Origin of the sequence: Staphylococcus sp. EG-SA-10, from assembly GCF_017151945.1 — a bacterium.
GTDB classification, from domain to species: Bacteria; Bacillota; Bacilli; order Staphylococcales; family Staphylococcaceae; genus Staphylococcus; species Staphylococcus aureus.
The window spans coordinates 1-57,671 of sequence record NZ_JACVZJ010000009.1 but is presented as its reverse complement, the minus strand read 5'-3'; the positions used below and the strand labels follow the sequence as shown (position 1 = coordinate 57,671).

The window sequence follows — 57,671 nt, the reverse complement described above, 5'->3', positions numbered from 1 at the left end:
AATTTAATATTGTTAATTCAACGGAACTACTACATTATTACTGATTGTTAACGAATAACGTTGGAAAATTATAGTTTCAAACAAAGCTCAATAAATTATGAAAGTGAATTGTAAGCTTCAATTATTTCATCGGCTAAGCCATCGTCAACTTTAGCATATTCGCTTAAGAACACTTTTAAACCGTGTTCTTTAATGTAATTATTTTTCTCAACAGTTTCTTGGTCTGCTGTATCATCATACTTCAATAACAATGCAGCTGTATTTAATAAACCAGTGCGTTCTAAATCTTTATTATAAAGATATGTTAATGGTTTTATAATTCTATCTTTAGGGCCAATTTTACGTAACGTACCTCGTCCGACACGTGTTACTTCATCAGATAAATAAGAATTGTTGAAACGGTCTATTATTTTTTCAACATAACCAGCTTGTTCCGCTTCAGTAAAATCAAATTCATTAGTAATATATTGACTTGTTTCAGCTAAAACACGGCGTAAGCCAGCTTCAATTGAACTATCTTTTACAGCGTCTAATACGGTAGCTTTATCTGCAAATTTACCAGCATACGCTAAATATGCATGTCCTGTATTCACAGTTAATAATTTACGCTCAATATATGGTGTTAAATCATCAACATATTTAATATGATTTAGTTCTGGACCATACCATGCATCTTTTTCAACAACCCATTCGTAAAATGGCTCAACCATAACGTCTAATATATTTTCATTCTTTTGTAATGGTACAATTCTATCAACTGCTGAGTTAGCAAAATGAATATTGTTACCAAGAGGGCCAGTAATATCAAGTACCGCTTTTTTCAATGTATCAGTTGCCATAATAGCATTCTCACAAGCAACAATATTAACATGGTTTGTTTTTTCTTTTAAGAAAGGCGCAAAAGATTTAGCAATAATAGGTAGTATATTAACACCAACAGCTGTTGTAATAATATCAGCTTCTAGAATTGCTTGTTTCAACGCTTCAGAAGGTTGCATTGAATTAATTGCATCAACATTATTCACGCGCGTCGTTGTTTTAGACTCATCAGCTAAAATAACATCGTATTGATGATCATGAGCTAAAGCATTAATGATTTCTTCATTGACATCTGCAAATGTTACTTTAACATTGTTGTCTGCAAGAATATAACCAATGAAACCACGACCTATGTTACCAGCACCAAAGTGAACTGCTTTCATTATGCATCTGCCTCCTCGAATACTTGTTTAATTTCTTCTGCAGATTTTGCTTGAACGATACGATCCACATTTTCTTCTTCGCTAAATGTAATTGCAATTTTAGATAACAAGTCTAAATGTTCCCCATCTTTACCAGCGATTCCCACGACAACTTTAACTACTTCGCCATCCCAGTCAACGCCTTCAGGGATTTGTAATAATGTTAAACCTGAGTGAATCACATTTGTTTTAGCTTCATCTGTGCCATGAGGAATTGCTAAGCCATTTCCCATAAATGTTGATACGACTTGCTCACGATCTTTCATTGCTTGAATATAAGCATCTGTTACAGCACCACTATCAACTAAGGCTTTACCTGCTTTTTCAATTGCTTCATTTTGGCTGTTAACATTTACATTTAAAAAGATATTGTCATTACTAAATAATTCGCTCATTTTGTACACTCCTAAATAAATTGTTTTTTAATTCGTTCTAAAAATTTGTTTCTTAATAATGTTTCAAGTTCCTGTGGATTTTCCATAAAAGTATCAATAGATTCTAATTTCAAACTTAAAAATTCGGACAAGTCACTTACCAGTGATGCCATAAAATCATTGTCAGGAATAAACATGGAAATCATATATTTAATTGTTTGATTGTCATTTTGAATACTAGGCAATGCTAACGGTTCTTCTAAAACTGTGATTAGAATCATAGGGTGTTTAATCATATTGTCTCTTAGGTGTGGTATTGCAACAGGATATGGACTTAATATCCATCCTGGATTGTCAATCAATCGTTGCTCTAGTAGTTCAGCGAATGACGTTGGATCGTTTATTACATCGCATTGATATAGATAATCTGCGATATATGTTTGCCACTGTTTAACTTCGGTACTAACTATTTTCACTGAATCAAGCAAAGTTAAACCCGAACGCATATGATGCATTAATTGTTCTGATTTTTCGTCACTTAAATGTTTTTCGAAAACTGAAGTTAAGTTTGAAGTTTGTTCATTTTCAAAAGATGTGTTGCCATCAATATCTTTCGTTTCAATATGAACATCATCTTTATCAATCATGTTTGATGATTTATCATGCGTCTCTTGGAACGTAGACTTTGTATTTAAAAACTGTGCGACATAACTGATATCACTATCTGGTAATAATGGGTTTACCGTTAAATAGGGGGAGTCGATGTCTAAATTCACAGTAGAAATAATGCCATCATATTGACTTAAATCTAGTGACTTCAAATCGCTGACTGATGCTTGTGTAATACGCTCAATCTCACTAAAAACTTGCTCTAGACGAGTTGATAATAGACGACTAGTTCCCATACCACTGCTGCAAACGACTAATATGTTTAAAAATCGATTACCTTGGTTTTTAATCGAGCCACCAAAGTGTAAAACTATAAAAGCAATTTCACTCTCTGGAAAAATCAAATCAGGCCAACAATCATTTAAAGCTAATCTTACATTTTCAAATAGTCTTGGATATTTGAACTTAATCATGTCTGTTAACGGATTATAGGTCTCGATATTAGCTTGCAAACGATTGATTGCAGGATTAAGGTGTAGCGTCAGTCCATCTACTAAAGTATCCAAATCTGCAAATGTCATACCTGAAATCATTTCTACTTTTTTAACAAACGCTTTAATTTTGTTCTCTTCACAACGATTATTTAATGATGTATCATTAAGATTTTTTCGTTTAGCTCCACGTAAATGGATAGTAATGAAAGCAATTTCTGCCTGATTAAACGTGACGTCATATATTTGACCAAGTTTATCAGCAAGTTCGCTTGCTACTTTGTGTTCAAATGTGTTTTGTACAGAATCATAAATATCATCGTTTAGTGCGACATACTCTCCATTTTTTATACGTGAAATTGATAGCACGATATGGACAGTTAAAGTTAAATAACTTGATTCGGTAAGTTGGTAGGGTAAGGCACTTAGGTAGTCCATTAATAGTCTTTCAACATTAAAAATACGCTCTAAGTCAACAAAGTCTTTGTGGATTTGATTTAATGAATGAAAGACAAAATGATTTTCAATTACTGAATAAACGCTAGTACTATTTAAGTTATTCACCATTAATTGACTTAAAAATTCACGTTTCTTTGATTCAGTACCTACCAAGTAAATACCTTCGCCACGCTTTCGAGATAAAGAGAGTTGGTACTTATTTAAATCGAGCTCTAAATCATCTAACATCTTTGCTAAAGTCTGGACAGAAACGCCAATTTCTTGCGCTAAACTATATTGTTTAACTGGCTCCTTGGCTTGTATCAAAGCGTATATAATAATTACTTTCTGCTCTTCAACAGATAAGTCAATGGTTTGATGTTGTGCGATCGATTGCTTCAAATCGTTTAAATCAGAATCTTCGCCAGCAATACGTAGCCCTTTTTTGTTTGCGCGTTCTAAAGTTAACGAAAATGAAGTTAAATATGCTTCAACACCTTTTAATTCACGGTGAATAGTACGAGAGGACACCGCAAGTTGCTGAGCAATGTCGTGTATAGTGATATATTGACCGTGGTACTTAATCAATAGGGCTATCATTTCTTTTTCACGTGTACTCAATAACATGGCGGTATCCTCCATTTTTTAATTTATTTAATTATTATGCTTGATCATCTTTTTTTAGATTATTTAAAAGTTCTTCATATCTTGGTGAATTAAGGAAATTATCCACTGAAATATGGATGGCATTTGGTGTTTGTTTAATAGCACGATCAGTTAGTTTTTTCTGAGTGATAACTAATTGAGCATCTTTTGGCAATTGATTAATCGCAGTATTTGTAACTGTAATATCATTAATGCCCGCTTTTTTAAATTTATTACGTAACATGCTTGCACCCATTGCACTAGAACCCATACCCGCATCGCAGGCAAAAATAACATGATTTATATTATTGTAATTATGTGCATCAACATCTTCAGTGTTGTAATTATCCAATAGCGCTTCAGGATCATCATCTGATGAAGATGTTTCACTAACATTACCACTAGCATTTTCTTCTGTATTAACATTTTTATCAGAAGATACTAACTTAGAAGCAACGCTTGATTTTTTCCCTTTAGTATTTTCCATTTGAGCTGTCGCAGCTTCTAAATCCTGCTTTGGTTCTCTAGTGAACTTCATAATTAAAGCAGCTACAACGAATGATACAAGTGCAGCAAGGAATACACCGAGCAACATGTGCAAGAATTCGCCTCTTGGTGCATTTAAACAATAAACGATAAATGAACCAGGTGAAGCAGGTGTTTTAAAACCAAATCCAGTAGCTTGATAAGTTGCAACACCAGTCATACCGCCTAAAATAACAGCGATAAATAGTAATGGACGCATTAATACATATGGGAAATAAATTTCATGGATACCACCTAAGAAATGGATAATTCCAGCGCCATATGACGTTGCTTTTGCAGTACCTTTTCCAAAAATCATATAAGCAAGTAAGATACCTAAACCTGGTCCAGGGTTAGATTCAATTGTGTATAAAATTGATTGTCCTACTTTAGCTGCTTGATCTGTACCTAGTGGTGTAAATACACCATGGTTGATTGCGTTATTTAAGAATAAAATTTTAGCAGGTTCTACTAAAATACTTACGACTGGAAGTAAATGCGCATGTACTAAACTTTCAACTGCTACAGATAAAATGTACATGATGAATTTCATGATTGGAGCTAACACTTTAAAGCCAACAATCGTCATGATAAATCCTAAAATACCAGCAGAAAAGTTATTAAATAACATTTCAAAACCTTGCGGCGTTCTAGGTTGAATCAATTGGTCGGTCTTCTTCATTAACCAACCAACAAGTGGACCCATAATCATTGCACCAAGTAACATTGGTGTATCAGGTAATGCAACGATGACCCCCATAGTTGCTGTTGCTGCGATGATACCGCCACGTAAATCATAAATTAAACGACCACCACTAAATGCAATCAATAATGGGATTAAATAAGTAATCATTGGTCCTGCTAAAGTAGCTAAATCTTTGTTAGGTAACCATCCATTATCTATAAAAATGGCCGCGATAAAACCCCAAGCGATGAAAGCGCCAATGTTTGGCATGATCATACTACTTAAGAATGATCCAAATGCTTGAACACGACGACCAATTCCTTTTTTCTCTTCAGTTTGTGACATATTTACACCTCTTTTTTAATATATGTGACTATATATAGTGTATAGAGACGTTACTTATTACTCAATATAAACAAAAATCAACTTTGTCAAAATAAATGTGACAAAATTAAATAAAGTGTCATCAATGTGACAGTATAGATATTTTGAAAAAGTAAAACAAAAAAATTGTTTTAGGATTTTTAAAATTTTATTGTGAAAATATTTGCAAAACAAAACAACACCGTTGTACAATAATGATTAATGGAAAGGGGGGAAAGTTCGGCAGTACAGTTAAAGCGCCTGTGCAAATAAATATTTGTATTTGAAGATTAAAGGTTAATATATGAGTGGCCTTTTTAGAGTGCAATATATGTATTTGTAGACGAGGAGGATAGTGATCGAATAGATCGGCGGATGCTATCCCGGATGTGGCTCATTCGTTAGCTTATTAAGTAAAACATTAGGGTGACTTAATGGACAAAGTTAATAAGATCGCCAGAAATTGAATATAAAAAATATTAATATGGAAAGTACAGTGTGAGCAATTTGTATAGTTGTAAAAATAACTATGCTTAATTTGTTATGGATGAATGCGATGATAGCATGTTCCTATTTATATTATGAAAGCAGATTGTCAATCTAAATTATCGGCAATAAATCATAATTTACGCGTACTATTCCAATATGGAGGAAAATGTCGTTATGTGTGGAATTGTTGGTTATATTGGCTATGATAATGCCAAAGAATTATTATTAAAAGGTTTAGAAAAATTAGAATACAGAGGTTATGACTCTGCAGGTATCGCAGTAGTAAATGATGATAATACAACTGTATTTAAAGAAAAAGGTCGTATTGCAGAATTACGTAAAGTTGCTGATAGTAGCGATTTTGATGGACCTGTTGGAATCGGTCACACACGTTGGGCAACACACGGTGTACCGAATCATGAAAACTCTCATCCACATCAATCATCAAATGGCCGTTTTACTCTAGTTCATAACGGTGTTATTGAAAACTATGAAGAGTTAAAAAGTGAATACTTACAAGGTGTATCATTCATTTCAGAAACAGATACAGAAGTTATCGTTCAATTAGTTGAATACTTTTCAAATCAAGGACTTTCAACTGAAGAAGCATTTACAAAAGTTGTGTCATTATTACATGGTTCATATGCATTAGGTTTATTAGATGCTGAAGACAAAGACACAATCTATGTTGCTAAAAATAAATCACCATTATTATTAGGTGTTGGTGAAGGTTTCAATGTTATCGCATCAGACGCACTTGCAATGTTACAAGTGACAAGCGAATATAAAGAAATCCATGACCATGAAATCGTTATTGTTAAAAAAGATGAAGTTATTATTAAAGATGCAGATGGAAACGTTGTAGAACGTGATTCATATATTGCTGAAATTGATGCATCAGATGCTGAAAAAGGTGTTTATGCACACTACATGTTAAAAGAAATTCATGAACAACCAGCAGTAATGCGTCGTATTATTCAAGAGTATCAAGATGCAGAAGGTAACTTGAAAATTGATCAAGACATCATCAATGATGTTAAAGAAGCAAACCGCATTTACGTTATTGCAGCAGGTACAAGCTACCATGCAGGTTTAGTAGGTAAAGAATTTTTAGAAAAATGGGCTGGCGTACCAACTGAAGTACACGTTGCATCAGAGTTTGTCTACAACATGCCATTATTATCTGAAAAACCATTATTTGTTTATATTTCTCAATCAGGTGAAACTGCAGATAGCCGCGCCGTATTAGTTGAAACTAATAAATTAGGTCATAAATCATTAACAATCACTAATGTTGCAGGTTCAACTTTATCACGTGAAGCAGACCACACATTGTTATTACACGCAGGTCCTGAAATCGCAGTTGCATCTACAAAAGCATATACTGCACAAATTGCAGTATTATCAATCTTGTCTCAAATCGTTGCAAAAGAGCATGGTCGTGAAGCAGATATTGATTTATTGAGAGAATTAGCAAAAGTAACAACAGCAATTGAAGCGATTGTTGACGATGCACCAATTATGGAACAAATTGCTACAGATTTCTTAGAAACAACACGCAATGCATTCTTTATCGGACGTACTATTGACTATAACGTAAGTTTAGAAGGTGCGTTAAAACTTAAAGAAATTTCTTACATTCAAGCAGAAGGTTTTGCTGGTGGAGAACTTAAACATGGTACAATTGCCTTAATCGAAGAAGGTACACCAGTTGTAGGTTTAGCAACACAAGAGAAAGTTAATTTATCAATTCGTGGTAATGTTAAAGAGGTAGTAGCACGTGGAGCACACCCATGTATTATTTCTATGGAGGGTCTTGAAAAAGAAGGCGACACTTATGTCATTCCTCATGTACATGAATTATTAACGCCATTAGTATCAGTTGTTGCATTACAATTAATTTCATACTATGCAGCATTACACAGAGATTTAGATGTTGATAAACCACGTAACCTTGCTAAATCAGTTACTGTGGAATAATTCACTTTTTTAGAATCAATCATGTATTAAAATTAAAGTATATGGCACCCTTTTAGATTAATCGACTAGAAGGGTGCTTTTTTAGGTTGACTTAGCTTTTACTTCATCTTAATTCGGCAGTAAAACGCAAAAATGAAGTAGTTTATTTATTTAAATAGTCTGACAATTAAGAGTGATATGTTAATATGATTTTATGAGAAGTATGGAGTAGCAATAAAGGGGTGACCTCGCATGTTAATTCAATTAGATCAAGTTGGGCGAATGAAGCAAGGAAAAACAATTTTAAAAAATATTTCTTGGCAAATTAATGGAGGTGACAAATGGATTCTATATGGTTTAAATGGTGCTGGTAAGACAACGCTATTAAATATATTAAATGTATATGAGCCTCCGACAACTGGCGATGTTAATCTATTTGGTAAAATGCCAGGCAAGGTAGGGTATTCTGCAGAAACTGTACGACAACATATAGGTTTTGTATCTCATAGTTTACTGGAAAAGTTTCAAGAGGGTGAAAGAGTAATCGATGTGGTGATAAGCGGTGCTTTTAAATCAATTGGTGTTTATCAAGATATTGATGATGAGATACGTAATGAAGCACATCAATTACTTAAATTAGTTGGAATGTCTGCTAAAGCGCAACAATATATTGGTTATTTATCTACCGGTGAAAAACAACGAGTGATGATTGCGCGAGCTTTAATGGGGCAACCCCAGGTTTTAATTTTAGATGAGCCAGCAGCTGGTTTAGACTTTATTGCACGAGAATCGTTGTTAAGTATACTTGACTCATTGTCAGATTCATATCCAACGCTTGCGATGATTTATGTGACGCACTTTATTGAAGAAATTACTGGTAACTTTACTAAAATTTTGTTATTAAAAGATGGGGAAAGTGTACAACAAGGATTAATAGATGATATTTTGACATCTGAAAACATGTCACGATTTTTCCAGAAAAATGTAGCAGTTCAAAGATGGAATAATCGATTTTCTATGGCGATGTTAGAGTAAATATTTTGCAAATACTAACTAATAATGACAAAATTTAATTAAGCTAAAATTGACAGTGGAGGGCAATATGGATAACGTAAAAGCAATATTTTTGGACATGGATGGTACAATTTTACATGAAAATAATCAAGCATCAACGTATACGAAAGATGTTATTAATCGATTGAGAGAGAAAGGATATAAAGTATTTTTGGCAACAGGACGTTCGCATTCTGAAATACATCAACTTGTACCTGAAGATTTTGCGGTTAATGGCATCATTAGTTCAAATGGAACAATTGGAGAAGTAGATGGAGAAATTATCTTCAAACATGGTTTGTCATTGGCTCAAGTGCAACAAATTATTAATTTAGCTAAGCGCCAACAAATTTATTATGAGGTATTTCCTTTTGAAGGTAATAGAGTTTCTTTAAAAGAAGATGAAACATGGATGCGAGATATGATTCGTAGTCAAGATCCTATTAATGGCGTAAGTCATAGTGAATGGTCTTCAAGACAAGATGCGCTTGCTGGTAAGATAGATTGGGTAACTAAGTTTCCTGAAGGTGAATATTCAAAAATTTATCTATTCAGTTCTAATTTAGAAAAAATAACAGCATTTAGAGATGAATTAAAGCAAAATCATGTGCAACTACAGATTAGTGTTTCAAATTCATCAAGATTTAATGCGGAAACAATGGCTTATCAAACTGATAAAGGTACAGGCATTAAAGAAATGATTGCACATTTTGGAATTCATCAAGAAGAAACGTTAGTTATTGGAGATAGCGACAATGATAGAGCAATGTTTGAATTTGGACATTACACAGTCGCAATGAAAAATGCACGTCCTGAAATACAAGCATTAACTTCAGATGTAACGGCATATACGAATGAAGAGGATGGCGCAGCAAAATATTTAGCAAAACATTTTTTAGCTGATTAATTGGTGCTTTAATAATTAATTCAAAATAGTTGATGAGCAATATACAAAAGAGCAGTAAGAAATTTTCTATTAGAAAATTTCTTACTGCTCTTTTGTATGATTATAAGTATTTGAATCGTCTACATTTAATTGTATAAACTCTATGAGAATAAATATTGTTAAAACTAATAAGGTAGGAAATTCATTGATCTTGAATAATATTTCTTGTTTTAAGGTCTAACTCTTGAATTGTAGGCTTCTTTTTTTAGTAGCAACAGAGCCATCTTTGAAAACATTCACACCTATTGACTGTTTTAGTTCTTGTTTTTTTCATGAAGTGTAACTCCACTATATAATCAACCAGTTCTTTTACCAATTTCGTCAATCCAATTTACACCAAAGTATACTTCAAATATATATACATTAAATTATCATATCCATACTATTTTCTGAATTCAAGAAAATAAACATAAACGACGCTATAAAAGAACAAAGTAAATAAATAGTGTTATTTTTAAATGTTTTAGTGTTTTTTGTAAATATAACATTCAAGACTAGTGTTTTAAATATGACTAAACAGAATAATGTGGGTAAGGAAACAGTATATAAAATAAATATCATTCTTGATATAGTGTTGTAGAGGGCATGTAATTTGTGATAAATAATAATAAGTATTTGGAACATTATTTCATTTTATCTATTTTTATTAATTGTAATCATTATACATTCTAATGATTTAACATTATTATGAAAAAGCGTTTTATATGTTATTAAAAAACACTTTGACATATAACCTCTTGCTGATAGATTAAGAAAATATATTCTTGAATTTTAAGAGGGATAATTACGATCTTAATTCTTTTAACTGGTACTATTATCAATGAATCATAAAATTTGAAACATACGAGTTTTTAGACTATGAGAGACACATTCATTTGCATTGAGAATTATTTTTAAGTGTATAATCTATGTAAATCGAATTAGAATATAGAGATTTTGTTTGAACGGATGTTTTTTTAATTCATACTTAATAATTTGAAAAGCAATAATGAGGAGATGAAAGCTAGTGAGCGTAAATGCACGTGATTTATTAGTATTACACAATAATGTAAATAGATTGGTTGGAGAAGAGATATTTGCTAATAAGTGCCTTGCTAATAATGATGTTCAAATTATGAATTCAATAAAAAAATTAATTGAAGCTGAGTTATTAACAACGACTAATGATTTTGAAGTTAGTATATATAAAAAGACAAGACCTGAATTACAAAGTATTTTAAAAAGTTTTGGTATAAAAACAACAGGTAATAAACCTGACTTAATTAAACGTATTGACGACAATTTTCATATTATTAATAACTTAGATTTACCATATGTATATATACCAACTAAGAAAGGAGAAGAAATTTTAAAGAAAACAGAGTACTTAACATCTTTTATATACAGTTATAAAATTTCTCTTGAGCGTGCTTATTATATGGTTGAAAATTATATAGATGAAAATTGCGATGATAAAGTTGCAGAAATATACAAATTCGAATTTCAAAGAAAATATGACAATGGCGAGTTTGATTTTAATCATGGATATAATTTCGAATTGAATATGTTGATAGATCACTATAAAAGAGATGTAAAAGACTACGATAATGCCAGAAAGTATTCAAATATTTATCTTTACTTTGGTTTGAGAGATTTCTTAAAAAAATTAATGAGTAATTATTCATATTACGATAGTAAAGGGAATATAGATTTGAACGAAATACAAAACGATCTGAATAGATTTATCAACTCTAGCGCTTCTGGTATGTACGAGCGATTAATATATAATGAAAATTTATCCAATAATATTATGTTTGAATTATTTAAAAAGGACACACAAGATTATAGTGATTTGGAAGAACAATTGATTGAAAAGTTCATTAACTATGTAGTGTCTTATGTTAAAAAAGAAAGTAGGAGTAATACGCTTATAGAGTTATCAAAAATGTTGGAGAAAGGATATACAATTGATAAAGAAAAATTTAAAAAAGAAGACGAATATCTTTCTAGGTATATAATTACTGACATAAATTATTTGAAAAATCTAGAATCAAAAATAGGTGTTGCCATTGATAGTCGAAATGGAGAAATTCATTTGGTATTAGATGATGATAGCCTTGATAAATTAATAAAAAATCAAAAAAATCGACAATGAGGTTTGATTTATAACTAAATATAAAATGTTGAAAAGAGATGTTATGTAAGTGGCTAAAATTGGTTATGAACGAGTATCAACGAAATATCAAAGGCCTGATGGATAAATTGATATACATTCAGAATTTGGGTGTGGGTGTGTATATAGTGAAAGAATAAGTGGTGTCAAACGTACAGAGCTTGTTAAGTGTTTAGATTATTTACGAGAGAGCGACACATTAGTTGTCTATCAACTTGATCGGTTAGGTAGAACGACAAAACTATTAATTGAATTATCACAATGATTCGATGATAACGGAATTGACTTACAAATTAGTAACATGAAAATTTCAACGAAAGACACAATGGGCAAAATGTTTTTTACGATGATGAGTGCATTTTTCAGGATTAGAAGTTAATTTACTATGTGAGTGTATAAAATAGACTTAGCAGCAACAAGAGCGAGAGGCCGAAAAAGCGGGCGCCCCTCTTTACCAGAGAATAAAAAATGAGAAATTAAATTTTTATATGATGAACAAACGATAACAGGGAAAGAAATAGCTAGTTAGACAAGGGTATGTCACTCAACTGTTTATCGAGTTGATTAAGAAATGAAAAAACTTATACTATGAATTACTGTTTAAAAGTGTGCATGTTATAATATTTATTGAGCAAGTTGGATAGATGGTGGCTAATCTCTTAATAAAGGGGTGATGCCTATGGTTATAGTTGTTACTCCTAGAAAGGACTAGCATGTCTGATTTTGAAATGCTGATGGTTGTATTAACAATCATTGGTTTAGTATTGATTAGTACTCAAGACCATAAAAAATAACCTTCTATTCGCTTTGACCGGCATTTTTGAAGGCTATTTTTAAATAAAATATAAGGTCACCGTCTTTTTAACGGGCTCATTAGGGTAACATGTTTCCGAGTGTTGCCCTTTTTGTGTTTCAAGAGTTAATGATTTTCATCTTTTACTTCTACTTACTACAAATATATTTTAACACATTTTTCTTATGAATTGTAGTTCTGAACATAATCAGAAATAATAAAGCCAACTATCAATACAACAAAAAACAATAAAAAGTATAGAATGTAATCACGGACTATATAAAAAGCACTGCAGACCTCTTCATATATTTTTTCGGCATGCCATGAAATTAGCATCATGTTATTTCGGTATCAGCTACTAAAGTTGTAAAATAGAGGAACACAGTTGGATGCTACGCATCAACTGCATAAGAGCCCCTAACAACTAAAGTTGAAAAATAGGAGCGCCTGCGCTAAGCGCATGCATAAGAGCCCCTAACAACTAAAGTTGTAAGGGGCTCTAAAATTTATTTTGGTTGATTGTCTTCTGGTTTATCTGAAGTCATTGTTTTTGTTGTATTATCATTTAATGAATCTTGTGCTTTTTCTGTTTTTGTTTCAACAGATGTTGTCACTTTATCAGTTTCTACTTTTGTATTTTTTGGTTCAGTGACAACTTTATTATCCTTGTCAGCTGTTTTTACTTTATCTTTAGTAATTTTTTGACCACGTTTTAAGTAATATTGAACGATACCCATTAAAATGATTGCATGAATAACAACGAATAAAATGATTGTCATTACTGTATAAACTCTTATGATATTTTCTGCAACACTTTGAGATAGTGATTGCGTATTAAATGAAATCAAGTAACCAACAGGTGTTTTAAATAAAATAATAATTAAGTTTAATAATAGTATTCCAATGAAAAATTTGAAAAATGTTTTTTGGCCATTTTTCATTGCTTTAAATCCATTAGCTAAGTGTGTTTTTACTTTATCGTTAGTTGATTCAACGAAACTAGTCATAAAGTTGAAAATAGGTATTAACAATAACCAAGTAATAATTGCTTTAATCAATAAAACAACAATGATTATGATGCTTTGAGTTGTAATAGCAATACCAATCAGGTGTGTACTATCTGCATAAGATGATTGTACTGAATTCATAATCATTTCTGATACTGGAGAAAATAATTTGTATAGTAATGATGTCAGAAGTGATAGAACGATAATCATTGCTATAGATACAAGACCGATCAGAACGCTCTTTAAATAAATACCTTTTTTAAATGCAATAAATAAATCGGTAAATTTTACTTTTTCATGACTCATTGCTCGTTTCATAACATTTGTAATTCCGATAAAAATTTGAACTAAAACGAACAGTGAAACTATAGCTGCTATAAGTAATACAGCGATAACTTTTAAATATACATCTCCTGGTGGTTTTTGCCCAAATTGTGAATAAATTGCAATATTTTGTACATACTTAGCAAGCTGGAAATTAGCAAGTAAATATACAACTGCAATTACAGCAAATGCTATAAGTGCATATATCAATGTTATTAATAATTGTGGTTTAGCATTTTTTAATGCTGATTTAAAGTAAGTAAACAAAGTGGTGCCTCCTTTTCTTCATATAAATACAATAACAAAAAACACGTTATTTTCATATTAATATCTAATAAAAATTAATTAAAGTGACTAAAGTTAGAGAATTATAATAGTAAATTGTCAAAAATATGACTAATGTAAGAAATAATAGTTGAAAATTTGTAAATAAACATTGTATCATCAAAGACTAAACAAGTCTCCGTAAAGACATAAAAAACCTACTGCCATTGAAAAGTTTTATCGATGCAATGGCAGTAGGTAAAAATTATTAATGTACATGCGCGTGATGATGAGCATGATGGTTATGTGAATGACTATGTGTTCCTGAACATATAATCGATTCATCATGTTTGTGATTAGGCGTTTCTAATTGAATAGTCATATGGTGGATATTTAAATGTAATAAATCATGCTCAATGTTTTCTAATAATAATTCACATTCTTTCATTGTCAATGTATGGTCTACAACAACATGACAACTTAATGCATTCATATCATTTGAAATTGTCCAAACATGGCAATCATGTACACTTTGTATTCGTGAATCCTTTTTAATAGTAGTTATAACTTCATCTATATCAACATCACTTGGTGTGCCTTCCATTAAAATGTTAATTGAAGATTTTGTGATACCCCAAGCACTTTTTAAAATAATAACGGAAACTAAAATACTTGCGATAGGATCGGCGATTGTCCATCCAAATGCCCAAATTAAAATAGCTGCAGTAATGGCGCCAACTGAACCTAATAAGTCTCCGATAACATGTAGAAAAGCACCGCGCATATTTAAATTGTGTGAAGTGTCGCCGCCTTTAAACATAAAGAATGCAACAACGATATTGACAATTAAACCAATAATGCTAATGATTAACATTTCTTTTGATTGAACTTCAGAAGGAACAAAGAATCGTTTAATTGCTTCAAAAACAATTAAAATACTTATTACAAAAAGCGTTACACCATTAAATAACGCTGCGAGTACTTCGAAACGTTTATAACCAAATGTTTTCGTAGCTGTGGCGTTCTTTTCAGCATATATAAATGCGATTAAAGCAACACCTAATGAGAATGTGTCGCTAAACATATGGATACCGTCAGATAATAATGCCAAACTGTTAGCAAGGAGACCGCCGATGATTTCGATAAACATATATAGACCGATTATTAAAAACGATATAAACAATACTTTCTTATTATTTGTAGTTACATGACTATGCATATGGTCATGATGATGATGTGAATGAGACATATTATAACCCACTTTCTTTAGGATGATTCGCGTGATGTATGGCTTGCTTTAACATAGTTGCTACGTGGATGTCATCTAATGAATAAATCATTGATTGGCCTTGTCGTTTTGCTTTCACAAGATGCACACTTTTAAGTAATTTTAATTGGTGCGAGACATTTGATTGAGATAAATTCAATTGATGTGAAATGTGACCAACACTTGCTTCACTGACTGATAACAATTCCATGATACGTATCCGATTGTAATCGCCTAATGCCTTGAAAATTTCAGTTACGCGTTCTAATGTATCTGTATTTATTTCTGAATATTGTTCTGACATTATATGACAATCCTTTCATATGAATATTTATTCATATATTAATTTAATACGTTCCCAGTAGTATGTCAATTGATTTTTATAGTTGTAACAAGTTTTACATATCTCATAAAGTGGTATGGCATAGGGAATAATAAATAGGAGAGTGTTGTAAATGAATATTTTGGTTATAGGTGCTAATGGCGGTGTAGGTTCGTTACTAGTGCAACAATTAGCAAAAGAAAATGTGCCATTTACTGCAGGTGTTAGGCAATCCGATCAACTTAATGCGTTAAAATCACAAGGTATGAAAGCAATTCTTGTTGATGTTGAAAATGATTCAATAGAGACTTTAACTGAGACGTTTAAACCATTCGATAAAGTTATCTTTTCAGTAGGTTCTGGAGGGAATACGGGTGCAGATAAAACAATTATTGTCGATTTAGATGGTGCTGTTAAATCAATTATTGCGAGTAAAGAGGCTAATATTAAACACTATGTTATGGTTTCAACATATGATTCGAGACGTCAGGCTTTTGATGATAGCGGTGATTTAAAGCCATATACAATTGCTAAACATTACGCTGATGACTATTTAAGACGTTCAGGTTTAAATTATACAATTTTACATCCAGGGGCACTTACAAATGCAGCAGGATCTGGAAAGATAGAAGCTGCACAATATTTTGAAGGTAAAGGTGAAATTCCTAGAGAAGATGTTGCGACAGTATTAAAAGAAATTGTCACATCCAATCATTTTAATCACCAAGAGTTTCAAGTTATTAGTGGTGAGCAGGACATTAAAGATGCTTTAACTCAATTTGAAAATGAAACGGATTAATAAGGATAGTAAATATGATTTGAAGCGGGTTACTTTTCGTAACTCGTTATTTTTTTGAAAATAATAAATTATAAGTATGAATAAGTACGTATTGTCTATGCGTTTTACAAAGAATTTGAACAATGTATGGCATAACTATTAAAGTTGTTTATTAATTGGTATAATGGGCGAGTATATTTAAAGGGAAATATGTACAAATGTAAGAGAGATATAATCTCTATGCTATAAAATTTTGAAAATGTTAAAGTACTGTAAATTTAAGTGAAGCGCTTTAATTGGCAGTACTGCAATGTTAGTAAATATGGTACAATCACTAATAGTTAATTTGAAATGTGGAAGTTTATAAAACGATGTAAATGAGAACAAAATCAAAATATAATGGAACAACAACATCAGAGTTCTATTGCTTACTTAATCACAATGGAGGTGCAACAATGCCATTATTTTTACAACCAATTTTAAAAACAAAATTATGGGGCGGTCAACGTCTAAGTGAGTTTGGATATCAATTAGACAATGATACAACTGGGGAATGTTGGTGTGTGTCAGCACATCCAAATGGTAAGAGCGAGATTATTAATGGACCATATCAAGGTCAAACATTAGACCGTATTTGGTCAGAACATCGTGAATTGTTTGGTGATTTCCCAAGCAAAGATTTTCCGCTTCTAACTAAAATAGTGGATGCAAGAGAATCACTTTCTATTCATGTGCACCCTGATAATTCTTATGCTTATGAGCATGAAAATGGGCAATATGGCAAATCTGAATGTTGGTATATTATAGATGCAGAAGAAGATGCAGAAATAGTTATAGGGACATTAGCAGAGTCTAGAGAAGAAGTTGCGAATCATGTTCAACGCGGAACGATAGAGTCCATACTTAGATATATTAAAGTAAAACCTGGAGAATTCTATTTTATTCCAGCAGGAACAGTACATACTATTTCTTCAGGAATATTAGCATACGAAACGATGCAATCGTCAGACATTACATATAGACTTTATGATTTCAATCGTCAAGATAATCAATATAATGATAGACCGTTAAATATTGAAAAAGCTTTAGACGTTATTCAGTACAATGCACCATTACCTAATATTTTGCCTGAAAGTGAAATTATTGAAAACCATAAGTGTACACACATTGTATCGAATGATTTCTTTACATTGGTTAAATGGGAAATTTCTGGCACGTTAAATTATATGAAGCCTAGAGAGTTCTGTTTAGTTACAGTGTTGGAAGGTGAAGGGCAAATGATTGTCGATGGTGAAATTTTCAAACTGACTACTGGTACAAACTTTATTTTGACTTCTGAAGATTTGGATAGTGTCTTTGAAGGTGATTTCACATTGATGATTAGCTATGTGTAATAGTGTAATAACAATTTAGGAGTGAATGATTTGAAGCAATTTCTATATATTGCGTTAGTATGTAGTGTGATAGCAGGTCTTGGTGCTTTCTTACATATACCGCAGTATCCGAGTATGACAATTCCACGTATAGTGGCTATTTTAGGAATTATCAGTGCTATGTTGACTTTTAAAGACAAGCAAATCAGCGCCTCATTAAAGTTTAGCGCATTGTTAATTAATGTGCTGCCATTATGCGGTACCTTTGTAGCTTGAAATTAATTGTCGATAGCGCGTTTGAATATAGTACAGTGCATTAACAGAAGAAATATGATTGTGTTAATGACATTGATGAAAATAAAGCACATCAACATAACCTCTCACTTGCATAGTAGTGAGGGGGTTTTTGTTGGTTTATATAAAATGAAGTAATTAATATTTAATGAAAATTAAGACATGATAAAATTCTAACGGCAGTATAGATAGTTGAAAATGTGTATCAATGGCGCTATAGAGATAAGCAAGCATAGTGGTATTATATATAAATTTGTAATTTTTATTGCATAGTGTATGCAAGCATGTTTTTTATGTGCAAAATAGGTAGCTAAATATGTTAAACTGTTTGTAACAATTTTTATCATTAAGACAGATATAATAAATAAAATATAGAAAACTGATTAAAAGGTATACAGTTGCTCGTATGTGTGTGTCCAACTGTATATAGAGTCGCACTTGTTGTAAAGCAAAATAGTTCGACTTACTTAGAAGTGAAAATGATAAGGGTCTGGGACGTAAATTAATGCCCTAGGCGCTACAATGTTATAGGAAATGCGATTAAAATCGCAGTGAACAAAGGGGATACAGTTGATCGCATACGTGCCCAACTGCATAAGAAACACTAAAAGAATGTAATTCATAGTGTTTCTAAAATTTATTCAGGTTAAGGAGTATTAAGATGACAGCAGAAACGAATTATTTTTGGTTGAATTGTGGATATAACCGTTGGAATCATAATGAACCGTTAGTAGGACAAACAGCTTTATTTGAATCAGGCGCACATTTTAACCCATCTCAAGGATTTAGAGCGTTTAAAAAGGCTAAAGTAGGAGATCAAGTCATCTTTTATCAAGTTCAGACGGATACTGGACTACTTGGATGTGGTGAAATTATTAGTGTTGAAACAGGTGCACAAAATAAAATACGTGTACAGTTTCGTTTTAATGAACAATTGAAACCATTAACAGCAGATTATCTAAAGCGTAGTGAAGCTTTGGAATTTCGTATGAGTAATATGAAAGAGACATTGTTCAACCAAATCAATGCAGAAGAGTTTGATTTAATAAGTGGTCTTGGTAAAGGCGAAATTAAGATACCACGTTATTTCTTTTTAGCTGAAACTGAAGAATTTGAACCTGGAAACCAATATACGATTTATACGCACACGTACAACGGTATTAAACGTAATGGTTATCATTTTTATACTCAGTTAGAAGAAGGCGACAATATTATTTTTTATAATCGAACGAAAAATCAATCTGTCGTTGGAATTGGAGAAGTATCAAAGCATATTCATGAAAAACCACCAATTCCTGGTAGAACAAATAGTACAGTGATTGAAGTGTCTTATGAGAAAGACATTACGCCGATTACATTAAGTACATTAAATAAGCATCCTAAATTGAAAAACTTATATTTCCTACAAGAAAATGCAAAACAGGCTATTGCAAGTATGTCACAAGCACAGTATGATGCAATTATTGAAATGAGCGATAATAATGGATTGAAATCTCCATTTGAAATGGTTCAAAAACCAGATATGCTTGAAAGTGAAAAAGAAGAAGCGTTAAAGCCATTTATTTTACTTGTTGTAGATCGAAAAGAAGAAGGCTTAAAAGCGGCTAATGACTTATTGCAAAAAGCGAATGCAAATCCTGTTATAACAACAGGTCATCCTGATTTTTCAGAAGATATGCTTTATGGCAAGTATTTACCAAATGAAACAGGGGCATTATACTATCGTGAAGGATTTATTACTCAATTAATGCCGAAAAAGGATAAAAGTTATTTAGTTATTGATAATTTTAATCGTATAGATACAGACATTTTCCAAACGTATATTAATGTGTTAGAAGGCTATGAGGTAACATTACCACGTTATAATAAAGACGGTAATATGATTAAATGGTCACGACAAAAAGATTCTTTCTATTATTTCAATCCTAATTGGCATATTGTAGGTATTACATATGACAGTTTAGAGGAAATTAAGGAGAAATATTCAGAGCAGTTTTTAAAATACACACGTATAGTCAAAGTCAAACATGACTAATGATATATGGTAGTTTTTGAAAAGAAGTAAGGATAGGATTAAAAATTGCATAATTGCATATTTGAATAACCGTATAAAGAAAAAATGACGGGTAATCAACCATAAGAGCTAATTAAGAGCTTATGATAGATTACTCGTTTTTATTTTAATAAATAATAAAGACAGTATATGAATATAAATGAATTTATGTTACTGAATTAAAACTTTATATGAGTTTTCCAGTGGTATGTTGAATAAGACGAATGACCAAACGCTAAGTTGATAATAAGAAATAATATTACACTGTAGATTGAGAAATTTAAAGTAAATAAAAAATACATTATACAATAAATATAAAACTGAAAAATAAACTTTATGGCAATTTCGTGTCGTGAGGACTTATCAAGTGACAACCTTGTTTAAATGTTTTTAAATTAGGAAAAATGACTATAAGTACTATTGAAGGAGCGAATAAATTATGCCAATCGTATATTATGATGGAAACTGTATATATTGTTATAACTATGTCATTTGGTTAATTCAACATGACCTACCAAGAAATTATCAATTTGCCACGTTAAAAGGTGAAGTTGGACAACAATTTTTTAAACAACATCCAGAAGCGGCAAATAAAAATAGTGTGATTTTACAGAAAGGTGATCGTATATATTTTGAATCGCAGGCGATTATTCAACTAATCACATCACTACCTAATCGAACTAAATTATTGGGCATAGGTTTATGGCTTGTACCTAAACCAGTCCGTAATTTCGGTTATCGAATGTTTGCTAATAATAGAAATAGAATGTGGAAAACAACATGGCACCAACCAAATGATTATGAAAAATCGTTCTTTTTAGATGATAATGCGAAAGTAAAACTTACTGATTGATAAAACATACTTGCTAATTGATAATAGATATACTAGATGATGGATTAAAATTTAGGCATTTGAAAAGCGAAACACTTTACAATTAGATTAGAATAATTATAAAAAAGAGAGTAAAAACGCTTTACAGATTAGAATCATTATAATATAATAATTAATATAAACAAGCAAGACGTAGACAATTTTAAGGAGTGTATTAAATATGAGTAATCAACAAGATGTTGTAAAAGAATTGAATCAACAAGTAGCAAACTGGACAGTAGCTTATACAAAGCTACATAATTTCCACTGGTATGTGAAAGGACCTAACTTCTTCTCATTACACGTTAAATTTGAAGAATTATATAATGAAGCAAGTCAATATGTAGACGAATTAGCTGAAAGAATTTTAGCGGTAGGAGGAAACCCTGTAGGTACATTAACTGAATGCTTAGAGCAATCAATTGTTAAAGAAGCTGCGAAAGGTTACTCTGCAGAACAAATGGTTGAAGAATTATCTCAAGATTTTACTAATATCTCAAAACAATTAGAAAAAGCGATTGAAATTGCTGGTAATGCTGGCGATGATGTATCAGAAGATATGTTTATAGGTATGCAAACATCAGTAGATAAACATAATTGGATGTTTAAATCTTACTTAAGCTAATCTACAGATAAGTAATAATATAAATAAAAGCCAACACATAAATGGGGATACGCCCAGAATGTGTTGGCTTTTTGAGTTTAATCGCATTGTTAAAGAGCAATTAAAGTCAAATTAAATAAGTTACTCTGCGATTTCTAAAGCGATTTCCATCATTTGTGTAAATGAATTTTGACGTTCCTCAGGTGTAGTAGCTTCGTCACGTAAAATATGATCACTTACTGTGAAAATACCAAGTGCTTTTTTACCAGCATGAATCGCATTTAAATATAAACCAGCTGATTCCATTTCGATACCTAAAATACCCATTTTTTTCCAAGCATCATTGAATGTTGGATCGGCATTGTAAAATGTATCAGAAGATAATACGTTACCTACGTGTGTAGTAGCACCGATTTGGTCAGCGACATTTTTAGCTTTAGTTACTAATTCGAAGTCAGCGATAGGCGCGAAATGACCTGGAATATTGTATTGATCTACATAATTTGAATTAGTTGATGCAGCTTGTGCAATAATAACATCGTATAAGTTAACATTTTCTTGTAATGCGCCACAAGAACCGATACGAATGATTGTATCTACATCAAAGAAGTTGTATAACTCATATGAGTAAATACCGATACTTGGAATACCCATACCAGAACCCATTACAGAAACTTCTTTACCTTTATATGTACCAGTGTAACCAAACATGTTACGTACATCGTTAAATTGTTCAACATTTTCTAAAAAATTATCAGCAATATATTTTGCGCGTAGCGGATCGCCAGGCATTAATACTGTTTTAGCAATTTTTACTCCATTTGGTTGAATATGTGGTGTACCTTTTGTCATTTGTTATCTTCTCCTTAATATTCATTAATAGTTTTAAGATAACATTTGTTTCCCTTTTTTGCGAATTTTTGTACTATAGAATTAAAGAATTATAAAAATATAATCCTGATTAGCTTGTTGGCAAGTCATCGTTCATAATGAAGATATCATGTTCAATTGTATTGTTTGTTTATGGGAAATGAATTAATGTAATAGTATATGTATGCGGTTACATAAAAGCGGACATCTAACCTGATATTTAAATGAACCTGACGCTCAATCAACTAATTTACAACCGTATTTTTATAATCAACCATAAAGGAGGAGATAGAAAATGAATAGTGCAAAATTGATTGATCACACTTTACTGAAGCCTGAGTCAACACGTACGCAAATCGATCAAATCATCGATGAAGCGAAAGCATACAATTTTAAATCTGTATGTGTGAATCCAACGCATGTTAAATATGCAGCAGAGCGACTAGCTGATTCAGAGGTGCTAGTTTGTACGGTAATAGGATTCCCATTAGGTGCGTCGACAACTGCAACGAAAGCATTTGAAACAGAAGATGCGATTCAAAATGGTGCAGATGAAATTGATATGGTCATCAACATCGGCGCATTAAAAGATGGACGTTTTGATGATGTACAACAAGACATTGAAGCAGTGGTGAAAGCTGCGAAAGGTCACACGGTAAAAGTGATTATTGAGACGGTATTGTTGAACCATGACGAAATCGTAAAAGCCAGTGAATTAACAAAAGCGGCTGGTGCGGACTTCGTTAAAACTTCAACAGGTTTTGCAGGTGGCGGTGCGACTGCAGAAGACGTTAAATTAATGAAAGATACAGTAGGTGCTGATGTAGAAGTAAAAGCATCAGGTGGCGTACGTAATTTAGAAGATTTCAATAAAATGGTTGAAGCAGGTGCGACACGTATTGGTGCGAGTGCAGGCGTTCAAATTATGCAAGGTTTAGAAGCAGATTCAGATTACTAATTTTATAAAAAATATGTAAGCATGGGACATCGTAACCATATATAAGTATGTCGATATCAACTTTAAGACATCATAAATGCCATGATGATTCTAAGATAATTTAGTAGGGACTTTGACGTTATAACCAATCTATTTAAGAATAATAACATCGCATTGAAATTGTGCTTTTAAAAATGAAATCGATAGCTTGCTATAATAATTTTCGCTTGTGCTTTTAAAAATGGACTAGAGAAAGCGCAGATGCTTTGTCCTAAGCTTTTTAAGAAAAGGATGATAAAAATGAGAATGATAGACATTATTGAGAAAAAGCGTGACGGTCATACACTAACAACGGAAGAAATTAATTTCTTTATTGACGGCTATGTTAAAGGGGATATTCCTGATTACCAAGCATCAAGTTTAGCAATGGCGATTTATTTCCAAGATATGAATGATGATGAGCGTGCAGCATTAACGATGGCTATGGTTAATTCTGGTGATATGATAGATTTGAGTGATATTAAAGGTGTCAAAGTAGATAAGCACTCAACAGGTGGTGTAGGAGATACAACTACATTGGTTTTAGCACCATTAGTAGCAGCTGTAGATGTTCCTGTTGCAAAAATGAGTGGGCGTGGATTAGGTCATACAGGTGGTACAATTGATAAATTAGAAGCAATTGATGGTTTTCATGTTGAAATAGATGAAGCAACATTTGTGAAATTGGTTAATGAAAATAAAGTGGCAGTTGTAGGACAATCAGGAAATTTAACTCCTGCAGATAAAAAATTATATGCCTTAAGGGATGTTACTGGTACTGTCAATTCAATACCATTAATTGCCTCTTCAATTATGAGTAAAAAGATTGCCGCTGGTGCAGATGCAATTGTATTAGATGTAAAAACTGGTAGCGGTGCATTTATGAAAACATTAGAAGATGCTGAAGCATTAGCGCACGCAATGGTACGTATTGGTAATAATGTGGGACGTAATACGATGGCGATTATTTCTGATATGAATCAGCCACTTGGACGTGCGATTGGCAATGCGCTTGAGTTACAAGAAGCAATTGATACGTTGAAAGGACAAGGTCCGAAAGATTTAACAGAACTTGTATTAACATTAGGTTCTCAAATGGTTGTACTTGCAAACAAAGCTGAAACGCTTGAAGAAGCGAGAGCGTTGCTAATTGAGGCAATTGATTCAGGTGCAGCATTAGAAAAATTCAAAACATTTATTAAAAACCAAGGTGGCGACGAAACAGTTATTGACCATCCAGAGCGTTTGCCACAAGCTCAATATCAAATCGAATATAAAGCTAAAAAATCAGGTTATGTGACTGAGTTAGTCTCTAACGATATAGGTGTCGCTTCGATGATGTTAGGAGCGGGACGTTTAACAAAAGAGGATGATATTGATTTAGCGGTTGGTATTGTTTTAAATAAAAAAATTGGTGATAAAGTAGAAGAAGGAGAATCATTATTAACGATTCACAGTAATCGCCAAGATGTAGACGATGTTGTTAAAAAATTAGATTCAAGCATAACAATTGCTGATCATGTTGTATCGCCTACATTAATTCATAAAATCATTACAGAGTAGGAGTTGAAGCTGATTGAACATACTAAGATATTTATTAGGTATAGGTTTTAGTGTAATAGGTGTATTGCATTTTACACGAGAACGACAATTTAGAAATATCATACCGAAATGTTTGCCGCTTCGAAAAACAGCGGTTCTTGTTACAGGAATCTTTGAGATATTATTTGGGCTTGCACTTTTAATTAAAAAACCATCTCAATGCTTGAAAAATACAATCAATCTATTCTTGCTAGCTGTATTCCCAGCTAATATCTATATGGCAGTTAAAAAGTTACCTTTAGGAGATAAACAATTGCCAACATGGCAACTATATTTAAGGTTACCTATGCAGTTCGTGTTAATGGGACTAATTAAGAAATTATAGTGGTTCTTAAATAAATCGGACAAATGTTAAAGATTTTACTTTTTCATTTGTTCGATTTTTTTGACTTTGAAGCATAATAAAAAGCAGTTGGACAATGGCGATTGTAACATCATTGTTCGACTGCTTTTCTGATTAACTTGATTGACTAAGATTTATTTTCCTGTACCGAAAACATCATGCCATTCGTTTCGTTTGTCTAGAAATGCTTGAGCGATAGTTTTAGCACCTTCTAATGAATGACTTGCTGCCCAGCCACATTGTACTTCATTACAAGCAGGCACTTCAGTAGCATTTAGCACATCATTTAAAGTTGCTTCAACAATATTTAATACATCATCATAATTATCATGATTAATAAATGATACATAGAAACCAGTTTGGCAACCCATAGGACTTAAATCAACGACTTTGTCACTATGATTTCTAATATTTTCAGCCATTAAATGTTCTAATGAATGCAATCCGGGCATATCCATATGTTCTTTGTTTGGTTGTTTGAAACGAATGTCATATTTGTGAATGACATCTCCGTTTAATCCTTCCATCGTTCCCGCTAATCTAATAAATGGGGCAACCACTTTAGTATGATCTAAATTGAAACTTTCAACATTCATTTTTGTCATTTTAAATTTCCTCCTATTAACTACTCAAAACTATAAAACGCTTATGATTTGGTACATTATTAAATTTAAATTTGTTGCAAGTTGCGTTTCTAACAATACTTAAATTGTAACAATAGGGCTTATGTTTTACAATTTGAAACTGTTTTATAAATTTATGAAAGGCTTTTAGTTATTAGAAAATTTTGTAAATAAAGAAAAATTAGATGACATCATGAGATAAAACCGATAGAATAAGTAATAATTCATTTTGAAAGAACAAAATATTGTGGATGATTAAAATGAGTGTAGGGTAAAAGGGAGATAGAAAAAATGAGTGAAAAACAACAAATTCTCGATTATATAGAAACAAATAAATATAGTTATATCGAAATCAGTCATAGAATTCATGAACGTCCTGAACTTGGTAATGAAGAAATATTTGCGTCTCGAACTTTAATAGATTGTTTGAAAGAACATGAATTTGAAATTGAAACCGAGATTGCTGGGCATGCAACTGGGTTTATAGCGACATATGATTCGGGTCTTGACGGGCCAGCTATAGGTTTTTTAGCAGAATACGATGCTTTGCCAGGATTGGGTCATGCTTGTGGTCATAATATCATTGGAACTGCAAGTGTGCTTGGTGCAATTGGTTTGAAGCAAGTGATTGACCAAATTGGTGGTAAAGTAGTCGTTCTCGGATGTCCAGCTGAAGAAGGTGGGGAAAATGGTAGCGCTAAAGCTTCTTATGTCAAGGCTGGTGTGATTGATCAAATAGACATTGCCTTAATGATTCATCCGGGAAATGAAACTTATAAAACGATTGATACTTTGGCAGTGGATGTTTTAGATGTTAAATTTTACGGAAAAAGTGCTCATGCCTCTGAAAATGCAGATGAAGCGTTAAATGCATTAGACGCTATGATTAGTTATTTTAATGGTGTAGCACAACTACGACAACATATTAAAAAAGATCAACGTGTGCATGGTGTGATTTTAGATGGCGGGAAAGCAGCTAATATTATTCCAGACTATACACATGCTCGTTTTTATACTAGAGCAATGACGCGTAAAGAATTGGATATATTAACAGAAAAAGTAAATCAAATCGCACGTGGAGCTGCGATACAGACTGGTTGTGATTATGAATTTGGTCCAATTCAAAACGGTGTGAATGAATTTATTAAAACGCCGAAATTAGATGATTTATTTGCTAAATATGCTGAAGAAGTTGGTGAAGCAGTTATTGATGATGATTTTGGTTATGGCTCTACGGATACAGGGAACGTAAGTCATGTTGTGCCAACAATACATCCTCATATTAAAATAGGATCACGTAATTTAGTAGGACATACGCATAGATTTAGAGAAGCAGCTGCGAGTGTACATGGTGATGAAGCATTAATTAAAGGTGCTAAAATAATGGCGTTGATGGGGTTAGAGTTAATTACAAATCAAGACGTTTATCAAGACATTATTGAAGAGCATGGGCATTTGAAAGGGAATGGGAAGTAATGACAAATAATGGTAATGAGCCGAACTTAACGTTAAGTGATTTATATGACAAAGATGTTGTCTATACGTCAAGACCTTCGTATATATCGAATCCATGGTTGAAACCGGACGAACATCAATCTAATTTTTTAACTGGTAGGGAGTTATTAATAGCAAATCAATTACCTGTTATTGTTCACGAAGCTAGTGCGACAGACAAATTGCATCAGCTATTTCAAGTTATTGGTAAGGATGTACCGAACTCAATTTATACATTTAACAATCAGCAGTCTTACGAAAACTTGATTAAACAATTGGCACATAAGGAAAATAAAAAGATTTATTTTCAATATATTCATGATGAAACAATCTTGAATCAGCAATATTATGCATTAGATAAAACGTTATTTGTTGCTTTAAATAATAAAGCAAGAATACCTGAATGGACAAATGGGAAGTTTTTACCAAAAAGAAAAGTTGTAAAAATTGAGCAATTCGAAAACGAGATTAAGAATTGGGAATTCCCGTTTGTAATTAAGCCGGGAGATGATCTTCCGACAGCAGGTGGCTATGGCGTTATGATTTGTTATCATGATGCAGATTTACAAAAAGCGATAACGCGTATTAAAGAGGCAACTGCTGAAACGAATTCGCTTATTATCGAACAGAAGATTGAAGAAAAAGCGAATTATTGCGTTCAGTTTGCATACTCGGAATCGCTAGGCATTCAATATCTTGGTGCGGCAACGCAATTAACGGATAAGTACGGATTTTATAACGGAAATGAAAATACTACTAATGTACCAGAGCACGTTATAAAAGCAGGTAGACAAATTATGGAAATCGGTGTGAATCAAGGATTCTTTGGTGTGGCTGGTTTTGACTTACTCGTCGATGAGGATGATAACGTTTATGCGATTGATTTAAACTTTAGACAAAATGGTTCAACTAGCATGTTATTACTTGCTAACGAGTTGAATTCAGGATATCAAAAGTTTTATAGTTATCATTCAAAAGGTGATAACACACATTTCTTCAATACGATTTTGAAATATGTCAAAGCAGGTAGTTTATACCCGTTATCTTATTATGATGGTGATTGGTACGGTGAAGATAAAGTTAAATCAAGGTTTGGCTGTATTTGGCATGGAGATTCAAAAGAAACAGTACTGGAGAATGAACGCGCATTTTTAGCTGAACTTGAACACTATTAGAGTTCGGAACATAAGGCGCTACAATGTTATGTTGCCAGTAGTTGACTGAATATGCGATTGTAACAAGCTTTTTTCGATTCTAGTCAACAGTAATTAAATTTATGATATGACAATACTTTGTAATACTAATATTAAATGGCGACTTTTATTTCACTATGTTATAAGAGTTGCCATTTTGTTGATAAAGGTATATTAAAGGTTATCGTTTTGAAATTTTTAGTAACTAGATATGTTTCGTGTTATAGACCGAATTTGTGTATACGTAAAATTTAATGCTATTGAATTTTTAAAATGAAAAACATGACATTAAATTGAATTCATAATATGTCTAATTGACTATCTTGTTGGAGTCATTTACTATTTTATGTATGACATATTTTAAAAAGTGAGGGTCAAGCATGTCTTATAAAGCATATCCATTCTTTAGAGATATATTAATAAATGAATGTATTTATTTCGCCTCTAAAAATAAAAAACTAGTACGCCTAAATTATAAAAGTGAAGCGTATGTAGGCGTTTGGACAGAAGAAAGTGTGGCCGTATCATTTTTAACAAGTCGTGATATTCCATTTGATAAAGTTGTAAAAATGGACGTTGATCGTTTTGCTACTTATGAATTAGATGAATTGTTTGATGAACAAGACCATATTATTATGAATCAAACAATGGAAGAAGAAGGGCATCTACTAAACGTTGTAGCTGTTACACAAGAAGTGATGACGGAATTAGATAAAATTAGAATCAAAGAATTTGTCCAAGATGTAGCGAAATATGATGAAGTATACGGCTTAACTAAAAAAGGAAGTAAGCAGTTTATTCTCATTAGTGAAAATGATAGCGACGAAAAAAAGCCGCATATTATGCCTGTATGGAGTATTAAAAACAGAGCGTTAAAAGTTCGAGATGAAGATTTTGAAGAGTGTGATTTAATTACGATTGAAGGTTCTGTTTTTGGAGAATGGCTAGATGAACTTAGAGATGATCATAAAGCCGTTGCGATAGATTTAAAAACTGGCGTGGTTGGTACAATTGTTTCAGCGCAAAAATTGTCTAATGAACTTACATTTTAATTCAATTGAGATGTAAGTAATTAAGTGATAATAAATGGAACAATACGTATTCAAAACACGTAGACCATAAAATAAAAGGCCATTTATATAGCGTTTATTTAAAACAACGCTCATATAAATGGTCTTTTTCTATTTTCCTAAATATAATGCACCAATAGCACCTGAAAATGCGCCGTTTTCAACATAGTACGGTTTGCAACCGCGTAACACAGTGTAATCTTCCACAACTTTACGTAATAAAGCGTTATTATGAAATGAAGAACCGATATAAACGATATTTTCAGTTTTAAATTCACGTGCAACAGTAATGGCCATTGTCGTAACAACTTCGCCAACGACACCAATAACGGCTGCTAATTTATTGCTAGGTGTAAAATCAGCATCTAAATGATGTAGTACATGACCAAAATTAGCTGCTGTTAAATCACCGGGAATGGGTGGTTCGGTATCTTTATAAATATGTCTAACCTTTAAATCGATAGTGTTACGATCACCGTGTTGTGCCATGTCAGTTAACTGTTTATAATCAGTGATTTGACTTAGTAAATAACCGAGTCCTTGAATCATGCCACCACCTGTACCGATACCGCCTACACGACGTTGTGATTGACCGTCGAAATAATGTAGTGACGTACCGGTACCAACATTTGCAAAAATATAATCTGCTAAGTCATGGCCTTGCTCTTTTAATAAAATACCTAGTCCTTGAGATGCAGCATCAAACTCTACAAAAATTTGTGCAGGAATGTTGATGTTTTCAGCAATGACACCTGCATTACCTCCAGTTAAGCATAATTTTTCAATTTGCTGTTGGTTTAACCATTCCACAACTTGATCAATATTTTTAGTTAATTCAGTTTTAAAAGTACGTTGGTTATCTTGCTCTTGAACGATTTTAATTAGTGTACCGCCAGCGTCAATGCCAACTTTCATAAGATTCCCACCTCATTATTAATGTCTATCCTTAAATAATAGTATAGTAAAATGACTAAAAAACAAGTAATAATAGTAATTATTAACAAATTTGATGTCATTGTATTTCAACATTGTAAGCGTATCGCAATTAATGTATTACAAACGTGGACGTTACGTTATATATTATTTTCTAGGAATTTTGAAGTTGTGTAGGATTGTTAGTTAGTGACGTAATATTAAAAGTAGTTCGTACGCAGTGTATTTGTAAGTCTTTGATTAAAATGATAAATAATGAGGAATAGCACATTAATTTTAAAATTTGCAAAAATATAAATAAGTAATTTATTTAACTTAGAGTAAATAATGGTATCGTAGTGAAATAATAGGTAAAATAATACGGGGATTCATGCTTCATATATAAAAAGATAGGGGTTAAATATATGGCTAAAGAACTTTGTTTTGAAGGTATCACTTTAAAAGCATTTGATGAACAATATCGTTCAGCAATTAATGATTTTGAATTGAATGAAAGACAACAAATATATTCATCTTTACCTAAAGAAGTTATTGATGATGCAATTAATGATGCTGATAGGATTGCTAACGTAGCAATAAACGATAAAAATGAAGTGGTGGGCTTTTTTGTATTACATCGTTACTATCAGCATGAAGGTTATGATACACCTGAAAATGTCGTTTATATTCGTTCATTATCGATTAATGAAAAATATCAAGGTTTTGGATATGGCACGAAAATAATGATGTCATTGCCACAATATGTTCAAGGTGTATTTCCTGATTTTAATCATCTATATCTAGTAGTAGATGCTGAAAATGACAATGCTTGGAACCTATACGAACGTGCTGGATTCATGCATACAGCGACTAAAGAAGAAGGACCAATTGGCAAAGAACGATTATATTACTTGGACTTAGATTCAAAACATGTTTCGTCATTAAAGCTTGAAGAAGAAAGTCGTTCAGAAGTGACCAATGTACATATCATTAATTTAATGATTGATGGCCAAAAGGTTGGTTTTATCGCATTGGAGCAGATTGGTGAACGCATGAACATTGCTGCTATTGAAGTGGATAAATCATATCGCTTTAATGGTATTGGTTCAAGTGCGCTTCGACAATTGCCTACTTACTTAAGAAAAAACTATGACAACCTTAATGTGATTACGATGATTCTGTTTGGAGAGAATAATGATTTTAAACCATTATGTCTAAATAGTAATTTCGTTGAAATCGAACAAACTGATGATTATGTCGTTTTCGAAAAATATTTAAATTACTAACAGTGATTGCGAAATATGATATTGTCATTTATAATTTAGTTTTGTTACTATATATAAATGAATTCAGACGTATAAATTTAGATTATATCCTTCGAAAGGAAGTATTGGGCAATGAAAATTCAAGATTATACAAAACAAATGGTTGATGAAAAATCATTTATTGATATGGCTTATACATTATTGAATGATAAAGGTGAAACAATGAACTTATATGATATCATCGATGAATTTAGAGCATTAGGTGATTATGAGTATGAGGAAATTGAAACTCGTGTTGTACAATTTTACACAGATTTAAATACAGATGGACGTTTTTTAAATGTTGGTGAAAACTTATGGGGATTACGTGACTGGTACTCAGTAGATGATATCGAAGAGAAAATTGCACCAACAATTCAAAAATTTGATATTTTAGACGCCGATGATGAAGAAGATCAAAACTTAAAATTATTGGGTGAAGATGAAATGGATGATGATGACGATATTCCAGCTCAAACTGATGATCAAGAAGAATTAAATGATCCTGAAGATGAGCAAGTTGAAGAAGAAATCAATCATTCGGATATAGTCATTGAAGAAGATGAAGATGAACTAGATGAAGACGAAGAAGATTTTGAAGACGAAGAAGACTTCAAAGCATAATTTTTTGTTTGACTTTTAGTTGAAAGATGATAAAATTTTATTCGGGCTCCTTTAAATAGGACACGTGTATAAAATTTATACGCTCCCCTTACAAAATTTGTGAGAGGGAGCGTTTTTTTATTTAATTGAGTAAATCAAGAAATGATAACGCAATAATCAAAGTTGTAAATGATATACATAGTGACATAGCAGTATGGAAACGGTAAGTAAACAGAATTTAATTTTGTCGAATTCGACAAATAAACAACTTGAATGAGCTTACTTTAATGTTATGTTTTACGTTATTTTTACAAACGATGAGGAAGCATTCCCTTTAATAATTAGGAGGTCAGGACATGACAAAATTTATTTTTGTAACAGGTGGCGTAGTTTCATCATTAGGGAAGGGTATTACAGCATCTTCTCTAGGTAGATTATTAAAAGATAGAGGTCTAAATGTAACAATTCAAAAATTCGATCCATACTTAAATGTTGACCCAGGTACAATGAGTCCTTATCAACATGGTGAAGTATTCGTAACGGATGATGGTGCAGAAACTGACCTAGACTTAGGACATTACGAAAGATTTATTGATATTAATTTAAACAAGTTTTCAAATGTAACAGCCGGTAAAGTGTATTCACACGTATTGAAAAAAGAACGTCGTGGTGATTACTTAGGCGGAACAGTTCAAGTTATTCCGCATATCACAAATGAAATTAAAGAACGTTTATTACTTGCAGGGGAAAGTACGAATGCAGACGTTGTTATCACTGAAATTGGCGGTACAACAGGTGATATTGAGTCATTACCGTTTATTGAAGCGATTCGTCAAATTCGTAGCGATTTAGGTAGAGAAAACGTTATGTATGTTCACTGTACACTATTACCTTATATTAAAGCTGCTGGAGAAATGAAAACGAAGCCAACACAACATAGTGTTAAAGAATTACGAGGCTTAGGTATTCAACCAGACTTAATCGTTGTAAGAACTGAATATGAAATGACACAAGATTTAAAAGATAAAATTGCATTATTCTGTGACATTAATAAAGAAAGTGTTATTGAATGTCGTGATGCAGACTCTTTATACGAAATTCCATTACAATTAAGCCAACAAAATATGGATGATATCGTTATTAAACGTTTACAATTAAACGCGAAATATGAAACACAGCTTGATGAATGGAAACAGTTGTTAGATATCGTTAATAATTTAGATGGTAAAATTACAATTGGTTTAGTTGGTAAGTATGTTAGCTTACAAGATGCATACTTATCTGTAGTTGAATCATTAAAACATGCCGGATATCCTTTCGCTAAAGATATTGATATTAGATGGATTGATTCAAGTGAAGTTACAGATGAAAATGCGGCCGAATACCTTGCAGATGTCGACGGTATTTTAGTACCAGGTGGATTTGGTTTCCGTGCAAGTGAAGGTAAAATTAGTGCAATTAAGTATGCTAGAGAAAACAATGTACCATTCTTTGGTATTTGTTTAGGAATGCAACTTGCAACAGTTGAATTTTCGAGAAACGTATTAGGCCTTGAAGGCGCACATTCAGCTGAATTAGACCCTGCAACACCATACCCAATTATAGATTTATTACCAGAACAAAAAGATATCGAAGATTTAGGTGGTACATTACGCTTAGGCTTATATCCATGTTCAATTAAAGAAGGCACATTGGTACAAGATGTTTATGGTAAAGCGGAAATTGAAGAAAGACATCGTCATCGTTATGAATTTAACAATGACTATAGAGAACAATTAGAAGCGAATGGTATGGTGATTTCTGGTACAAGTCCAGATGGACGTTTAGTAGAAATGGTAGAGATTCCGACAAATGATTTCTTTATTGCTTGTCAATTCCACCCAGAATTCTTATCTAGACCAAATCGTCCGCACCCGATTTTTAAATCATTTATTGAAGCTTCATTAAAATATCAACAAAATAAATAAATTTGCTAATAAAACCGGTACTTTCATTGTTAAACATTGAAAGTACCGATTTTTCGTATAATTTTAATATTATGTTAGTGACAAGGTATTAAATAACAATAGTGACTTTTATAATTCTAAGTCTCTTGTCATTTCAATCATTTGTGTATAAATGTCATAGTATACATAATTCAATGCCATCGCATGTGGCTGGACAATCTTATCGTAATCTTCAGTATAGACTATAGGTCTTGGTGTAGATAAATCGATAAAATGTACGAGATGATCAGGGAAATCATCTGTTTTAGGTTTGTTGCTTATTAAGACCACATCGATATCTAAGTCGATAAGTTTTTGAATATCTAATGCAACTTGATCATTATAAAATGGTGCGAATAATAATACACGATCAGTTGAGTCAATTTCTTTGAAGTCTTTAATAGCGTCAAGTTTTCGGCTAGATTTTAAACGCTCATCACTATGTAGAATGAAACTTTCGAAAAACTGTAAATCATCATAACCTTTTACATAAACATAACCTTCGCCACCAATTGCTTGAATTAAACATTGGGCGGCCATTTGAATTTCTAAAGATTGTTTTTCTAGCCTATTAAAGATACCTATTAGTTGTGTGTTTAAGATTTTTGACATCTTTATCCTCCAATCTACTTATAAAATATTGTAATTAATGACTACATATTATGCAACGGCTTAAATTGTATAAAAATGTATACGTTTGCATTTAGTATAACTATCGCATTTTTCAAAAAATACACATTTAATCTGCAGTATTTCAATGCATTGACGCTATTTTTTTGATATAATTACTTTGAAAAATACGTGCGTAAGCACTCAAGGAGGAACTTTCATGCCTTTAGTTTCAATGAAAGAAATGTTAATTGATGCAAAAGAAAATGGTTATGCGGTAGGTCAATACAATATTAATAACCTAGAATTCACTCAAGCAATTTTAGAAGCGTCACAAGAAGAAAATGCACCTGTAATTTTAGGTGTTTCTGAAGGTGCTGCTCGTTACATGAGCGGTTTCTACACAATTGTTAAAATGGTTGAAGGGTTAATGCATGACTTAAACATCACTATTCCTGTAGCAATCCATTTAGACCATGGTTCAAGCTTTGAAAAATGTAAAGAAGCTATCGATGCTGGTTTCACATCAGTAATGATCGATGCTTCACACAGCCCATTCGAAGAAAACGTAGCAACAACTAAAAAAGTTGTTGAATACGCTCATGAAAAAGGTGTTTCTGTAGAAGCTGAATTAGGTACTGTTGGCGGACAAGAAGATGATGTAGTAGCAGACGGCATCATTTATGCTGATCCTAAAGAATGTCAAGAACTAGTTGAAAAAACTGGTATCGATGCATTAGCGCCAGCATTAGGTTCAGTTCATGGTCCATACAAAGGTGAACCAAAATTAGGATTTAAAGAAATGGAAGAAATCGGTTTATCTACAGGTTTACCATTAGTATTACACGGTGGTACTGGTATCCCGACTAAAGATATCCAAAAAGCAATTCCATTTGGTACAGCTAAAATTAACGTAAACACTGAAAACCAAATCGCTTCAGCAAAAGCAGTTCGTGACGTTTTAAATAACGACAAAGAAGTTTACGATCCTCGTAAATACTTAGGACCTGCACGTGAAGCTATCAAAGAAACAGTTAAAGGTAAAATTAAAGAGTTCGGTACTTCAAACCGCGCTAAATAATTAATATTTAGTCTTTAAGTTATTAATAACGTAGGGATATTAATTTTAAAAGAAGCAGACAAAATGGTGTTTGCTTCTTTTTTATGTTGTATAAGTAATAAATAAAACAGTTTGATTTTAAAATGAAAGCGTAAAAATGGTAAAATATATCAAAATTGATTGTGATATAATTATAAGGAAAATGAGCAATTTATGAAAAAAGTTTACGTGCAAATCGTAGAATTAAAACTAAATAATTGTCAAAACAACGTCAATATTTAGTTGAATAATCAGACTTTAGACCATGGTCAAGTGGGGAAGAACAGCATATATTAGTAAAGGTGAATGATTTGTTATTAATCAATCGAAAATAGAAAGACAAGATTTTAACGATTAAAATAAACTATTTTACAAATAAAGTAAAATTAATTTATAATGCTAATAATGCAAAAAATTAAAAAGTAATGGACAAAGGAGATAAATGATATGGCTCAAGAGGTAATAAAAATAAGAGGTGGACGCACACTAAATGGGGAAGTTAATATCAGTGGCGCGAAAAACAGTGCTGTAGCTATCATTCCTGCAACATTATTAGCTCAAGGACATGTGAAATTAGAAGGGTTACCGCAAATCTCTGATGTTAAAACTTTAGTGAGTTTATTAGAAGATTTAAATATTAAGGCATCACTAAATGGTACGGAATTAGAAGTTGATACAACTGAAATACAAAATGCTGCATTACCAAATAATAAAGTTGAATCATTACGTGCTTCATACTATATGATGGGTGCCATGTTAGGTAGATTTAAAAAATGTGTGATTGGTTTACCGGGAGGATGTCCACTTGGGCCACGTCCAATTGATCAACATATTAAAGGATTTAAAGCTTTAGGTGCTGAAATTGATGAATCAAGTACGACATCAATGAAAATTGAAGCTAAAGAGTTAAAAGGTGCACATATTTTTCTAGATATGGTTAGTGTAGGTGCAACAATTAACATTATGCTAGCTGCAGTTTATGCAACAGGACAAACTGTAATTGAAAATGCTGCTAAAGAACCGGAAGTAGTTGATGTTGCTAACTTCTTAACAAGTATGGGAGCTAATATTAAGGGAGCGGGTACATCAACAATTAAAATCAATGGTGTCAAAGAATTACATGGTTCTGAGTATCAAGTTATACCTGATAGAATTGAAGCAGGCACATATATGTGTATCGCTGCAGCATGTGGAGAAAATGTTATATTAAATAATATTGTTCCGAAACATGTAGAAACATTAACTGCTAAATTTAGTGAATTAGGTGTAAATGTTGATGTAAGAGACGAAAGAATTCGCATCAATAATAATGCACCATATCAATTTGTTGATATTAAAACACTAGTATATCCAGGTTTTGCTACTGATTTGCAACAGCCAATTACACCATTATTATTTATGGCAAATGGTCCTTCATTTGTAACTGATACGATTTATCCGGAGCGTTTTAAACATGTTGAAGAATTAAAGCGCATGGGTGCAAATATTGAAGTTGACGAAGGCACAGCAACGATAAAACCATCAACATTACATGGTGCTGAAGTTTGTGCTAGCGATTTAAGAGCAGGAGCTTGTTTAATTATTGCTGGTTTAATTGCTGAGGGTGTAACTACAATTTACAATGTTAAACATATTTATAGAGGTTATACAGATATTGTAGAACATTTAAAAGCTTTAGGTGCAGATATTTGGACGGAAACTGTATAGATTTATCTTGTTTTGTGGTATAATAATTATACTGATTAAAAGAGGGTGTTCGTTTACATTCTAAATTTAATGATGAGAGGTGAAGATGATGGAAGTATGTCCGTATCTCGAAGAAACTTTTAAAATACTTGGTAGAAGTTGGAATGGATTAATCATTAATTATCTCTCAAGATGTAATGACTGTTCAGCACACTTTTCCGATATGAAAAGAGATTTGAAAACAATAACGCCGCGTGCTTTAAGTCTTAAGTTGTCAGAGCTTGCACAATGGGAGTTAGTTGAGAAGCAAATCATTTCTACGAGTCCAGTACAAATTATTTATGTACTAACTGAAAAAGGTAAAGCGTTAGCAGAGGCTTTACATCCAATTGAAGCATGGGCGCAATCATATGTCGATTTAACAGATTAACGTACTGCTAAATAATTACATGACGTTTAAACATAGCATTGATTATAACTATTTCTAAGTCTTCGCATTATTTGCGATGATGTGGGAATAGTTATTTTTATTTAAAAATATAAAAAAATTAGATGCAGCAAAATTTTAAAGCATTTTATTTTGAACATATTAAAAGTGAGCGTATCATAATGGAATGTAATGTTTATATCGTATGCATTACGGATAAATAATATATAAATCATTCTTGAGGAGTGAAAGAATAATGAGAGACTACACAAAGCAATACATTAATGGCGAATGGGTAGAAAGTAATAGTAATGAAACGATAGAAGTTATAAATCCAGCAACCGAAGAAGTAATCGGGAAAGTTGCTAAAGGTAATAAAGCTGATGTTGATAAAGCCGTCGAGGCGGCAGACAATGTTTATTTAGAGTTCCGTCATACATCTGTGAAAGAAAGACAAGCATTATTAGATAAAATTGTAAAAGAATATGAAAACAGAAAAGACGATATTGTACAAGCTATTACGGATGAGTTAGGTGCTCCTTTATCATTATCTGAGCGTGTCCATTATCAAATGGGACTAAACCATTTTGTTGCAGCGAGAGACGCATTAGATAACTACGAATTTGAAGAACGCCGCGGAGATGATTTAGTTGTTAAAGAAGCTATCGGTGTATCTGGCTTAATTACACCGTGGAACTTCCCTACAAACCAAACATCATTAAAATTAGCAGCAGCATTTGCGGCTGGTAGTCCAGTTGTACTTAAACCATCTGAAGAAACACCATTTGCAGCTGTTATTTTAGCTGAGATTTTTGATAAAGTCGGTGTTCCTAAAGGTGTATTTAACCTTGTTAATGGTGATGGTGCTGGCGTTGGGAATCCTTTATCTGAACATCCTAAAGTACGCATGATGTCATTTACAGGATCAGGCCCTACTGGTTCTAAAATTATGGAAAAAGCTGCTAAAGACTTTAAAAAGGTATCATTAGAGCTTGGTGGCAAATCACCATACATCGTCCTAGATGACGTAGATATTAAAGAAGCGGCTAAAGCAACAACAGGCAAAGTTGTTAATAATACTGGTCAAGTATGTACAGCTGGTACACGTGTTTTAGTGCCTAACAAAATTAAAGATGCATTCTTAGCTGAATTAAAAGAACAATTTAGCCAAGTGCGTGTCGGTAATCCAAGAGAAGATGGTACACAAGTAGGCCCTATCATTAGTAAAAAACAATTTGATCAAGTACAAAATTATATTAATAAAGGTATTGAAGAAGGTGCTGAATTATTTTATGGTGGTCCTGATAAACCAGAAGGACTTGAAAAAGGATACTTTGCACGTCCGACAATTTTTATTAATGTAGATAATCAAATGACGATAGCACAAGAAGAAATTTTTGGGCCAGTAATGTCAGTTATTACTTATAACGATTTAGATGAAGCGATTCAAATTGCAAATGATACAAAATATGGTTTGGCAGGATATGTTATTGGTAAGGACAAAGAAACATTGCATAAAGTAGCTCGTTCTATTGAAGCAGGTACAGTAGAAATAAACGAAGCAGGTAGAAAGCCAGACTTACCATTTGGTGGCTATAAACAATCTGGTTTAGGTCGTGAATGGGGCGATTATGGTATTGAAGAGTTCTTAGAAGTGAAATCTATAGCTGGCTATTTTAAATAAATTTGATTTTTGAATTAAAAATCGCAATAAAACAGTGCACATGACTAATTAAGTTTTGTGTACTGTTTTAATTTTGCAATTTTTATAAATAGATTTTGTAATTAAAATAAAAATTTGCTATAGTTATTCATGTATTTAAAAGGTTGGGGATTAGCATAATGGGATTGTGCTAGCACAGTTATTTATGCATTGTCATGCCTATCTATTACTTACTAACTAAAAAATAATGAAATGGGTGTAAACTATATGCCTGAAAGAGAACGTACATCTCCTCAGTATGAATCATTCCACGAACTGTACAAGAATTATACTACCAAGGAACTCACTCAAAAAGCTAAAACTCTTAAGTTGACGAACTATAGTAAATTAAATAAAAAAGAACTTGTTCTAGCTATTATGGAAGCACAAATGGAAAAAGATGGTAACTATTATATGGAAGGTATCTTAGATGATATACAACCAGATGGTTATGGTTTTTTAAGAACAGTGAACTATTCTAAAGGGGAAAAAGATATTTATATATCTGCTAGCCAAATTCGTCGTTTTGAAATTAAACGTGGGGATAAAGTAACTGGGAAAGTTAGAAAACCTAAAGATAACGAAAAATATTATGGCTTATTACAAGTTGACTTTGTTAATGACCATAACGCAGAAGAAGTGAAGAAACGTCCGCATTTCCAAGCTTTGACACCACTTTATCCAGATGAGCGTATTAAATTAGAGACAGAAACACAAAATTATTCAACGCGTATCATGGATTTAGTAACACCGATTGGTTTAGGTCAACGTGGTTTAATAGTGGCGCCACCTAAAGCAGGTAAAACATCGTTATTAAAAGAAATAGCAAATGCAATCAGTACGAACAAACCAGATGCAAAGCTATTTATTTTGTTAGTTGGCGAGCGTCCTGAAGAGGTAACAGATTTAGAACGCTCAGTAGAAGCTGCTGAAGTCGTTCATTCAACGTTTGACGAACCACCAGAACACCATGTTAAAGTAGCTGAATTATTACTTGAACGTGCAAAGCGTTTAGTAGAAATTGGGGAAGATGTCATTATTTTAATGGATTCTATAACGAGATTAGCACGCGCTTATAACTTAGTTATTCCACCAAGTGGTCGTACATTATCAGGTGGTTTAGATCCTGCATCTTTACACAAACCAAAAGCATTCTTTGGTGCAGCGAGAAATATTGAAGCGGGTGGAAGTTTAACAATACTTGCAACTGCATTAGTTGATACGGGTTCACGTATGGACGATATGATTTACGAAGAGTTTAAAGGAACAGGTAACATGGAGTTACATTTAGATCGTAAATTGTCTGAACGTCGTATCTTCCCTGCAATTGATATTGGCAGAAGTTCAACGCGTAAAGAAGAATTGTTGATAAGTAAATCTGAATTAGACACATTATGGCAATTAAGAAATCTATTCACTGACTCAACAGACTTTACTGAAAGATTTATTCGCAAACTTAAAAAGTCTAAGAATAATGAAGATTTCTTCAAGCAGCTACAAAAGTCTGCAGAAGAAAGTACTAAAACGGGTCGACCTATAATTTAATAAACATTATATAGGGGCTTGCGTTTTGAATTAATTACCTTTATAATTACACAGTATTGGGTAAAAACTCACAAATAACTCTGTTCCAGATGGTTCAGGGCAAAGGAGCTGAAAATAATGAAACAAGGAATTCATCCTGAGTATCACCAAGTAATCTTTTTAGATACTACTACAAACTTCAAATTCTTAAGCGGTTCTACAAAAACATCTTCAGAAATGATGGAGTGGGAAGATGGAAAAGAATACCCAGTTATTCGTTTAGATATTTCATCTGATTCACATCCATTCTACACTGGACGTCAAAAATTCGCTGCTGCGGATGGACGTGTGGAACGTTTCAACAAAAAGTTTGGTCTTAAATCAAACAACTAATATAGTAATCGTTAAGCTGTCTGCATCCAATAATGGAATTGTAGACAGCTTTTTTATTTATAAGCGTAGTAAGGGTATATACTTACGACTGTGTTCAAAGAAGTGACTCAATAACATGTTGTTAATACATAATGATAAATTTCCCCTTTATTAGAGTTTGTATTGAGTAGAAACATCGTACGAATAAGAAGCAACAAATTAGAATAGCTGTATATAAATATGCAAGACAAATTTATAAAATAATTGTTCATGTACAATATCGATATAATTATGAAAAAGACATTTATGAATATTTGAAATATGATATAATAAAGCGATTATGTTTTGAAAAAGGTGGAACTCTCAATGTATGAAACTTACCATTCCGGTTGGATAGAATGTATTACAGGTAGTATGTTTAGCGGTAAATCCGAAGAACTTATAAGACGTTTAAGAAGGGGCATATACGCTAAACAAAAAGTCGTTGTATTTAAACCGGCGATTGATGATCGATATCATAAAGAAAAAGTGGTCTCTCATAATGGTAATGCCATTGAAGCGATTAATATTTCTAAAGCAAGTGAAATTATGACACACGACTTAACTAATGTTGATGTTATAGGAATAGACGAAGTGCAATTTTTTGACGATGAAATTGTAAGTATAGTAGAAAAACTATCAGCAGATGGACACCGTGTTATTGTTGCTGGATTAGATATGGATTTTAGGGGCGAACCGTTCGAACCAATGCCTAAATTGATGGCTGTCAGTGAACAAGTAACGAAACTTCAAGCAGTTTGTGCTGTTTGTGGTTCTTCATCTAGTAGAACGCAACGATTAATAAATGGTAAACCAGCTAAAATCGATGATCCGATTATCTTAGTAGGTGCCAATGAAAGTTATGAGCCACGTTGTCGCGCGCACCATATCGTAGCACCTAGTGATAATAATAAGGAGGAATTATAAGTGTTTGATCAATTAGATATTGTAGAAGAAAGATACGAACAGTTAAATGAACTGTTAAGTGACCCAGATGTTGTAAATGATTCAGATAAATTACGTAAATATTCTAAAGAGCAAGCTGATTTACAAAAAACTGTAGATGTTTATCGTAACTATAAAGCTAAAAAAGAAGAATTAGCTGATATTGAAGAAATGTTAAGTGAAACTGATGATAAAGAAGAAGTAGAAATGTTAAAAGAGGAAAGTAGCGGTATTAAAGCTGAACTTCCAAATCTTGAAGAAGAGCTTAAAATATTATTGATTCCTAAAGATCCTAATGATGACAAAGACGTTATTGTAGAAATAAGAGCAGCAGCTGGTGGTGATGAGGCTGCGATTTTTGCTGGTGATTTAATGCGTATGTATTCAAAGTATGCTGAATCACAAGGATTCAAAACTGAAATAGTAGAAGCGTCTGAAAGTGACCATGGTGGTTACAAAGAAATTAGTTTCTCAGTTTCTGGTAATGGTGCGTATAGTAAATTGAAATTTGAAAATGGTGCGCACCGCGTTCAACGTGTGCCTGAAACAGAATCAGGTGGACGTATTCATACTTCAACAGCTACAGTGGCAGTTTTACCAGAAGTTGAAGATGTAGAAATTGAAATTAGAAATGAAGATTTAAAAATCGACACGTATCGTTCAAGTGGTGCAGGTGGTCAGCACGTAAACACAACTGACTCTGCAGTACGTATTACCCATTTACCAACTGGTGTCATTGCAACATCTTCTGAGAAGTCTCAAATTCAAAACCGTGAAAAAGCAATGAAAGTGTTAAAAGCACGTTTATACGATATGAAAGTTCAAGAAGAACAACAAAAGTATGCGTCACAACGTAAATCAGCAGTCGGTACTGGTGATCGTTCAGAACGTATTCGAACTTATAATTATCCACAAAGCCGTGTAACAGACCACCGTATAGGTCTAACGCTTCAAAAATTAGGGCAAATTATGGAAGGCCATTTAGAAGAAATTATAGATGCACTGACTTTATCAGAGCAGACAGATAAATTGAAAGAACTTAATAATGGTGAATTATAAAGAAAAGTTAGATGAAGCAATTCATTTAACACAACAAAAAGGGTTTGAACAAACACGAGCTGAATGGTTAATGTTAGATGTATTTCAATGGACGCGTACGGACTTTGTAGTTCACATGCATGATGATATGCCGAAAGCGATGATTATGAAGTTCGACTTAGCATTACAACGTATGTTATTAGGAGAGCCCATACAGTATATAGTTGGCTTTGCCTCATTTTATGGTAGAACGTTTGATGTAAACTCAAATTGTTTGATACCAAGACCTGAAACTGAAGAAGTAATGTTGCATTTCTTACAACAGTTAGAAGATGATGCAACAATCGTAGATATCGGAACGGGTAGTGGTGTACTTGCAATTACTATGAAATGTGAAAAGCCGGATTTAAATGTTATTGCTACTGATATTTCACTTGAAGCAATGAATGTGGCTCGTAATAATGCTGAGAAGCATCAATCACAAATACAATTTTTAACAGGGGATGCATTAAAGCCCTTAATTAAAGAAGGTATCAAGTTGAACGGCTTGATATCTAATCCACCATATATAGATGAAAAAGATATGGTTACGATGTCTCCAACGGTTACGAGATTCGAACCACATCAGGCATTGTTTGCAGATAACCATGGATATGCTATTTATGAATCAATCATTGAAGATTTACCTCACGTTATGGAAAAAGGCAGCCCAGTTGTTTTTGAAATTGGTTACAATCAAGGTGAGGCACTTAAATCAATAATTTTAAGTAAATTTCCTGACAAAAAAATCGACATTATTAAAGATATAAATGGCCACGATCGAATCGTCTCATTTAAATGGTAATTAGAAGTTATGCCTTTGCTATGATTAGTTAAGTGCATAGCTTTTTACTTTGTATTATGATAAATAAGAAAGGCGTGATTAAGTTGGATACTAAAATTTGGGATGTTAGAGAATATAATGAAGATTTACAGCAATATCCTAAAATTAATGAAATAAAAGACATTGTTTTAAACGGTGGTTTAATAGGTTTACCAACTGAAACAGTTTATGGACTTGCAGCAAATGCGACAGATGAAGAAGCTGTAGCTAAAATATACGAAGCTAAAGGCCGTCCATCTGACAATCCGCTTATTGTTCATATACACAGTAAAGTTCAATTAAAAGATTTTACATATACTTTGGATCCACGCGTAGAAAAGTTAATGCAGGCATTCTGGCCGGGCCCTATTTCGTTTATATTGCCGTTAAAGCCAGGCTATCTATGTCGAAAAGTTTCTGGAGGTTTATCATCAGTTGCTGTTAGAATGCCAAGCCATTCTGTAGGCAGACAATTATTACAAATCATAAATGAACCTCTAGCTGCTCCAAGTGCTAATTTAAGTGGTAGACCTTCACCAACAACTTTCAATCATGTATATCAAGATTTGAATGGCCGTATCGATGGTATTGTTCAAGCTGAACAAAGTGAAGAAGGATTAGAAAGTACGGTTTTAGATTGCACATCTTTTCCTTATAAAATTGCAAGACCTGGTTCTATAACAGCAGCAATGATTACAGAAATACTTCCGAGTAGTATCGCCCATGCTGATTATAATGATACTGAACAGCCAATTGCACCAGGTATGAAGTATAAGCATTACTCACCCAATACACCACTTACAATTATTACAGATATTGAGAGCAAAATTGGAAATGACGGTAAAGATTGGTCTTCTATAGCTTTTATTGTGCCGAGTAATAAGGCGGCGTTTATACCAAGTGAAGCGCATTTCATTCAATTATGTCAGGATGACAATGATGTTAAACAAGCAAGTCATAATCTTTATGATGTGTTACATTCACTTGATGAAAATGAAAATATTTCAGCGGCGTATATATACGGCTTTGAGCTGAATGATAATACAGAAGCAATTATGAATCGCATGTTAAAAGCTGCAGGTAATCACATTATTAAAGGGTGTGAACTATGAAGATTTTATTCGTTTGTACAGGTAACACATGTCGTAGCCCATTAGCGGAAAGTATTGCAAAAGAGGTTATGCCAAATCATCAATTTGAATCAAGAGGTATATTCGCTGTGAACAATCAGGGTGTTTCGAATTATGTTGAAGACTTAGTTAAAGAACATCATTTAGCTGAAACGACCTTATCGCAACAATTTACTGAAGCAGATTTGAAAGCAGATATTATTTTGACGATGTCGTATTCGCACAAAGAATTAATAGAGGCACACTTTGGTTTGCAAAATCATGTTTTCACATTGCATGAATATGTAAAAGAAGCAGGAGAAGTTAGAGATCCATACGGTGGAACAAAAGAAATGTATGTACATACCTATGAAGAACTTGTAAGTTTAATTTTAAAATTAAAAGATATTATTTGCTAGTAGGAATTCTGTATAATTAGTATATGTTAACAGTTAAATAAGTTATAATAGAGGAGTGTAGCACTTTGCTATATTCCTTTTTTATTTTTAGGAAGGGTGGACTTTTATGAAAGATTTGACAATGTTATTAGACGAATTAAAAGATATGTCCTTTTTTAATAAAGGAGATATATGTTTAATTGGATGTTCAACATCGGAAGTCATTGGCGAAAAAATAGGGACTGTCGGTTCGATGGAAGTTGCAGAAACTATTTTTAATGCATTAGATGTTGTGAGTAAAGAGACAGGCGTTACTTTTGCTTTTCAAGGATGTGAACATATCAACAGAGCGATAACAATAGAAAAATCTCAGTTTAATCCATTAACAATGGAAGAAGTTTCCGTCGTTCCAGATGTACATGCTGGAGGGAGTTTGGCAACATACGCTTTTCAGCATATGAAGGATCCAATCGTGGTCGAACATATTACTGTTCCTTGTGGAATTGATATTGGTCAAACATTAATAGGCATGCATATTAAACATGTATGTGTACCTGTAAGGACCTCAGTAAAGCAAGTAGGACAGGCAATTGTAACTATTGCCACATCTAGGCCGAAAAAGATTGGTGGCGAACGTGCTAAATACCAATAAGTTTTTTTGAAAGAAGGGGAGATTTTATGTCTTATATCACCAAGCAAGATAAAGTTATCGCAGAAGCAATCGAGAGAGAATTTCAGAGACAAAATAGCAACATAGAGTTAATCGCATCGGAAAATTTTGTATCGGAAGCGGTTATGGAAGCACAAGGTTCAGTGTTGACTAATAAGTATGCTGAAGGCTATCCAGGACGCCGATATTATGGTGGCTGTGAGTTTGTAGATGTAACTGAAAGCATCGCAATTGATCGTGCTAAAGCATTGTTTGGAGCTGAACATGTCAATGTTCAACCACATTCAGGTTCACAAGCGAACATGGCTGTTTACTTAGTTGCATTAGAAATGGGCGACACAGTTTTAGGTATGAATTTGAGTCATGGTGGTCACTTGACACATGGAGCGCCTGTTAATTTTAGTGGTAAATTCTACAATTTCGTTGAATATGGAGTAGATAAAGACACAGAACGAATCAATTATGATGAAGTTCGTAAATTAGCGTTAGAGCATAAGCCTAAGCTTATTGTGGCAGGAGCATCAGCATATTCAAGAACAATTGACTTCAAAAAGTTTAAAGAAATCGCAGATGAAGTAAACGCTAAGTTAATGGTAGACATGGCACATATTGCAGGATTAGTAGCGGCAGGTTTACATCCAAATCCAGTAGAATATGCTGATTTTGTAACAACTACAACACACAAAACATTACGCGGACCACGTGGTGGTATGATTTTATGTAAGGAAGAATATAAAAAAGACATAGATAAAACAATTTTCCCTGGTATTCAAGGTGGACCTCTTGAGCATGTTATTGCAGCAAAAGCAGTTGCTTTTGGAGAAGCGTTAGAAAATAATTTCAAAACGTATCAACAACAAGTGGTTAAAAACGCAAAAGTTCTTGCAGAAGCATTAATTAATGAAGGATTTAGAATTGTTTCTGGCGGTACAGATAATCACTTAGTAGCTGTTGATGTAAAAGGGTCTATAGGACTTACTGGTAAAGAAGCTGAAGAGACTTTAGATTCAGTTGGTATCACATGTAACAAAAATACCATTCCGTTCGATCAAGAAAAACCTTTTGTAACGAGTGGTATACGTTTAGGTACACCTGCTGCAACAACGCGTGGATTTGATGAAAAAGCTTTTGAGGAAGTTGCAAAAATCATCAGTTTAGCATTGAAAAATAGTAAAGATGAAGAAAAATTACAACAAGCTAAAGAACGCGTTGCGAAATTAACAGCTGAATATCCTCTATATCAATAAACATACACAAAGATAGGAGTAATTTTTATGAGTAAAGTACACGTTTTCGATCATCCATTAATTCAACACAAACTAAGCTATATTAGAGATGTAAATACAGGTACTAAAGAATTTAGAGAACTTGTAGACGAAGTTGGTATGTTGATGGCATATGAAGTAACTAGAGACTTAGAGCTTCAGGATGTTGATATTGAAACGCCTGTAACTAAAATGACGGCTAAACGATTAGCTGGTAAAAAATTAGCTATCGTTCCAATTTTAAGAGCTGGTTTAGGTATGACTGATGGTATTTTAAGTTTAGTACCTGCAGCAAGAGTTGGACATATCGGTTTGTATCGAGATCCCGAAACATTAAAGGCTGTAGAGTATTTTGCTAAGCTACCTCAAGATATTACTGAAAGACAAATCATTGTTGTTGATCCTATGTTAGCAACAGGCGCATCAGCAATTGAAGCTATTACTTCATTGAAGAAACGTGGCGCTAAAAATATTCGCTTCATGTGTTTAATTGCAGCACCAGAAGGCGTAGAAAAGATGCATGAAGCACATCCAGATGTAGATATTTATATTGCTGCACTTGATGAAAAGCTAAATGACAAAGCATATATCACACCAGGGTTAGGCGACGCTGGAGATAGATTGTTTGGTACTAAATAGAAGAATCGGAGATAAGTAGTTTGATGAAAAAGATTATGACCATATTTGGAACAAGACCCGAAGCCATAAAGATGGCTCCTTTAGTTAAAGCTTTGGAACAAGAAAAAATGCTCGAGCCAATTGTTGTTGTTACAGCACAGCATAGAGAAATGCTTGATTCAGTATTAAGTACCTTTGAAATCAAACCAAAATACGATTTGAATATTATGAAATCAGGACAGACACTTTCTGAGATAACTTCTAAATCAATCACTCAATTAGAACAAGTGATTCAATTAGAAAAACCAGACATGGTACTTGTACATGGTGATACGATGACGACATTTGCAGGTGGTTTAGCGGCATTTTATAACCAAGTGCCGATTGGACACGTTGAAGCAGGGCTTAGAAGTTATGATAAATATTCACCTTTTCCGGAAGAGGTGAATAGACAATTAGTTGGTGTATTAGCTGACTTACATTTTGCACCTACTAAAAATGCTGCATCGCATTTGTTAAGTGAAGGGAAATATTCAGAAAGTGTTGTTGTCACTGGTAATACAGCGATTGATGCTATGAAATATACAGTTGATGACAATTATAAATCTAACATCATGGATAAATACCATGACAAAAAATTCATTCTTATGACAGCACACCGACGAGAAAATATCGGGCAACCCATGGAAAATATATTTAAAGCGGTTAGACGCTTAATAGATGAGTATACTGATTTAGCACTAGTATATCCAATGCATAAAAACCCGAAAGTTCGAGAGGTGGCTCAAAAGATTTTAGGTAGTCATGACAGAATTGAATTGATTGAACCTTTGGACGTAGTAGATTTCCATAATTTTGCTAAAAAATCTTATTTTATTTTGACAGATTCAGGTGGAATTCAGGAAGAAGCGCCATCATTTAATAAGCCAGTTTTAGTTTTGCGAAGCGTTACAGAACGTCCTGAAGGTGTTGAAGCTGGCACATTAAAAGTCATTGGAACAAATAAGCAAAATGTGTATCAAGCTGCAAAAGAATTAATCGATGATGAGAGATTATATCATCAAATGTCTGAAGCATCTAATCCTTACGGTGATGGATTTGCTTCAGAAAGAATAGTTAATCATATTAAGTATTATTTGAATTTAATCACTGAAAAACCAAGCGATTTCTGAGGAAAATAGACTTTTTGTCTAATTGTGTCTAAATTGTGTCTAACCATGCTTATTTTTTTACAACAATTTGAATAGAATTGACACCACAAATCGCCTATATTATCATTTAGTTTGTATGAGTGGAACGGTTTTCATGATTGATATCAGTCACACGGAGGCATATAAAATGAGTCGTTTCTACAACATTTTTAAACAGTTCATTCAATATTATTTGTATTTATTAATAATATTGGGAGGATTATACCTTTTTACACACCATGCATTTATCTTAGGATTAATCATTGGTGTTACTGGTTCTGCAATCAACTCATGTATTTTTGAATGCTATTTAGCTAAAGCTAAAAGACCAGACACTATGCATATTTCAACTGGAAATATGTGGCGATACTTAGTTGCATTTATTGCCTGTATGATTTGGTACTTTAATAAAGCGCATGTAAGTATAATCGGTATAATTATTGGTTTAATGATTTCATATGTTGTAGTTATCATACGTCCTTTACTAAAGGTGAGCAAATAAATTAAGAAAGAGGTGAGATTATGGATCACAAATCCCCGCTCGTGAGTTGGAATTTATTCGGTTTTGATATCGTTTTCAATTTATCAAGTATATTGATGATACTTGTTACGGCGTTTCTTGTTTTTCTACTTGCTATCATTTGTACGCGTAATTTGAAAAAAAGACCAACTGGCAAACAAAATTTCGTTGAATGGATTTTTGATTTCGTGAGGGGAATCATTGAAGGTAACATGGCTTGGAAAAAAGGTGGTCAATTCCACTTCTTAGCAGTAACGCTGATTCTGTACATTTTTATAGCTAATATGTTAGGTCTTCCGTTTTCTATAGTAACGAAAGATCACACATTGTGGTGGAAATCACCAACAGCTGATGCAACAGTGACTTTAACGTTGTCTACAACGATAATACTGTTAACTCACTTTTATGGAATTAAAATGCGTGGTACGAAACAATATCTTAAAGGTTATGTACAGCCGTTTTGGCCATTGGCAATTATTAATGTTTTTGAAGAGTTCACTTCAACATTAACGCTTGGTCTGCGTTTGTACGGTAACATATTTGCAGGTGAGATACTATTAACATTACTTGCTGGCTTATTCTTTAACGAACCAGCATGGGGTTGGATTATTAGTATCCCAGGATTAATTGTTTGGCAAGCATTTTCAATATTTGTAGGAACAATCCAAGCATATATCTTTATTATGCTTTCGATGGTTTATATGTCACATAAAGTGGCAGATGAACACTAAAAATTTCAATAATTATATACAATCACAGGAGGAAATTAAATTATGAATTTAATCGCAGCAGCAATCGCAATTGGTTTATCAGCATTAGGAGCAGGTATCGGTAACGGTTTAATCGTTTCAAGAACAGTTGAAGGTGTAGCACGTCAACCAGAAGCACGTGGTCAATTAATGGGTATCATGTTCATTGGTGTAGGTTTAGTTGAGGCATTACCTATCATCGGTGTAGTAATTGCATTCATGACATTTGCTGGATAATTAACAGATAAAAAGAGGTCGGGACAAAGCGCATAGGACATAATTCATGATGCATATATAGTAATATCTTTGAACTTTATTAAATAGTTGAGATATGAACGCACCATGCCTATCGCATAAATTCAGTAGGTCCTAACCTCGTCGTTTTTTTCTATATAACACTAGCGATTATTTTAATGAAAGGAGTGTCATGAACCCGTGACTGAAACAGCTAACTTATTCGTTCTTGGTGCAGCTGGAGGCGTTGAGTGGGGTACTGTGATTGTACAGGTCCTAACTTTCATCGTGTTACTTGCGTTACTTAAAAAGTTCGCATGGGGTCCATTGAAAGATGTAATGGATAAACGTGAAAGAGATATTAACAGAGATATCGATGACGCAGAACAAGCTAAGTTAAATGCACAGAAACTTGAAGAAGAAAATAAACAAAAACTTAAAGAAACACAAGAAGAAGTTCAAAAGATTTTAGAAGATGCTAAGGTTCAAGCACGTCAACAGCAAGAACAAATTATTCATGAAGCAAACGTACGTGCAAACGGTATGATTGAAACAGCACAAAGTGAAATCAATAGCCAAAAAGAACGTGCCATTGCAGATATTAATAATCAAGTATCTGAACTATCAGTGTTAATTGCTTCTAAAGTTCTTAGAAAAGAAATTTCTGAACAAGACCAAAAAGCATTGGTTGACAAGTATCTAAAAGAGGCAGGCGATAAATAATGGTAAAAGTAGCTAACAAGTATGCTAAAGCATTATTTGACGTGTCATTAGATACAAATAATTTAGAAACTATTAATGAAGAATTAACAGTTATAAATGAAGCAGTAAAAGATAAAATTGAGCAATTGAAAATGGTTGACAGTAATCCAACTCAAACAGCAGAACAACGTCGTGAGTTGATTAATGGTGTATTTACTGACATTAATCCATACATTAAAAATATGATGTACGTGTTAGCAGATAATAGACATATCTCATTAATAGCTGACGTATTCAAGGCGTTCCAAAGCTTATATAACGGACACTACAATCAAGATTTTGCAACAATTGAGTCAACATATGAATTGAGTCAAGAAGAGTTAGATAAGATTGTCAAACTAGTAACTCAACAAACGAATTTATCTAAAGTTATTGTAGATACAAAAATTAATCCAGATTTAATTGGTGGATTTAGAGTTAAAGTCGGCACAACTGTATTAGATGGTAGTGTTAGAAATGATCTTGTCCAATTACAAAGAAAATTTAGAAGAGTTAATTAATTATAAAGAGGAGTGACATAGATGGCCATAAAAGCTGAAGAAATCAGTGCATTACTTCGCTCACAAATTGAAAATTATGAGTCAGAAATGTCCGTAACTGATGTAGGTACTGTATTACAAATTGGTGATGGTATTGCATTAATTCACGGATTAAATGACGTTATGGCTGGTGAGCTAGTAGAATTCCATAACGGCGTACTTGGTTTAGCCCAAAACCTTGAAGAGTCAAACGTGGGTGTGGTTATTTTAGGACCATACACAGGTATTACTGAAGGTGACGAAGTTAAACGTACTGGTCGTATCATGGAAGTACCAGTAGGTGAAGAACTAATCGGAAGAGTTGTTAATCCATTAGGACAACCTATTGATGGACAAGGACCGATTAACACAACTAAAACACGTCCAGTAGAGAAAAAAGCTACTGGTGTAATGGATCGTAAATCAGTAGATGAGCCATTACAAACAGGTATCAAAGCAATTGATGCTTTAGTACCAATTGGTAGAGGTCAACGTGAGTTGATCATCGGTGACCGTCAAACAGGTAAAACAACAATTGCAATTGACACAATTTTGAATCAAAAAGATCAAGGTACGATTTGTATCTATGTTGCTATTGGTCAAAAGGATTCAACAGTAAGAGCAAATGTTGAAAAGTTAAGACAAGCAGGCGCTTTAGACTACACTATTGTTGTAGCAGCATCAGCTTCTGAACCTTCTCCATTATTATATATTGCACCATATTCAGGTGTAACAATGGGTGAAGAATTCATGTTTAACGGTAAACATGTTTTAATCGTTTATGATGATTTAACTAAACAAGCAGCAGCTTATCGTGAGTTATCATTATTATTACGTAGACCTCCAGGTCGTGAAGCATACCCAGGTGACGTATTCTACTTACATAGTAGATTATTAGAAAGAGCAGCAAAATTAAACGATGACTTAGGTGGCGGTTCAATTACTGCATTACCAATTATCGAAACACAAGCTGGTGATATTTCAGCTTATGTACCAACAAACGTTATTTCAATTACAGATGGACAAATCTTCTTACAATCTGATTTATTCTTCTCAGGTGTAAGACCAGCGATTAATGCCGGACAATCTGTATCTCGTGTTGGTGGATCTGCACAAATTAAAGCAATGAAGAAAGTTGCTGGTACGTTACGTCTTGACTTAGCGTCATACAGAGAACTTGAATCATTTGCACAATTCGGTTCAGACCTTGATGAATTTACTGCAAGTAAATTAGAACGTGGTAAACGTACTGTTGAAGTCTTAAAACAAGATCAAAACAAACCATTACCAGTTGAACACCAAGTGTTGATTATTTATGCATTAACAAAAGGATATTTAGATGATATTCCAGTTGTAGATATCACACGTTTTGAAGACGAGTTAAACCACTGGGCAGAATCAAATGCTACTGAACTGTTAAATGAAATCAGAGAAACTGGTGGCTTACCAGATGCTGAGAAGTTTGACACAGCAATTAACGAATTCAAAAAAAGCTTTAGCAAATCTGAATAATAAACAAGTTTAGTATAAGGTGGTGAGATAGTGGCTTCTCTTAAAGAAATAGATACTCGAATAAAATCAACCAAAAAAATGAAGCAGATTACGAAAGCGATGAACATGGTATCAAGTTCAAAACTTCGTAGAGCTGAAAAAAATACAAAACAATTCACACCATATATGGATAAAATGCAAGATGCAATTACTGCAGTTGCAGGGGCAAGTAGCAATACAAACCATCCAATGCTAAGACCTCGTAAAATTACTAGAAGTGGATATTTAGTTATCACGAGTGATAAAGGTTTAGCAGGTGCATATAGTGCAAACGTGCTTAAAAAATTGATTACTGATATTGAAGCGAAACATCAAGATAGTAGCGAATACAGTATTGTAGTTTTAGGGCAACAAGGTGTTGATTTCCTAAAAAATAGAGGTTATGACATTGAGTATTCTCAAGTAGACGTACCTGATCAACCTTCTTTCAAATCTGTTCAAGCACTAGCTAACCATGCTATAGACTTATACAGTGAAGAAGAAATTGATGAATTAAATATATACTATAGTCATTATGTCAGCGTTCTTGAAAACAAGCCTACATCTAGACAAGTATTACCATTATCTCAAGAGGATTCTAGTAAGGGACACGGTCATTTGTCTTCTTATGAATTTGAGCCAGATAAAGAATCTATCTTAAGTGTAATCTTGCCTCAATATGTTGAGAGTTTGATTTACGGAACAATATTAGACGCAAAAGCAAGTGAGCATGCAACACGTATGACTGCGATGAAAAATGCCACTGATAATGCAACTGAACTTATTGATGACTTATCATTAGAATATAACAGAGCGAGACAAGCAGAAATTACGCAACAAATTACTGAAATTGTTGGTGGTTCCGCAGCGCTTGAATAATATTTAAAGGAGGAAAATAGCATGGGAATTGGCCGTGTAACTCAAGTTATGGGTCCTGTAATTGATGTTCGATTTGAACATAACGAAGTTCCTAAAATTAATAACGCCTTGGTTATTGATGTGCCTAAAGAAGAAGGTACAATACAACTAACATTAGAAGTTGCGCTGCAATTAGGTGACGACGTTGTTCGTACAATTGCGATGGATTCAACTGATGGTGTCCAAAGAGGCATGGATGTAAAAGATACAGGCAAAGAAATTAGTGTACCTGTTGGTGACGAAACATTAGGTCGTGTATTTAATGTACTAGGTGAAACAATTGACCTTAAAGAAGAAATTAGTGATTCTGTTCGCCGCGATCCTATCCATCGTCAAGCACCAGCATTCGATGAACTTTCAACAGAAGTTCAAATTTTAGAAACAGGTATTAAAGTAGTAGATTTACTAGCACCTTATATTAAAGGTGGTAAAATCGGATTGTTCGGTGGTGCCGGTGTAGGTAAAACAGTATTAATCCAAGAATTAATTAACAACATCGCTCAAGAGCACGGTGGTATTTCTGTATTCGCCGGTGTAGGTGAACGTACTCGTGAAGGTAACGATTTATACTTCGAAATGAGTGACAGTGGTGTAATTAAGAAAACAGCCATGGTATTCGGGCAAATGAATGAGCCACCTGGTGCACGTATGCGTGTTGCATTATCTGGTTTAACAATGGCTGAATATTTCCGTGACGAACAAGGTCAAGACGTATTATTATTCATCGATAACATTTTTAGATTTACACAAGCTGGTTCTGAGGTATCTGCATTATTAGGTCGTATGCCTTCTGCAGTAGGTTACCAACCAACACTTGCTACTGAAATGGGACAATTACAAGAACGTATTACGTCTACAACAAAAGGATCAGTTACTTCTATTCAAGCGGTATTCGTACCTGCCGATGACTATACGGACCCAGCGCCAGCGACAGCGTTTGCCCATTTAGATGCAACTACAAACTTAGAACGTAAATTAACTGAAATGGGTATTTATCCAGCCGTGGATCCATTAGCGTCTACATCAAGAGCATTGGAACCATCAATTGTAGGTCAAGAACATTATGAAGTAGCTCGTGATGTACAATCAACACTTCAAAAATACCGTGAATTACAAGATATCATTGCTATCTTAGGTATGGACGAATTATCTGATGAAGATAAACAAACAGTTGAACGCGCACGTAGAATTCAATTCTTCTTATCTCAAAACTTCCACGTAGCGGAACAATTTACTGGTCAAAAAGGTTCTTATGTACCTGTTAAGACAACAGTTGCAAACTTTAAAGATATCTTAGATGGTAAATATGACCATATTCCAGAAGATGCATTCCGTTTAGTTGGTAGCATGGATGATGTTATTGCAAAAGCTAAAGATATGGGTGTTGAAGTATAACAATTAGGAGGAATGGATAATGAATACATTAAACCTAGATATTGTCACTCCTAATGGTTCTGTTTACAATCGTGATAATGTTGAACTCGTTGTTATGCAAACAACAGCTGGTGAGATAGGTGTCATGAGTGGACATATTCCAACTGTAGCTGCTTTAAAAACAGGCTTTGTAAAAGTGAAATTTCACGATGGAACTGAGTATATTGCTGTAAGCGATGGCTTTGTTGAAGTTAGAAAAGATAAAGTTTCAATCATTGTTCAGACTGCAGAAACTGCAAGAGAAATTGATGTTGAAAGAGCTAAATTAGCCAAAGCAAGAGCAGAGTCTCACTTGGAAAATGATGACGACAATACTGATATTCATAGAGCCGAAAGAGCTTTAGAGAGAGCAAATAACCGTTTGCGTGTGGCTGAATTAAAATAGTAAATAAAGGGTCGAAGATGTGATTTCATATCTTCGACCCTTTTTTTGGTTCTCCACCAAATGTGGTGGGTATATAATTTAAAGAACTATTTTAAATTACAACTTTTAGAGTTTTTATTATTAGGCGGCCAGTCCATTATTGGGCTTGGTTGTCTTCTTTTTTTCTCCTTTGT

General features: G+C 33.2%; 55 protein-coding genes and 1 pseudogene. 45 read left to right on the top strand and 11 right to left on the bottom strand.

The genetic code is table 11. The annotated features are described in order from the left end of the window. Nucleotides 1-95: 95 nt before the first annotated feature. Genes IDG45_RS08655 through IDG45_RS08640 form a run of 4 tightly spaced genes read right to left on the bottom strand, consistent with a single transcriptional unit; the run spans nt 96 to nt 5,353 of the window. Entirely contained in the window at nt 96-1,202 is a 1,107-nt protein-coding gene (locus IDG45_RS08655; RefSeq protein WP_000648717.1) for a mannitol-1-phosphate 5-dehydrogenase, read from the bottom strand. Further along, complete coding sequence (locus IDG45_RS08650; protein ID WP_001292149.1) at nt 1,202-1,636, bottom strand: PTS mannitol transporter subunit IIA; 435 nt, start codon at nt 1,634-1,636, stop codon at nt 1,202-1,204. Before IDG45_RS08650 ends, IDG45_RS08655 begins: the two co-directional genes overlap by 1 nt. 11 nt (nt 1,637-1,647) lie before the next feature. Beyond that, nucleotides 1,648-3,780, bottom strand: a complete 2,133-nt coding sequence (locus tag IDG45_RS08645; protein WP_000927349.1) for a BglG family transcription antiterminator — start codon at nt 3,778-3,780, stop codon at nt 1,648-1,650. Between the two features lie 34 nt (nt 3,781-3,814). Continuing rightward, nucleotides 3,815-5,353: a PTS mannitol transporter subunit IIBC gene (locus IDG45_RS08640; protein WP_000083812.1), complete on the bottom strand. Its 1,539-nt coding sequence runs from the start codon at nt 5,351-5,353 to the stop codon at nt 3,815-3,817. A 681-nt stretch (nt 5,354-6,034) separates the two neighbouring features. Between IDG45_RS08640 and glmS the strand changes: the two genes are divergently transcribed. From glmS to IDG45_RS08610, 6 genes and pseudogenes are all read left to right on the top strand, one after another. Then, a complete protein-coding gene (glmS, locus tag IDG45_RS08635; protein WP_000334472.1) occupies nt 6,035-7,840 on the top strand; it encodes a glutamine--fructose-6-phosphate transaminase (isomerizing) in 1,806 nt (601 codons plus the stop codon). A 231-nt stretch (nt 7,841-8,071) separates the two neighbouring features. Continuing rightward, entirely contained in the window at nt 8,072-8,854 is a 783-nt protein-coding gene (locus tag IDG45_RS08630; RefSeq protein WP_000908193.1) for an ABC transporter ATP-binding protein, read from the top strand. Nucleotides 8,855-8,921: 67 nt separating this feature from the next. Further along, nucleotides 8,922-9,779, top strand: coding sequence for an HAD family hydrolase (locus IDG45_RS08625; RefSeq protein ID WP_000370936.1), 858 nt, complete (start codon nt 8,922-8,924; stop codon nt 9,777-9,779). 1,045 nt (nt 9,780-10,824) lie between these two features. After that, on the top strand, nt 10,825-11,952 hold the full coding sequence (locus IDG45_RS08620) for an SAP domain-containing protein (protein ID WP_000115558.1): 1,128 nt from the start codon (nt 10,825-10,827) through the stop codon (nt 11,950-11,952). Between the two features lie 106 nt (nt 11,953-12,058). Continuing rightward, nucleotides 12,059-12,499 (top strand): annotated as a pseudogene (locus tag IDG45_RS08615) (recombinase family protein). 160 nt (nt 12,500-12,659) lie between these two features. Then, complete coding sequence (locus IDG45_RS08610) at nt 12,660-12,764, top strand: hypothetical protein (protein WP_001802298.1); 105 nt, start codon at nt 12,660-12,662, stop codon at nt 12,762-12,764. Between the two features lie 505 nt (nt 12,765-13,269). On the opposite strand, the gene IDG45_RS08605 is transcribed toward IDG45_RS08610, so the two are convergent. The 3 genes from IDG45_RS08605 to czrA all read right to left on the bottom strand — a co-directional run bounded on the left by IDG45_RS08605 (nt 13,270) and on the right by czrA (nt 15,929). Next, nucleotides 13,270-14,361, bottom strand: a complete 1,092-nt coding sequence (locus IDG45_RS08605) for a hypothetical protein (protein WP_000495694.1) — start codon at nt 14,359-14,361, stop codon at nt 13,270-13,272. A gap of 265 nt (nt 14,362-14,626) precedes the next feature. After that, a complete protein-coding gene (czrB, locus tag IDG45_RS08600) occupies nt 14,627-15,607 on the bottom strand; it encodes a CDF family zinc efflux transporter CzrB (RefSeq protein ID WP_000019739.1) in 981 nt (326 codons plus the stop codon). A gap of 1 nt (nt 15,608) precedes the next feature. Then, nucleotides 15,609-15,929, bottom strand: a complete 321-nt coding sequence (czrA, locus tag IDG45_RS08595; RefSeq protein ID WP_000003759.1) for a Zn(II)-responsive metalloregulatory transcriptional repressor CzrA — start codon at nt 15,927-15,929, stop codon at nt 15,609-15,611. Between the two features lie 151 nt (nt 15,930-16,080). On the opposite strand from czrA, the gene IDG45_RS08590 reads away from it, so the two are divergent. The 6 genes from IDG45_RS08590 (at nt 16,081) to IDG45_RS08565 (ending at nt 21,941) form a co-directional block, all read left to right on the top strand. After that, the gene (locus IDG45_RS08590; RefSeq protein ID WP_001024091.1) at nt 16,081-16,746 is read left to right on the top strand and encodes an SDR family oxidoreductase; all 666 of its coding nucleotides are present in this window, start codon (nt 16,081-16,083) and stop codon (nt 16,744-16,746) included. A 434-nt stretch (nt 16,747-17,180) separates the two neighbouring features. Next, on the top strand, nt 17,181-18,119 hold the full coding sequence (locus IDG45_RS08585) for a type I phosphomannose isomerase catalytic subunit (protein WP_001127957.1): 939 nt from the start codon (nt 17,181-17,183) through the stop codon (nt 18,117-18,119). A 30-nt stretch (nt 18,120-18,149) separates the two neighbouring features. After that, nucleotides 18,150-18,374, top strand: a complete 225-nt coding sequence (locus IDG45_RS08580) for a hypothetical protein (RefSeq protein ID WP_111063879.1) — start codon at nt 18,150-18,152, stop codon at nt 18,372-18,374. Nucleotides 18,375-19,053: 679 nt separating this feature from the next. Next, nucleotides 19,054-20,427 (top strand): EVE domain-containing protein, encoded by a 1,374-nt coding sequence (locus IDG45_RS08575; RefSeq protein ID WP_000123394.1) that lies wholly within the window; start codon nt 19,054-19,056, stop codon nt 20,425-20,427. Nucleotides 20,428-20,884: 457 nt separating this feature from the next. Then, nucleotides 20,885-21,298, top strand: a complete 414-nt coding sequence (locus IDG45_RS08570; RefSeq protein ID WP_001123308.1) for a thiol-disulfide oxidoreductase DCC family protein — start codon at nt 20,885-20,887, stop codon at nt 21,296-21,298. A 199-nt stretch (nt 21,299-21,497) separates the two neighbouring features. Next, nucleotides 21,498-21,941: a Dps family protein gene (locus tag IDG45_RS08565; protein WP_000070865.1), complete on the top strand. Its 444-nt coding sequence runs from the start codon at nt 21,498-21,500 to the stop codon at nt 21,939-21,941. A gap of 120 nt (nt 21,942-22,061) precedes the next feature. Here IDG45_RS08565 and deoD read toward each other — a convergent pair whose 3' ends face one another. Next, nucleotides 22,062-22,772 carry a purine-nucleoside phosphorylase gene (gene deoD, locus IDG45_RS08560; protein ID WP_000160304.1) on the bottom strand — a complete coding sequence of 237 codons (711 nt, stop codon included), beginning with the start codon at nt 22,770-22,772 and terminating at the stop codon, nt 22,062-22,064. A gap of 313 nt (nt 22,773-23,085) precedes the next feature. Between deoD and deoC the strand changes: the two genes are divergently transcribed. From deoC to IDG45_RS08545, 3 genes are all read left to right on the top strand, one after another. Beyond that, nucleotides 23,086-23,748, top strand: coding sequence for a deoxyribose-phosphate aldolase (deoC, locus tag IDG45_RS08555; protein WP_001083326.1), 663 nt, complete (start codon nt 23,086-23,088; stop codon nt 23,746-23,748). Between the two features lie 279 nt (nt 23,749-24,027). Then, complete coding sequence (locus tag IDG45_RS08550) at nt 24,028-25,329, top strand: pyrimidine-nucleoside phosphorylase (protein WP_001242306.1); 1,302 nt, start codon at nt 24,028-24,030, stop codon at nt 25,327-25,329. Between the two features lie 13 nt (nt 25,330-25,342). Continuing rightward, on the top strand, nt 25,343-25,693 hold the full coding sequence (locus IDG45_RS08545; RefSeq protein WP_001024034.1) for a DoxX family protein: 351 nt from the start codon (nt 25,343-25,345) through the stop codon (nt 25,691-25,693). 152 nt (nt 25,694-25,845) lie between these two features. Here the strand turns inward: IDG45_RS08545 and IDG45_RS08540 are convergent, their stop codons facing one another. After that, nucleotides 25,846-26,316 carry an S-ribosylhomocysteine lyase gene (locus IDG45_RS08540; RefSeq protein ID WP_000164421.1) on the bottom strand — a complete coding sequence of 157 codons (471 nt, stop codon included), beginning with the start codon at nt 26,314-26,316 and terminating at the stop codon, nt 25,846-25,848. A 309-nt stretch (nt 26,317-26,625) separates the two neighbouring features. Between IDG45_RS08540 and IDG45_RS08535 the strand changes: the two genes are divergently transcribed. From IDG45_RS08535 to IDG45_RS08525, 3 genes are all read left to right on the top strand, one after another. Further along, complete coding sequence (locus IDG45_RS08535) at nt 26,626-27,810, top strand: M20 family metallopeptidase (RefSeq protein ID WP_206171592.1); 1,185 nt, start codon at nt 26,626-26,628, stop codon at nt 27,808-27,810. Then, the gene (gene ldmS / locus IDG45_RS08530) at nt 27,810-29,003 is read left to right on the top strand and encodes an L-aspartate--L-methionine ligase LdmS (RefSeq protein ID WP_000183713.1); all 1,194 of its coding nucleotides are present in this window, start codon (nt 27,810-27,812) and stop codon (nt 29,001-29,003) included. Before IDG45_RS08535 ends, ldmS begins: the two co-directional genes overlap by 1 nt. 398 nt (nt 29,004-29,401) lie before the next feature. Then, nucleotides 29,402-30,073: a DUF2750 domain-containing protein gene (locus tag IDG45_RS08525; RefSeq protein WP_000120549.1), complete on the top strand. Its 672-nt coding sequence runs from the start codon at nt 29,402-29,404 to the stop codon at nt 30,071-30,073. Nucleotides 30,074-30,202: 129 nt separating this feature from the next. Here the strand turns inward: IDG45_RS08525 and coaW are convergent, their stop codons facing one another. Continuing rightward, entirely contained in the window at nt 30,203-31,006 is an 804-nt protein-coding gene (gene coaW, locus IDG45_RS08520; RefSeq protein WP_000862728.1) for a type II pantothenate kinase, read from the bottom strand. 422 nt (nt 31,007-31,428) lie between these two features. Between coaW and IDG45_RS08515 the strand changes: the two genes are divergently transcribed. From IDG45_RS08515 to pyrG, 3 genes are all read left to right on the top strand, one after another. After that, entirely contained in the window at nt 31,429-32,289 is an 861-nt protein-coding gene (locus tag IDG45_RS08515) for a GNAT family N-acetyltransferase (RefSeq protein ID WP_001040744.1), read from the top strand. Between the two features lie 111 nt (nt 32,290-32,400). Then, complete coding sequence (gene rpoE / locus IDG45_RS08510) at nt 32,401-32,931, top strand: DNA-directed RNA polymerase subunit delta (protein ID WP_000701488.1); 531 nt, start codon at nt 32,401-32,403, stop codon at nt 32,929-32,931. Between the two features lie 335 nt (nt 32,932-33,266). Then, nucleotides 33,267-34,877 carry a CTP synthase gene (gene pyrG / locus IDG45_RS08505; RefSeq protein WP_000159962.1) on the top strand — a complete coding sequence of 537 codons (1,611 nt, stop codon included), beginning with the start codon at nt 33,267-33,269 and terminating at the stop codon, nt 34,875-34,877. A 108-nt stretch (nt 34,878-34,985) separates the two neighbouring features. On the opposite strand, the gene IDG45_RS08500 is transcribed toward pyrG, so the two are convergent. Continuing rightward, nucleotides 34,986-35,507: a DUF2529 domain-containing protein gene (locus IDG45_RS08500; protein ID WP_000036005.1), complete on the bottom strand. Its 522-nt coding sequence runs from the start codon at nt 35,505-35,507 to the stop codon at nt 34,986-34,988. 217 nt (nt 35,508-35,724) lie between these two features. Between IDG45_RS08500 and fdaB the strand changes: the two genes are divergently transcribed. From fdaB to IDG45_RS08380, 24 genes are all read left to right on the top strand, one after another. Beyond that, nucleotides 35,725-36,585, top strand: a complete 861-nt coding sequence (fdaB, locus tag IDG45_RS08495) for a class IIb fructose-bisphosphate aldolase FdaB (RefSeq protein WP_001131841.1) — start codon at nt 35,725-35,727, stop codon at nt 36,583-36,585. A gap of 465 nt (nt 36,586-37,050) precedes the next feature. Then, complete coding sequence (gene murA, locus IDG45_RS08490; protein WP_000046601.1) at nt 37,051-38,310, top strand: UDP-N-acetylglucosamine 1-carboxyvinyltransferase; 1,260 nt, start codon at nt 37,051-37,053, stop codon at nt 38,308-38,310. Nucleotides 38,311-38,398: 88 nt separating this feature from the next. Further along, nucleotides 38,399-38,719, top strand: coding sequence for a winged helix-turn-helix transcriptional regulator (locus tag IDG45_RS08485; protein WP_001641641.1), 321 nt, complete (start codon nt 38,399-38,401; stop codon nt 38,717-38,719). 253 nt (nt 38,720-38,972) lie between these two features. Continuing rightward, nucleotides 38,973-40,400 (top strand): aldehyde dehydrogenase family protein, encoded by a 1,428-nt coding sequence (locus tag IDG45_RS08480; RefSeq protein ID WP_001206106.1) that lies wholly within the window; start codon nt 38,973-38,975, stop codon nt 40,398-40,400. A 246-nt stretch (nt 40,401-40,646) separates the two neighbouring features. Beyond that, nucleotides 40,647-41,963, top strand: a complete 1,317-nt coding sequence (gene rho / locus IDG45_RS08475) for a transcription termination factor Rho (RefSeq protein WP_001115100.1) — start codon at nt 40,647-40,649, stop codon at nt 41,961-41,963. A gap of 117 nt (nt 41,964-42,080) precedes the next feature. Further along, nucleotides 42,081-42,335, top strand: a complete 255-nt coding sequence (locus IDG45_RS08470; RefSeq protein ID WP_000808968.1) for a type B 50S ribosomal protein L31 — start codon at nt 42,081-42,083, stop codon at nt 42,333-42,335. Nucleotides 42,336-42,680: 345 nt separating this feature from the next. After that, complete coding sequence (locus IDG45_RS08465) at nt 42,681-43,280, top strand: thymidine kinase (RefSeq protein ID WP_000273356.1); 600 nt, start codon at nt 42,681-42,683, stop codon at nt 43,278-43,280. Continuing rightward, on the top strand, nt 43,281-44,357 hold the full coding sequence (prfA, locus tag IDG45_RS08460) for a peptide chain release factor 1 (protein WP_000460244.1): 1,077 nt from the start codon (nt 43,281-43,283) through the stop codon (nt 44,355-44,357). After that, nucleotides 44,344-45,180, top strand: coding sequence for a peptide chain release factor N(5)-glutamine methyltransferase (prmC, locus tag IDG45_RS08455; protein ID WP_000248737.1), 837 nt, complete (start codon nt 44,344-44,346; stop codon nt 45,178-45,180). Before prfA ends, prmC begins: the two co-directional genes overlap by 14 nt. Nucleotides 45,181-45,263: 83 nt before the next feature. Continuing rightward, complete coding sequence (locus IDG45_RS08450; RefSeq protein ID WP_000379899.1) at nt 45,264-46,310, top strand: L-threonylcarbamoyladenylate synthase; 1,047 nt, start codon at nt 45,264-45,266, stop codon at nt 46,308-46,310. Next, nucleotides 46,307-46,726, top strand: a complete 420-nt coding sequence (locus IDG45_RS08445; RefSeq protein ID WP_000697338.1) for a low molecular weight protein arginine phosphatase — start codon at nt 46,307-46,309, stop codon at nt 46,724-46,726. The genes IDG45_RS08450 and IDG45_RS08445 overlap by 4 nt, the downstream gene beginning before the upstream one ends. Nucleotides 46,727-46,832: 106 nt before the next feature. Next, nucleotides 46,833-47,357, top strand: a complete 525-nt coding sequence (locus IDG45_RS08440) for a TIGR01440 family protein (protein WP_000654181.1) — start codon at nt 46,833-46,835, stop codon at nt 47,355-47,357. A 26-nt stretch (nt 47,358-47,383) separates the two neighbouring features. Beyond that, a complete protein-coding gene (gene glyA, locus IDG45_RS08435) occupies nt 47,384-48,622 on the top strand; it encodes a serine hydroxymethyltransferase (protein ID WP_000120494.1) in 1,239 nt (412 codons plus the stop codon). A gap of 27 nt (nt 48,623-48,649) precedes the next feature. After that, nucleotides 48,650-49,279, top strand: a complete 630-nt coding sequence (gene upp / locus IDG45_RS08430) for a uracil phosphoribosyltransferase (RefSeq protein WP_000048712.1) — start codon at nt 48,650-48,652, stop codon at nt 49,277-49,279. Nucleotides 49,280-49,302: 23 nt separating this feature from the next. After that, nucleotides 49,303-50,430, top strand: a complete 1,128-nt coding sequence (gene wecB, locus IDG45_RS08425; RefSeq protein ID WP_000723421.1) for a non-hydrolyzing UDP-N-acetylglucosamine 2-epimerase — start codon at nt 49,303-49,305, stop codon at nt 50,428-50,430. Between the two features lie 67 nt (nt 50,431-50,497). Continuing rightward, nucleotides 50,498-50,950: an ATP synthase subunit I gene (locus IDG45_RS08420; protein WP_072358075.1), complete on the top strand. Its 453-nt coding sequence runs from the start codon at nt 50,498-50,500 to the stop codon at nt 50,948-50,950. A gap of 20 nt (nt 50,951-50,970) precedes the next feature. Beyond that, nucleotides 50,971-51,699, top strand: a complete 729-nt coding sequence (gene atpB / locus IDG45_RS08415) for a F0F1 ATP synthase subunit A (RefSeq protein ID WP_000349655.1) — start codon at nt 50,971-50,973, stop codon at nt 51,697-51,699. Between the two features lie 42 nt (nt 51,700-51,741). Continuing rightward, a complete protein-coding gene (atpE, locus tag IDG45_RS08410; RefSeq protein ID WP_001048816.1) occupies nt 51,742-51,954 on the top strand; it encodes a F0F1 ATP synthase subunit C in 213 nt (70 codons plus the stop codon). Between the two features lie 198 nt (nt 51,955-52,152). Beyond that, the gene (locus IDG45_RS08405; RefSeq protein WP_000140679.1) at nt 52,153-52,674 is read left to right on the top strand and encodes a F0F1 ATP synthase subunit B; all 522 of its coding nucleotides are present in this window, start codon (nt 52,153-52,155) and stop codon (nt 52,672-52,674) included. After that, complete coding sequence (locus IDG45_RS08400) at nt 52,674-53,213, top strand: F0F1 ATP synthase subunit delta (RefSeq protein ID WP_000241345.1); 540 nt, start codon at nt 52,674-52,676, stop codon at nt 53,211-53,213. The genes IDG45_RS08405 and IDG45_RS08400 overlap by 1 nt, the downstream gene beginning before the upstream one ends. Nucleotides 53,214-53,234: 21 nt before the next feature. Continuing rightward, nucleotides 53,235-54,743, top strand: coding sequence for a F0F1 ATP synthase subunit alpha (atpA, locus tag IDG45_RS08395; RefSeq protein ID WP_000974881.1), 1,509 nt, complete (start codon nt 53,235-53,237; stop codon nt 54,741-54,743). A 30-nt stretch (nt 54,744-54,773) separates the two neighbouring features. Continuing rightward, nucleotides 54,774-55,640: an ATP synthase F1 subunit gamma gene (atpG, locus tag IDG45_RS08390; RefSeq protein ID WP_000157603.1), complete on the top strand. Its 867-nt coding sequence runs from the start codon at nt 54,774-54,776 to the stop codon at nt 55,638-55,640. Nucleotides 55,641-55,661: 21 nt separating this feature from the next. After that, nucleotides 55,662-57,074, top strand: a complete 1,413-nt coding sequence (gene atpD, locus IDG45_RS08385) for a F0F1 ATP synthase subunit beta (RefSeq protein WP_000511135.1) — start codon at nt 55,662-55,664, stop codon at nt 57,072-57,074. 19 nt (nt 57,075-57,093) lie between these two features. Continuing rightward, nucleotides 57,094-57,498, top strand: coding sequence for a F0F1 ATP synthase subunit epsilon (locus IDG45_RS08380; protein ID WP_001094394.1), 405 nt, complete (start codon nt 57,094-57,096; stop codon nt 57,496-57,498). Nucleotides 57,499-57,671: the final 173 nt, after the last annotated feature.

Coding starts and splice junctions, on each gene's coding strand:
- IDG45_RS08655 (WP_000648717.1), bottom strand. CDS start 1,202: ATGAAAGCAGTTCACTTTGGTGCTGGTAACATAGGTCGTGGTTTCATT.
- IDG45_RS08650 (WP_001292149.1), bottom strand. CDS start 1,636: ATGAGCGAATTATTTAGTAATGACAATATCTTTTTAAATGTAAATGTT.
- IDG45_RS08645 (WP_000927349.1), bottom strand. CDS start 3,780: ATGTTATTGAGTACACGTGAAAAAGAAATGATAGCCCTATTGATTAAG.
- IDG45_RS08640 (WP_000083812.1), bottom strand. CDS start 5,353: ATGTCACAAACTGAAGAGAAAAAAGGAATTGGTCGTCGTGTTCAAGCA.
- glmS (WP_000334472.1), top strand. CDS start 6,035: ATGTGTGGAATTGTTGGTTATATTGGCTATGATAATGCCAAAGAATTA.
- IDG45_RS08630 (WP_000908193.1), top strand. CDS start 8,072: ATGTTAATTCAATTAGATCAAGTTGGGCGAATGAAGCAAGGAAAAACA.
- IDG45_RS08625 (WP_000370936.1), top strand. CDS start 8,922: ATGGATAACGTAAAAGCAATATTTTTGGACATGGATGGTACAATTTTA.
- czrB (WP_000019739.1), bottom strand. CDS start 15,607: ATGTCTCATTCACATCATCATCATGACCATATGCATAGTCATGTAACT.
- czrA (WP_000003759.1), bottom strand. CDS start 15,929: ATGTCAGAACAATATTCAGAAATAAATACAGATACATTAGAACGCGTA.
- IDG45_RS08590 (WP_001024091.1), top strand. CDS start 16,081: ATGAATATTTTGGTTATAGGTGCTAATGGCGGTGTAGGTTCGTTACTA.
- IDG45_RS08585 (WP_001127957.1), top strand. CDS start 17,181: ATGCCATTATTTTTACAACCAATTTTAAAAACAAAATTATGGGGCGGT.
- IDG45_RS08575 (WP_000123394.1), top strand. CDS start 19,054: ATGACAGCAGAAACGAATTATTTTTGGTTGAATTGTGGATATAACCGT.
- IDG45_RS08570 (WP_001123308.1), top strand. CDS start 20,885: ATGCCAATCGTATATTATGATGGAAACTGTATATATTGTTATAACTAT.
- IDG45_RS08565 (WP_000070865.1), top strand. CDS start 21,498: ATGAGTAATCAACAAGATGTTGTAAAAGAATTGAATCAACAAGTAGCA.
- deoD (WP_000160304.1), bottom strand. CDS start 22,772: ATGACAAAAGGTACACCACATATTCAACCAAATGGAGTAAAAATTGCT.
- deoC (WP_001083326.1), top strand. CDS start 23,086: ATGAATAGTGCAAAATTGATTGATCACACTTTACTGAAGCCTGAGTCA.
- IDG45_RS08550 (WP_001242306.1), top strand. CDS start 24,028: ATGAGAATGATAGACATTATTGAGAAAAAGCGTGACGGTCATACACTA.
- IDG45_RS08540 (WP_000164421.1), bottom strand. CDS start 26,316: ATGACAAAAATGAATGTTGAAAGTTTCAATTTAGATCATACTAAAGTG.
- IDG45_RS08535 (WP_206171592.1), top strand. CDS start 26,626: ATGAGTGAAAAACAACAAATTCTCGATTATATAGAAACAAATAAATAT.
- ldmS (WP_000183713.1), top strand. CDS start 27,810: ATGACAAATAATGGTAATGAGCCGAACTTAACGTTAAGTGATTTATAT.
- IDG45_RS08525 (WP_000120549.1), top strand. CDS start 29,402: ATGTCTTATAAAGCATATCCATTCTTTAGAGATATATTAATAAATGAA.
- coaW (WP_000862728.1), bottom strand. CDS start 31,006: ATGAAAGTTGGCATTGACGCTGGCGGTACACTAATTAAAATCGTTCAA.
- IDG45_RS08515 (WP_001040744.1), top strand. CDS start 31,429: ATGGCTAAAGAACTTTGTTTTGAAGGTATCACTTTAAAAGCATTTGAT.
- rpoE (WP_000701488.1), top strand. CDS start 32,401: ATGAAAATTCAAGATTATACAAAACAAATGGTTGATGAAAAATCATTT.
- pyrG (WP_000159962.1), top strand. CDS start 33,267: ATGACAAAATTTATTTTTGTAACAGGTGGCGTAGTTTCATCATTAGGG.
- IDG45_RS08500 (WP_000036005.1), bottom strand. CDS start 35,507: ATGTCAAAAATCTTAAACACACAACTAATAGGTATCTTTAATAGGCTA.
- fdaB (WP_001131841.1), top strand. CDS start 35,725: ATGCCTTTAGTTTCAATGAAAGAAATGTTAATTGATGCAAAAGAAAAT.
- murA (WP_000046601.1), top strand. CDS start 37,051: ATGGCTCAAGAGGTAATAAAAATAAGAGGTGGACGCACACTAAATGGG.
- IDG45_RS08485 (WP_001641641.1), top strand. CDS start 38,399: ATGGAAGTATGTCCGTATCTCGAAGAAACTTTTAAAATACTTGGTAGA.
- IDG45_RS08480 (WP_001206106.1), top strand. CDS start 38,973: ATGAGAGACTACACAAAGCAATACATTAATGGCGAATGGGTAGAAAGT.
- rho (WP_001115100.1), top strand. CDS start 40,647: ATGCCTGAAAGAGAACGTACATCTCCTCAGTATGAATCATTCCACGAA.
- IDG45_RS08470 (WP_000808968.1), top strand. CDS start 42,081: ATGAAACAAGGAATTCATCCTGAGTATCACCAAGTAATCTTTTTAGAT.
- IDG45_RS08465 (WP_000273356.1), top strand. CDS start 42,681: ATGTATGAAACTTACCATTCCGGTTGGATAGAATGTATTACAGGTAGT.
- prmC (WP_000248737.1), top strand. CDS start 44,344: ATGGTGAATTATAAAGAAAAGTTAGATGAAGCAATTCATTTAACACAA.
- IDG45_RS08445 (WP_000697338.1), top strand. CDS start 46,307: ATGAAGATTTTATTCGTTTGTACAGGTAACACATGTCGTAGCCCATTA.
- IDG45_RS08440 (WP_000654181.1), top strand. CDS start 46,833: ATGAAAGATTTGACAATGTTATTAGACGAATTAAAAGATATGTCCTTT.
- glyA (WP_000120494.1), top strand. CDS start 47,384: ATGTCTTATATCACCAAGCAAGATAAAGTTATCGCAGAAGCAATCGAG.
- upp (WP_000048712.1), top strand. CDS start 48,650: ATGAGTAAAGTACACGTTTTCGATCATCCATTAATTCAACACAAACTA.
- wecB (WP_000723421.1), top strand. CDS start 49,303: ATGAAAAAGATTATGACCATATTTGGAACAAGACCCGAAGCCATAAAG.
- atpB (WP_000349655.1), top strand. CDS start 50,971: ATGGATCACAAATCCCCGCTCGTGAGTTGGAATTTATTCGGTTTTGAT.
- atpE (WP_001048816.1), top strand. CDS start 51,742: ATGAATTTAATCGCAGCAGCAATCGCAATTGGTTTATCAGCATTAGGA.
- IDG45_RS08400 (WP_000241345.1), top strand. CDS start 52,674: ATGGTAAAAGTAGCTAACAAGTATGCTAAAGCATTATTTGACGTGTCA.
- atpA (WP_000974881.1), top strand. CDS start 53,235: ATGGCCATAAAAGCTGAAGAAATCAGTGCATTACTTCGCTCACAAATT.
- atpD (WP_000511135.1), top strand. CDS start 55,662: ATGGGAATTGGCCGTGTAACTCAAGTTATGGGTCCTGTAATTGATGTT.
- IDG45_RS08380 (WP_001094394.1), top strand. CDS start 57,094: ATGAATACATTAAACCTAGATATTGTCACTCCTAATGGTTCTGTTTAC.